Consider the following 57,671-nt stretch of genomic DNA (forward strand, 5'->3'; position numbering starts at 1 on the left):
CTACATCCCCTGCCGCGAAGGAAAGCTCTATCTGGCCAGTATTCTGGACCTGTTCACCAAGCAAATCGTTGGATGGAAATTGAGTGACCGCATGACGACAGACCTCGTGCTGGACGCGCTAAACCAAGCCTATGCAGCCAAAAAGCCCGGGAAGGGGCTCATCCACCACTCCGATCGTGGCTCTCAGTACGCCTCGAAGGACTATCAAGCACAACTGGCGTGCTTCCACATGCAACCCAGCATGAGCCGGAAGGGAAACTGTTACGACAATGCCTGCATCGAAGCGTTCCATAGCATTTTGAAGCGTGAATTTATTTATGCCAGGCCGAAGTTTAAAACCAAGGACGAGGCGCAGCAGAAGCTTTTCCGCTACATTGAGTTCTTCTACAACCGAAAACGATCAAACAGCACGATTGGCTACATGTCCCCGGTGCGTTTTGAGCAGCGCTACTATGACCAGGTCGTGTAACTTAGAGGTGTCCACTTTCTTGACAGAAGAGCAAAAAAGCAACTATTTCCACCCATACTCGCTATATTCGGCCAAATAGCTGCACAGAAGCACTTATTTCTTCCCATTTCTCCCAAAATCGCCTCTTCCCTTGCGAATAAGTGTTTGTATGACTTTATTTTGCGATAGACCCCGAATTTCTTTGGAAATAAGTTTCGCTTTGCACCTATTTGCCTGTCGCCACGTTCGCCAGGTCCTTCAGTTGTTCCTATTCCCCTCGGTTCTCCATCGTTCGCTTGTCCCTTCAGCCGTTCCCCTTCTTCTGGTCGCCATCGTTCGCTTTTCCCTTCAGCCGTTCCCCTTCTTCTGGTCGCCATCGTTCGCTCGATCCTTCAGCCACCCGCCCTCGAAGCCAGGAAAGCGAATGCAAAAGAAAGAATAAGCGAAGCAAACTGGAGCGTCCAAAAAGGTTCGCGGATGAGGTTCGCGGATGAGGCACCGGTAAAAGCCCCTGCGGCCCACGAAATATATAAAAAAAAGCCCGCTGCCGATTGCAAAATATTTTATAGCATTCTATAGTGACCGTGACCGGTCAAAAACTCCGTTTAAGAGGTGTCCATGATGCAAAAAATCGATTGTCCTGCGGCAGAGTGGCAGGCAGCCGAACCCGAAGCCTTGGGAATCCGCTCCGATAAGCTGCGGGAACTGGACTCGGCGGTCCGGTCCGGGTACGGCAACAGCAACAGTATTATTTTGGTCAAAAGCGGCTATGTCATTTTTGAAGAGTACTACAACGGGTTCGTCTCGGACCACGCCTGCCATGTCGCCTCCGTCACAAAAAGCGTGCTGTCCGCTCTCATCGGAATTGCGATAGAAGCCGGATACATCGGGAGTTCCGGGCAGAAGGTGCTGGACTTTTTCCCCGAGTATCCCGCCGAACAGGCCAACCGGCAGCAGAAGGCCGTTACCGTGCGTGATCTCCTTCAAATGAAGGTCCCTTATCCCTTCAAAGACTGGAAGGAGCCGCTGGACAAGCTGTGCATGCAGCCGGATTGGGCTGCGTATACGCTGGACCAAATGGGACATGGCGGCACGCTTGGGACCTTTAAATATTCTTCGGCGGGGGCCCATCTGCTTTCCGCTATTCTCACCCGCAGCACGGGCAGAAGCGCCCGCGATTTCGCCAACGAGTTCCTGTTCGGCCCCGCCGGCATGAGAACCATTCCCGATTACGGGATGGACGCTTTCGGATTCGACGAACTGTTCGGCCCAAAAGTGAAAGGCTGGGTGACGGACCCGAGCGGAATTTCCACGGGAGGCTGGGGGCTGACGCTGACGCCTCGCGACATGACGCGCTTCGGGTTTCTCTATTTGAACCGGGGCCGTTGGAACGGCAAGCCGGTAATCCCGGAAGCCTGGATCGAGGAATCCGTGAAAAGGAGGCCGGAGCGTTACGGGTATTTATGGTGGCTGCGGGAAGAAGACGGCGTTTTTGCTTACCTGGCCATCGGTGACGGCGGGTCCGTCATTTGCTGCATTCCGCAGCATGACCTGGTCGTCGCGATCGCGTCCTCCTTTGTCCCGAATCCCCGCGACCGATGGACGCTGATCCGGGAGCATATACTCCCGGCTTTCAATTAGCTATTGTCGTCGTTCCGCCAGCTATTGTCGTTCCGCCAGCTATTGTCGTTCCGCTAGCTATTGTCATTCGCCAGCTATTGCCGTTCCGTCCGCACCTCCAGCCGCCAACCGTCCAGTTCCAAGAAGCCGAGGCGGCCCTTAAAAAATTCAAAAGAAAAAGCCCCGAACCCTCAAAAAACGAGGATTCGGGGCTTTGCAAGTTCGAAGCTATATGTTCTTTACCTGACCGCTAATAAGACGCGCGGCCAGCCGGCTTTAGCCTTGGCTGCCGATCAAAGCGTAGCGCAGCACAATCAGGACCGCGAGCACCCACATCATCCAGTGGACGCTGTGCTTGGAATCCTTGTCCCGCAGCTTGGCGATGGTCGCCAGGATGACATAGGCCACAATACCGAAAGAAATCCCGTTGGCGATGTTGTAGGTGAAGGGCATGAACGCGACCGTGAAGAAGGCCGGAATCCCGATTACCAGATCGTCGAAGTCGATTTCTTTAACCGCCTGCATCATCAGCACGCCGACAACAATCAGCGCGGCCGCGGTGGCGCTGCCCGGAATCAGGGCGATGAGCGGAGCCAGGAACAGAGCAAGCAGGAAGCAAACGCCCGTCGTGAGCGAGGTCAGGCCGGTGCGGCCGCCTTCGGCAACCCCGGCGGAGCTTTCGACGTAAGCGGTCGTGGTGCTCGTGCCGAGCAGAGCGCCGCCCGTTACGGCAAACGCGTCGACGAGCATCGCTTTGCCGACCCGCTTGCGGCCTTCTTCCTGGTTTTTCATAATGCCGGCGCGGGTTGCCGTGCCGACAAGCGTTCCGAACGTATCAAACAATTCCACGAAGGTAAAGGTGGCGATAATCGCCAGCAGCCCGGCGTCCATCGCGCCTTTCCAGTCGAAATGGGCGAAGTTAAGCTGCGTGAAGTCGGGAATCCATTTGACGTCGCTGCCGGACAGGGAGGAGAAGTTGACTTCCCCCATCAGGGCCGCGATCAGCGTCGTGCCGAGAATGCCGAACAAAATCGCGCCTTTGACGCGCAGTATCATCAAAACCGTGATCAGCAGCAGGCCGATCAGAGCGATTTGCACGCTCGGGTTCTCCAGGCTGCCCATATGAATGACCGATTCATTGGGAGCCAGGTTGTGGAACGTGCCGCCCGGGATTTGGGCGAAGCCTTCCACGCCGATCGTCAGAATGCCGCTGTTTTTCAGCCCGATGATGGTGATGAATAACCCGATGCCGACCGTGATCGCATGCTTCAGTCCGTCCGGAATCGCGACGATCAAAAGCTGCCGGACGTGCGTCACCGTCAAAATGATGAAGATAATACCGGAAATGAAGACGGCCGTCAGCCCGATTTCCGCCGAAATGGCTCCGTTCGAAGACAACACGACGGTGGCAAAGTAAGCGTTCAGCCCCATGCCCGGCGCCAGGGCAACCGGAAAGTTAACGAAAATCCCCATGGCGGCAGTGAAAATACCGGCGGCAAGCGCCGTTGCCAGAAACACGCTGTACCATTCCAGGCCGGCTCCGTTCAAAATCGTCGGGTTGACCGCCAGAATGTAAGCCATGGTCATGAAGGTGGTGATGCCGGCCATGATCTCCGTGCGGACGTTGCTGCCGTTTGCTTTCAGCTTGAAGAAACGATCCATGACGCTGTTTATCCCCCTAATATCAAGTCGCAAAACGCAAAAAACCCGGGTCGCCATTGACCCGAGCTTTCGAAAAAAAGAAAGAACCGGTCAAACCCTCCTCACTCGTGCATGCGAAAGTGAAGAAGAGTCTGTCCGTAGCTTTCCCTTTTCGTAGCCAGATCATTTACGGTGATCTTGTAGAGACTTTCGGGCCGATTCCCGAAATTATACGAAAAAGCGGTGCGTTTCACAGAACATATTGTAGGGGGGAGACGCGAACTTTGTCAACAAAAATTCCGAACGTTAACCATTGTTAACGAATCTGACATTCGGATATTGCCTTTTTAGCTTTTTAAACGCACAGGAATAAATACCTCCATCTGGGCCCAGCCCTGTGCGTCCATAACCGCTTTCGGCGTGATGATATGGCCCATCGAATAACGGCCCGGGTGAAGATCAAGCTCCAAAACAGGAGAATCGTTGATAAAAGCAAGCGCGTCCTTATGCAGCTTGTCGTGCGCCTTGCCGTCACCGTCCCGGTAAGCGAAGGTTACATACAGCCCGCCCTCAAAATCCGCCGTTTCAAAGCCGCCGGTTTCTCTGCTTTCCGTCAATGCCCAGATCCAGACCATGCCCTGCCGTTCCTCATCATAATAAAGAAAATCCCTCGGCATAAAGCTCTCATGCGGCTTGGGCGCAACGCTTGAAAAGAAATGATCGAACGTTCTTAAAATCCCGCCATCCGAAAAATCGCCAACCTTGTCCACGCCGGACGTTACCGCCTGAAAAGGCGGCAAAGAGATGATTCTGAAATTCATAACGGCCTCCTGAATGAAAGTTTTTTTACCTTATGTAAGTGATTTTAATGTTTTGAATGGCTGTTTGTTTCTGCCTTGAACCGCTCAATGCTCGCCGCCGCCTCTTCCATGCGGTCAGCAAATTGCCTCAGCTTGCCGGCTATCTTCTTGCGCTTATTCTTCTCCTGCAAAGCCCCCAGCGTAACGTTAAAACCGCCGCCCAAGGCCTCCAAATCCTCCCCATCGTCATTATTCCAATAACGGCCTGTTTTTGCATAACATTCCAAAACGGTGCTGATAAAAGTCATATCGGGGTTCAACTCAAGCGCCTTTTCCAAAAAGCCCTTGCAGCCCCCGCTGTTTGTGGCAAGACAGCAAACATAAACCGTATGCATCGCCCAGTTGTCAAACTCCTCCGGCTGCACCTGCTCAAAAAAGCCGTTTTCAATGCTGTCCGCCCATCCCCGAAACGCCTTTATTCCGAAGCAATACCGGCTGTTTTCGTAAGCAAGCAGCTCGGGCAGCGATAAAATCCGTTCCCGGTAGATTTCGGCCAAAGCCTTGTTTTCCTGCTTTTCGCCGATAAACAGCCAGCCATAACAATGCTCCTCCAGATCTACATAACCCCTTGGCAGCAAATCCTCCACGGAGATGGAATCCGGCTCTTTTGCGTCCCCGCCCATATAGAGCAAAGTTTTGCCGTAATCGGCATAACCCGCAAGGACACTCCAGCCAAAACGGTTGTGCGGATTGCTGCCGTAATCATTGATCACCACAGGCAAACCCTTGTCAATATAAGCCATCAGCATCTCTACATACGTTTCGCGGTCGGACAGGATTTCCTTCAGCGGGACAAAAGTGCTTGTATAGCCGCACTGCCGAAAGATTTCCTCCAGGTAAGCATGGCCGCCTTTTTCACTTAGCCGGTAATCCACCGCTCCGTTTCCCCGGAAATCTTTTTTTGAATAAATTTGCGCAAAATTCTCTCCCGTCAGACCGGCAAAAAACCAATAGTCAAACTCTGTTTCACCCAGGCATTCCATCAGGTATCCCGCACAGCCGTTGAACCAATAGTTCTCCCCGTATTCGGGATGGACGATTTGCCTTCGATTCGGCAGTATGTTGTTGCTTGGTTTAACCTTGATATTCAATGCTCCCTGGGCGGTAGTTGGTTTCAGCGAGGTTTTTAGCTGGGAAATTTTGATCGAGCGGAACCGCTTTTTCCCTTGTCCGTTTGTTCCGATCACAATGGTCCGCGGTGCCTGCAGATGCAAATCCATCTCCATGTAGGGGAAGTTCACGCCGCAAAAACGGACTTCGCCGTTCAGAATCACCGCAAAATGCTTTTCACCCACAATCCACGTCAGCTTGTTGTATTGATCATGGGGAATGTCCCCGATTTGCGGATAGGAGAATTCATTTCCCAGCACCGGCTGCTGAAAGGAAATCGCATGCTTTTTCAGCGCCTGGTCCGCATAATTTTCGGCGTTCATGGTGTAGGTGCAGCTTCCGTGGGAAAACCATATGCTGCCCTCGGTTGTTCCCCACAGGTACTCTTCGCTTTTTTCTTCCGATAAAAATTCCAGGTCGATCCGAAACGGGAGCTTCACCGCGACATTGGTATCCAGCTTTCTTTCCGAAATCCAAGCGATAAATTCCGCCTCGCCGTTCTCCAAAACCTGAAAATGGGGATAGTAAACCGGCGTTATTTTGTGAAAGTCAACCGGATATTCGCGCAGGACGGGATTTGCTTTTTCGATTTCCTCCAAAGAAACATTCTCGGAAAGTTTAAACTCGGGATAATCCACAAAGTTCGGCTTTCGCTGCCGTACAGGGAGGTAAACATTGACCCTTTCTCGATTGTTGTCCGGAGAAAACACGGTCTCGATCAGCGTTTCATGACGCAGCTTCCCGTTATGTAAAAAATCCGCCTCAAAGCCTGGATTATCGTCAAAGCCCTGCAGCATCCGGTGCTGCAAAGCCCCTAAATCCTCATCCGCATAAGCAGACGAAACCGCAAACAAGCCGCCCTCAAATTCCTTGCACACAAACGGGCATGCCTTCGTTTGCGCATCGAGTCCTTTCCCAAGTTCAAGCGGAGCAGGGAGCTTTTGCATAAAAACAACGTCCCCGCTGCCGCTCTGATACTCAAACAGGGTGCGGCTTCCAGGCTTGCCGAGCGGGATTTGATTCGCGGAAAGCCAATCTCCAAAGCGGTCTATCTCCGACTTTTCGCTGTCTGTTAGCAGAGAGGTCACCACCAGCATCGGCGCCAGCGCCACAATATCCATATCGAGCGGCTTTGCCAGCTTATCCGAGAGCGTGTTCAGCGTTTCCAGGGATAACTCCTGTTTTGGTGCGGACAACAGCTCCGCTTCCACCGTTTCATAAAGCAGGGGCAAAGCCGAGATTTGCGTGATTCCATGGGCGGTCATGGCCGCTAAAAAGTCATTCACATAAGCTTTCAGTTGGGAGAGGGTGCTGATTTCATGGTCAATTTCCTCTATGCGTTTGACAAAGCTTTGCACAAGCGTTCTGATATCCTGGTTTTCATAAATCCGCAAAATATCCTTTATGGAAATTTGCATTTTCCGCAGCACCAAAATCTGCTGCAGCCGTTTGATAGTTTCGCTGTCATAATAACGGTATTTTTCATAGGGCGGACGTTCGCTCCGCAGCAAACCCACCTGCTCGTAATAGCGGAGTGTCCTTGAGGATACGCCAAATTTCTCAGTGGCCTCGGTAATCTTCATTAACTCCATAACAGGCCTCCCTCTTTGTTTCTTCTGTTACGATTATACCGATTGACCTAACGTCAAAGTCCAGCCCTTTGGAGCATATTTCCGATAATTCACGAAATAGGAAGGAAAGCACCTGCCGCATGGGACAGGTGCTTTTTAAAGATTATGACTTCCGCACCGGCCTGATATACTTCCAAACCCGCTCCGGATTAAAGCAAAAGTAAATGATTCTGCCGGGGGAAGGATCTAAGCAATATCCGGTGTCTGTAAAATCAAAAGCTGCCATTGCTTTTTCCACCTTTTCTTCCACACTGCGATTTTCCTGCTCATAATCGAATGGCCCATGTTCAAAAACTATATATTCGGCTTCGGGAACTTCCATCATCAACATTTGTGGCGGTACTTCGCCTTTATAATCAAAAGGAAGACGCACTCCATAGCACTCTATACGGGGAATGCCCCAATCGCAGAGTCTGCCATCCGGGTCAAGTATGTACGCCATAATCTGACCGCCGCCGCTATTCGATTCGCTCCCGCCATCATCATCCAATTTGCCCCTGATACTATCGAGCAAGCCGCAAATGGTTTCGCGGTCCTGTCCCGGAATGAGGCTTTGCTTTTGCCAAAAATCCCAATACCCATTACTCTCAACGTTTCTAATGTGCACAAATTTGTGTGCAGGAATGGTTACGAAATAAATTTTAACATCCTCTGTAGATTTCATCATACCAATCTCCCCAAATCCAAGAAAGTAGCGGTCGAAAGGATTTATTTTTGTACGGAGGGCGACAGGCACAGGCTTTTTTCGGTATGCATTTGGAGTTACACCATAGGTGCCCTTGAAGGCTCTGGTAAAAGCTTCATGTGATGAAAAACCATAATCGAAAGCAATCGCCAACATGCTTTTTTCACTATCCCGAACTTCTTTGAGTGCAAAGGCTAATTTTCTGTGACGCAGATAATCCCTAAATTGCATGCCCGATATTTCCTTGAATTTTCTCGTGGTATGAAATTCAGAATAACCTAACTTGCGGGAAAGGGATCGCAGCGTTATGGCTTCACTGTTGCGATTTTTAATACTCTCGTCAATTTCATCAACAATTACCTGGATTTGCTTGTGCCACTCGTACATTTGTTTCTTCACCTCGCTTCAACCACTCTCTCTTCACTATAAGGGAATGGAAATTGCATGGCTTGATTTTACTTGCGGAAAAGGGCTCAAAACAAAAATTAGCGGTTGAAAAATAAAAAACAGAAAAAAGGCGAGGATAGAAATGGAAAAACATCTCCCAATCCTGTAATGTTGTAAGTCCCACCCAACAACATGAAAAGGATATGACAGATGCCCATCCAGTATATCAACACGAACTGCTCGGATTACCAGAACTACACGTAGCCCGTATTCGCTCAACCAACGAAACCGAGGTGCATGTGGAAGCCTCGCCTGTGGCAACCAGACACCCCTGTCCGCTATGCGGCTCCACTCAAGCCGTGAAGCGGGACGGTCGCAATAAGCCCCGCAAGATTCGCCATCTCAGCGTGTTTGGCAAAAAGTGCTTCGTCCACATTCCTGCACTCCGCTTGGTCTGCTCCCGTTGCCATATTGGTTTTGTATGGTCGTATACGTTTGTTGGACCGAAGGAACAATACAGTCGGCTTTTCCGCGAGCAGACGGTTAATCACGCCCTGGGCTCCAAGGCAGCTCATAGCGCGAGAATGCAAGTAGTACCGGTCAGTACGGTTTTGCACATGCATCAAAAGGCTCTGCCCACCCTCAACGAACGTCTGCTGGACAAGGCTTGGTATCAAGCGAAGGCGAACGAGGGCCTGGTGCTGGGGGTCGATGATTTTGCGATCAAAAAGGGAAATACCTACAATACCGGCATTCACGATCTTCGAGGGGAAACCATGCTGGACCTGGTTGAGGGGCGAATGCTGGATGCGTTACGTGCGTATGCGAAGCAGTATCCGGCGTTTTTGCTTTTGAACCCGAAGGCGTCGTTATGGACTTGGCTCAACCGTATCACACATGGATTATCGAATGTTTCCCCCGGGCGATTCGAATTTCCGATCGCTTCCATGGCTACGTCATCGAGAGTGTCCAGGCTGTGCGAAAGTCCGTACAGGCCACCCTCTCACCACGGGCCAAAGCGATCTTGAAAAGCCATCACCACCTGCTTAATCCGCCTGCCGTTCTTTATCGGACAAGAGCCGATTTCAGATCGATCAATTGCTCGCGTTCTCCCCGCTGCTGCGAGAAATATGGGGATGGAAAGAAGCCTTCACTCACTGGTATGATTACTCGCCGAATTTCCAGGTGGCTCAACTTGGGTTTACTCGCTGGTGTCAGCAGGGGGAGGCGCTCCAGCACGAAGCGGTGAAAAGCGCCTGGAAAACGATGCGAAACTGGGAAGCGGAAATCGTCAATTATCATCGCTGCCGCTGGACGAATGCCACGGTTGAAGGACGCCACAACCGCATTAAAGCCTATCAACGACGACACTACTTCACCCTCAATCGCCGCTGTTATACAGCCGGTATTTTGATCGAATGTAACCGCCATCGCTTAGCCGACTAAAGTTTCAGCCGCTAATTTTGGCGTTGAGCCTGAATTTCTCTTCTATAATTGCGGAAAACAAATTCATAGCTTGTTTGTAGATTTCATAATGCAAGAAGGGGATTCTTTGAAGAAACTAGATAAGAAATTAGATTATATTGTCTCACGTTTAACTAGGTTTCTTCTGAATATATTCCGAACGAAGATTCTTTGGGATTAAGGGCTGGCAATATAATTATTTCTGATTATAAGAAATTCGGGACTTTGATAGATAAAAGAAATGAAAGGTGAACCATGGACATTAGATGAACACACGCTAAAGTTGTTGGTAGAATCTTCCCTTGCGTACACTACAGAATTAAGAAGAGTGCAAACGATAGAGCTTGAGGTGATTAACAAATACAATTTTAGCGGAAAACAAAAAGGTGATGATGTAGACAGAAATAATTCTACACCACCACCAATGTGATTTTGTTCCTATAGAATAAGACTCAAATATTCTGGTGTTTAACCGCTACTTTAGTTTTATTAGATCTTCTTAAACTTATCTACAAAGGCAGAGATCTTCTGAAAAACACTCTGCTGATAATAAACCTCCCTACCGTGTAGCGGTTAATTAGTTATTACAATCACTAACTCAGAATCGCGTCCAAGCTGGCCGCTCTTGCCTTCATAGCATGTTGTTCATCCTTTAAAGCGGTACTGCTCATCTAAAACGTATCATCATCGATCAGCTTATGAGTCATAGCGCAAACCAATTTCTAACTACTCTTATTGAAGCTGCTGTGTTTTCCTTCAGGAAGTATATTTGCACAACATTCGAGAGTTAGAGAATCAAGATAACGATAAAATCGTACGGCATTTATCAGCGCTCATATAAACATCCTTTGTAAATACGCCGCCTTTAGCTGTCGTAGCTGCTCAAGTTTAGCAGTTTGGGCGGCGATTTGCTCGTCGAAATTCTTGAAAAAGTCAATGATTCTGTTTTGTTCAGAAATTGTGGGTGCTAAAACGATTATCTTTAAAAAATCCCTTTCGTGTATGCGCCACTGTCCGTACATTACACCTTGTCGATAATGAATCATTTTATTAATGAAGTCTTTCCGTTTGGATAGTAATCCAACAAATAGACTCTCTGAATCGTTGCTTGAATAAAAAATGCTATATACGGGCGATATTACTGCCTTGCCTGTTCTATTAAGACCAATAGACCCAGTTTCTAAGTTGTTTGAACTGTATATAAAGTCATTCAGTTCGGTTTTTTTATATTTTTTTCCATCGCCTTTTACCAAAAAACTTCTGTCATACTGTTCCCCCTTGGGTACAACACCAACATTCCCAACGAACGACATCAATGGGTAATCTTCCGATTCCTCAAATTGCTCATTCCTTTCAGTAAGCATTTCCTCCAGTCGCCGCTCTTCCCAATTACCTGTAAATCCTGCGAATCTTACTCTTGGCATGACTTCATTGGCTGCCGGGAACATTTGCTGTAGAAAGCCGTCCTTCAGCGTTACGAGCCCATCCAGCTTACGCTGATGAAGGGTGATGAGATTGTCGAGGTTGCTGAATAACTCGCCAATTTTGGCTTGTTCAGTAAAATTTCTAGGGATATTAAAGACCGTCTTAGAAACAACATTCCAATCTGAACGGGGCATTTTTGTTCCCGTGGATTGATTTGCGACTGTTTGATAAGCTGATGTTTGTATCAAGTAATATACAAATTTATTTTCAGTTTCGTTTGTTCTAATAACCCAAAAGTCCCCAACGGCAATGCCGTTAAAGTCCGCCAATAGCCAATTATTTAGATATGGACGCAATTTCCCAAAAAGGATATCACCATCTTCAAATTCAATTCCTGCCTTTGTGCTTTCCTTCTGATAGATATCTTTATTCAATTCACCTCGACCAGAAATAATATCTTCATATTCAACCCGAGGTAATCCGCGTCTCGTGCTCACAGATGATATTCTCGTGACAGTTGATGAGAACTCACGCTGTTCCCAAGTGTCAGTGAAGCCAGTAAATCGAATTGCGGGTACTAACTTCTGTTTGTTTTCTGTCATCATAACCACCACCTCACATAAACATCCGCCTTGTAGCTTCGATTAGCTCTTTCGTTTCGTCAGTCACTTCAAGCTCATCAAGCAAGGCTAAGAAATCCGTTTCTTTTTGTTTTATTTGCAAATTTAAGTCCGACATTTCACGCCCAAGCGCTACAATGTCGATTTGTTCTTCTTCCTCGGAGGTATCTACATAGCGAGGAATGTTGAGATTGTAATCATTCGCCACTATTTCATCAAAATTTGCTAAATGGGCGTATTTCACAATATTCTCACGCCTTTTATAGGCATCCACAATTTTCAGAATATCTTGCTGGCGTAAGGTGTTTTGGTTCTTCTGCTTTTCATAATCATTAGAAGCATCAATGAAAAGCACATCACGACTTGCACGGTTTTTCTTCAAGATAAGAACAACCGTGGGTATTCCTGTTCCATAGAAAACGTTAGCGGGTAAACCAATTACAGCTTCGATTGCGCCCATTTCAAGAAGTACCTTGCGAATGATACCCTCGGCAGCACCACGGAACAGAACACCATGCGGCAGTACAATTCCCATCGTACCACTGTCTTTTAGGTGGTAATAGCCATGGAGCAAAAACGCAAAGTCGGCTTTAGATTTTGGTGCAAGCTTTCCAAAGCGTTCAAAACGTGGGTCACTTAAAAACTTATCGGAAGCACTCCAATTCGCAGAGTACGGAGGATTCATAACAACAGCGTTAAAAAGGAAAGGCTCGTCTGTCGGCCAGTCTGAATCTAAAGTATCGCCATTATTAAGCCGCATTTGCTCACGGTCAACGTTGTGTAGAATCAGGTTCATTCGAGCAAGGTTGTAAGTGGTGGTGTTTAGCTCCTGTCCGTGAAAATATACCTTTTCGGGATTGCTTAGAAACTGACGGATATTCAACATCAGCGAACCCGAACCCATAGCGGGGTCGTAAATATGGAATGGTGCTAGTTCCTCTTGCCCGATACTAACAATCTCTGAAATGATTTTTGAAACAGCTTGCGGGGTATAGAACTCTCCGGCTTTTTTGCCTGCGCCTGCGGCAAATTGGGCGATAAGGTATTCATAAGCATCGCCAATAACGTCACCTTCATGCCCAAACAAATCTATCTCATCTAAAGTTTTTATAACTTCCATAATGGTTGTGCTTTTTTGCTGTGCGTGTGATCCGAGCTTCGTAGAGTTTAAGTCAACATCATCGAACAAGCTGATAAAACTTTCGCCTTGACGAGAGAGCTCGATAAAGGCAGTCTGCAAGTCATCAATTTGAAATTCATATTTTGATGCTTTATTGCGAAGCATGTAAAACAGATATTGCGGCTCTATAAAATATCCGAGTTTGCGGCGCATGGTGTTCTTTAGCTCTTCGGCATCATCATTATACCAATCCGTAAGCTCGGCAAATTGGATATCACGAGATGGGTATTCATCGGGCTTTCCGTTTGCTTCTTCGTACACAGCGCGCAACTCTAAATCGGAAAGATACTTATAGAAAACAAGACCGAGCAAATAGTTCTTGTATTCGCTCGCATCCATTTTCCCTCTAAGAATATCCGCGCTTGCCCATAATTGTTGATCTAAACGGCTCATATATTTACTTCCTTCCTGTAGACACGATTATTTATGAGTTGATTACTGGCACAAGCACTAATCTGTACTTGGATTATTCGTTGACCAGTTAAATTTCTGTACCGCGATTTTTAACTCTTCTTTCTTGTTTACATTATCTAATATGCTGGTGACTAATGTATACAATGCTCCAAAGTATTCAAGCGCATCTTCCTCGCTTCCATCACCATGTATTATTTCACTGAGTTGGCTGAAGAGCTCGTATCTATTTGCCGAGAAAGACACTGGGATAATTGAGTGCTGTTCATCCACCTCTTTCAGTATGTCAGAAAAAAAGCGTCTTTTTCCTTTCCTACTATAAAGAGGAATGTTATTGGCATTTGCAATGCTGTAGGTTATAGATTCATATACCTTTCTTAGATAAATAATTGCACCTGAACCAAGTCCATCTCTGTGTGCTCGGTTTGCTTTTTCGAGCCATTCGCTAAACCCACCGTATTTCTCAGATTGTAATTTCACACGTTCGGTTAATTTTTCTCTAAAATGCAATATGCGTACTCTAGGTGACTGATATCGAATATCTTCTTCGGCTTCGACTAAATACCAAGTATGGACAACTGAACCACAATTGCATTGCAAAATGCAATCAATGCTAATTACTTGTTTATTTACAACAATTCCTCGAAGCCCTTGCTGTTTATCAGAATTAAAAGTGCGTAAGTCTTCACATTCTGTGCAGTAATAATTCAAAGATACTTGCCCAGTTTCTAATTTGATATGTTGCCCAATTAGCAGGGAGGAATCATCCTCATTTTCATCGCCATATTCATAGTCTTCCCTTTCTTCTGGAAACCAGAACGTGTCAACTTGTTGGTAATCCTCCGCTGGCGGTTTTCTCAATAATTTACTCAAATCCATATCATCGCCATCCTAACACTCATCTTTTAGCGGTAGTAATTTTTCATCTAAAACAGTTTTCCAATACTGTTCTATAACGAGAAGACGCTTTCGGTATTTTTCGTTAAACATAGCTTCAAAATCTTCTTTGCTTAACCCTGATGCTTCGCTTATTACATTGATGAAAGGCACAACCCCGCTATTCGGGCGATATTCGTTAAAGCTGGTTTGCAGGTTAGCGACAGGCACTTTCAATATTTCAGCAGTATTTTGTAGTATATAATCAATCTCATCAGCGAAATAAGCCGTCCAATCCTTTGTCGGTCGATTGTTGTCAATGACGTCTAAGATGGCATTATATATTGCCTGAACGGAAGCGGGCTTTGTATTAATCTCTTTCATAATTTTTTCACGCAAATCATCTTTATCTGTTTTGTCCGAAGACTTCTGATATCTGTTCAGAAGCTGATTTATGTAGAAGCTATCAATGCGTTCCTCATGCACAGCCCTTTGTTCGCTCGTAAATTCGATGTCTTTGAGCAAGTTTTCCATCTCATCCCCAGTTTGATCCTCTAACTCGGCTCGAATTTCAGCTTTCAGATTTTCACAATGTCCCTTTTCTTCGGGAAGAACCTTCACAATATGTTCAAATTCCTCAAAATCTTCTTGATAATTCTCATAGCTTTTCATGGCTCTTTGGATTTTTTCCAGTTTTTGATAGGCCCTTACTTGTGCAATCTTGTTTTTTATATTATTTGGGTCGTCTTCCAGATCGTCTTTTGCTTGTTGAAGTTCCTCATGTGCCGTTAAAAATGCGGCTTTCACCTCAGCATATTCTTGTGGCACTAAGGCTTCCCAATTTTGCTGTTGGTTCGTAAAAAGTCGAATGGCATCCTCTACATTTTTTCGCATAGTAGCAGGTTTTCGGAACGATACCACGATGCCATGCTCTTTGCCAGGTGCAATACGATTTGTGCGTGAAAATGCCTGTAGCAGCTTTTGATATTTCAGTTCTCGGTCAACATACAAAGTCTGTATCGTAGGCGCGTCAAATCCTGTCAGCAGACGGTCAACTACAATAACCATATCAAGCCATTTTCCGTCCTTTTGATATTGAACGTCCTTTCGTGCTAAACGGCTATTAATATTTCTGTTAAACTGATCGGTATCTGTGTAATTCGTCCCAAAAACAGTGTTGTATTCCTGCATAATGGCATTGACTTCTGCTTGCGCTTCGTTCATCTCACCTTGAGTTTCGCTAGTGGAATAAGTGATTGTTACTCTCGGAAAATCAGGGTCACGAAGCGTGTGGCGTTCATCTATCTCTCGTCCATTTAACAAAATCCCCCTACTTCTCATTTCTTGTAGCTTGCGATAAATACGCTTAGCCTGAGCGATAGAGTGTGTTGTTAAAACAGCACTCATAGTCGGGTATCCGTTTATCACCTTGAAACGCTCTATCACGGATTGGCGCTTGAATATTTTTTTAAGCATCGCTTCAATATATTCATCACGCTCAAATAACTCTCTGTCTTGCAGTTCCTCTTTTTCAATTTCAGTCATGTCGGCAAGTTTTTTGATAGGATCAAGCTTCGGGTATTTTTCTTTTACCGTTCTATACAAAAATTCTGCTTTGCTATCCTCATCTAATAGGCAATGGTACTCCACTTGGAAGTTTAAAACGGAGTTATCGTCCATAGCATTTTTCGTTGTGTAGGCATGGAGTAATTTTCCATACTGTTGTTGTGTTGTTCTCGCGAATGTTCCGTTTTCTTGTTTTTGGTTTTCCTCAAAAATTGGCGTGCCAGTTAAGCCGAACCATGTTGAGTTAGGCAGGAGCTTTTTAATTTCTTTCATCTGCTCATCGCTGACTGCACGATGGCACTCATCCACCACAAAAACAATATGTTCGCTTTTCAGCTTCTCGAATTTGTTGTTTTCCGTTTCTTTAGCACCTCTGACAGCCGCACTCAATTTTTGAATGGTTGTGACGATAATGGTGTTGTTATTTTTATTGCTTAATAGGCTATTGGTAAGTTGACGTTGATTATCAACGCCGACAATAAGCGCATTATCTTTAACATTTCCCGATGCCAACCCTGTGTGGAACTCAGATGCAAATTTACTAAACTCATCTTTGGTTTGGCTGTCTAAATCTGTTCGATCAACAACCATAACGGTGCGGTCTACGCCAATGGATATCTGTGCTAAAAGTTTGGTTGCCACAAAACTTGTTATTGTTTTCCCTGAGCCGGTGGCGTGCCAAACAAAACCTCCCTCATGCTTCGCCGCTTGACCGATAATCTTTTGAATAGCGTGGACTTGGTACGGTCTTAGAACCATTAAAAACTTTTGGCTTTTCTGATCGTCCACCAAAATAGTGAATTTGCTAATCAATTCGTGGGCAGAAGGGATACTCAAAACCTGCCTTGTGAAATCGTAAAGATTTTCGACAGGCTCATTATCCGACGTTCTCCAGTTGAACAGGAATTTCTTTGCCGCTTCAAAGGCTTTAGAAGTGTTGGCTCCAGGACGTGCAAAGTATTTTGTAGATACTTTGTTACTAACTACGAAAATTTGGGTGGTCGCAAAAATGCCATCAAAAAATCCAGCTTCTGCATACCGTTGTATCTGCTCGAACGCTTGCATATAGCCATCTTTGGCAGATTCAGCTTTTAATTCAACATGAATAATCGGCAAGCCATTTATCAATAGGGTTACATCGCCACGCATATCAGTATTTGTATCTGGCTTAATTTGGTTTACAACTTCATAGCTTGAAATGCCGCCAGCAATATCCTTATTACTGAATAGAACAACCGACACCCTGCCACGTTTCACATCTTCTCGCTCAACATGAATGGCAGCAACACCATTTTCGCCTCGTAGCCATTGAGAAGCATTAAAAGGAGTAGCTGTCAGTCTCATAAATTCAACTTTTAACTGTTCGAACTCTTTGTCTGTAAGCGGCACACCGTCCAGTCGCGCCAAGTTAATACGATTGATATGTCTGCGCAAATTATCCCACAGAGCAGCTTCGGTCTTTATATCATCACGATATGTCCATTGGTTTTCCCGTTGAGTTAAAATTTCAATGAAACTCTTTTCTGTTTGGGCTTCGTGGTTCATCTGCTTAATCCTCCGTAATTAGGATTTTTCCTGAATTCTTCACCGGCAACAAGATTATTGAATAAGGAATAATAGTGTTATGCTCTATCGCTATTCCCTCATGTTTTGTAAAGTCGGGAATATTATACACAATTAGGGGGTTTCGCTTATGATATCTCACAACTTCTAATATACGGTAAACCAAGTCCCCTGACTTTTCATCTTGAAAACCGTTTTGTTCACCATTCTTTGAAAACGGTTGACAAGGCCCCCCCCACTTTTATTTTTCTTATATCCCATGTGGCTCGATATCAATACTTCGAAAGTGCAAAAACGTATGTATGTCCATGAAAACCAGGCCCAGCAAGCAAATCTATTAATCTCATATTGCAATTCCCCCGTATCTAAGAAACTCGTTTCTGACCAAATATATTGGGAGTAAATAAATTAAGACATAACCTCTCTATAATACGACTATTGTACTACAATGAGTGCTAGATTTGGATATTTAGATAATGTCTATCTTTAAGGGATCACTTCAATAGCAGGTGGTTTTATGTTTCGCGCGTTTCACGCACTCAACCGGCTAAAGCCTAAATAAAAACTCCCACCGACAATCATTCGGTGAGAGTTATTGGCGACAATCTTGGAGACAATTCAAAAGAATTTTGGTCTCAGAAAGTCATATGGGTTTTACCTAAACGGCATAAAATCAACGGTTTTCAGTGTATAGAGTGTCGCTTAATTATTCCCACTCAATCGTAGCCGGGGGTTTGGACGTGATGTCGTACACGACGCGGTTCACGTTTTCGACTTCGTTGACGATGCGCACGGAGATTTTCTCCAGCACGTCCCACGGAATGCGGGCCCAGTCGGCGGTCATGCCGTCGATCGAGGTGACGGCGCGGATGCCGACGGTGTAGGAGTAGGTCCGGGTGTCGCCCATAACGCCGACGCTCTTCATGTTCGGAAGCGCCGTGAAGTATTGCCAGATTTCGCGGTCGAGTCCGGCTTTGGCGATCTCGTCGCGGAGAATGAAATCCGATTCGCGGACGATGGCAAGCTTGTCTTCGGTCACTTCGCCAAGCACGCGGATGGCAAGACCCGGACCCGGGAAAGGCTGCCGCCAGACGATGGCGTCGGGCAGGCCGAGCTCGGAGCCGACTTTGCGGACCTCGTCCTTGAACAGCGTCTTCAGCGGCTCCACGAGCTGGAAGCGCATGTCCTCCGGCAGGCCGCCGACGTTGTGGTGGGACTTGATCGTCTGCGCGGTCGCCGTTCCGCTTTCGATAATATCCGTATAGAGCGTGCCCTGCGCCAGAAAATCGAACTCGCCCAGGTTGACGGATTCTTCCTCAAACACGCGGATAAACTCGTTGCCGATGATTTTCCGCTTCTGTTCGGGATCGTCCACTCCGGCCAGCTTGTCCAGGAACCGTTTGCGGGCGTCGATCTTCACGACGTGCATGTCGAATTTGCCGACAAAGGTTTCCATGACGCTCTCGGCTTCGCCCTGGCGGAGCAGGCCGTGGTCGATGAACATACAGGTCAGCTGGTCGCCGATGGCGCGGTGAATCAGGCGGGCCACGACGGAGGAATCGACGCCTCCGCTAAGCGCGCACAGCACCTTGCGCTCTCCGACCTGGGCCTGGATTTCGCGCACCGTGTCTTCAATAAACGCGCCCATGTCCCAATTGCCTTCGCAGCCGCAGATGTTGTACAGGAAGTTGTGGATCAACTCGTTGCCGTAAACCGAGTGGCGCACTTCCGGGTGGAACTGCACTGCGTGGAAGTTTTTTTCCGGGTGGCTCATCCCGGCGATGGGAGCATGCTCCGTGCGGGCGGTGACCACAAACCCTTCCGGCAGCCCGGTCACCAGGTCCCCGTGGCTCATCCAGCATTGCTGCTGGCGCTCCAGTCCGTTCGAAAGGAGACAGATGTCTTCGAAATCGACCATGGCCTTGCCGTATTCGCGTTTCGCGGCCCGGCTGACGCTTCCCTTCAGCTGCATCGCCATCAGCTGCATGCCGTAGCAGATGCCCAGAATCGGAACGCCCAGCTCGTACACACCGGGATCGACCTTCGGCGAGTTTTCCTCGTACACGCTGGAAGGCCCGCCGGAGAAAACGATTCCCTTTGGCGACAGCTCGCGGATTTTGTCGAGGGGGGTGTTGAAGGGTAAAAGCTCGCTGTAGACGCCGAGGTCGCGAATCCGCCGGGCGATCAACTGGTTGTACTGGCCGCCGAAGTCCAGAACGACGACGATTTCATTAGGTTTACTCAAGACGTTGCCCCACTTTCCTGATCATTGCACCCATTATAGTTGAGCCCCGACAAAAACGTCAAGAAAGCGCGGGACCGCGGAAAACCGGCAAATTTGCCGGTTTTTGCGGTCCCTCGCCGGAAGGCGTTTTCAGGGACGGAACGGGCGGCCGGGATGTCGGCCGCGTTCCGCACGGCGGGCCGGCGCATCGGCAGAGGAGGCTTCCGGCGCCGGACCGTAGCAGACGGCTTCCGTGTCCTTTACCAGAGCGGACAAGGCGTCAAAGTCTCCGGGCCGGCGTTCCCGCAGGGCGGCCGAGTATTCGCGTACCGTCTGCCCGGGCGGCTTGAACCCGTGGCGACGGTAGACTTTGCGCCATTCCTTTTCAAGGCGGCGCCGGCTTGTCCGTCCTTCACCGGGGCGCAATCGCGTCGAACCGGCGAATACGGGCGCGGCCGTTTGAGCGGAGCGTGCCGCCCGCCGTTTTATGCGGCGCCGAAGGTATGCCGTGAGACCCGCCGCCGCGAAAACACCGGCGGCAAGGGCAAGCCCGGCCTCCCGCTCAGAAAGCCGGTGATGCATCAGCCGGTTATAGAACAGATAGCCGTCGATCAGCGCGGCGTCCAGTCTGTCTTTGGCCGCCGTGCGGAAGGCCGCCCATTCAGCGGCGATCCGGTCCGCAAGCCCGTCTTCATCCGGCGCTGCGGCGGCGGACTGCGCTTCGCCGGAACCGGCGGCAGCGAACGCGGCGGCAGGCGTGGCTTCAAAAGGAACCCAGCCGGAGCCCGGGAAATAAACCTCCACCCAGGAATGGGCGTCCCGGTTGCGAACCGTCACCGTGTAGTCTCGCCTTGGGGTGCCTGCTTCGAGGACGCCAAGCGCAAGGCGGCTTCCGGTAGGAGTTTCGGGTGCTCGGGCGGAACTGCCAAACGCTGCGGCCGGACTGCCGGGTAATCGGGCGAATCTGCCAAGCGCTGAAGCCGGGCTGCCGGTCGTTCCCGTCGTAGCTCGGGTTGCTGCGGCCAGTCCTGAGCTGCTTGTTCCCGTATCTCCCGCCGATTTCGCTTGGGCCGCATCTTCGGGCCTGCCCGGCGCAAAGCCCTTGACCCAGCGGGCGGGCACACCGGTCGTCCGCAGCATCACCGCAAGCGCCGTGGAGAAGTAATCGCAATACCCCGTCCGGCTCTCAAACAGGAACTGGTCCGTAAAATCGGTACCCTCCGCCGGCCGGACCGCTTTTTCCATGCTGTAGACATAGTTTGTCCGAAGGTATTCGGCGAGTGCCGCCGCCTTGTCATATGGCGTTGCGGCTCCCGCCGTCACCTCGGCCGCCAGCTCGCGGACGCGCGCCGGCAGACTGGACGGAAGCTGCAAATAGACATCCTTCACGCGGGCCGGATAAGCGCCTCCGGCAGACCGGAGAACCGCCGGATCATTCTCCGGGAGGAGAACGCTCACCCGGTAGGAAACGAGCGGGCTTCCCGCTCCGGTAACGTTGAAGGCGGAAGCGAGCGGATTCAGACGCGCGGCGGAAGCCGGAATCGCCGCGCCGGATTGCGCCGTCATAGAATCGACCGCCTCCACCTCCCCGCCGGCAAAAATCCGGCCGGCCGTCAGGCCTTCAAAGCGGATTTCCTGCGCGATACGCACCCGCCCGCCCGCCAAAACCGTACTCTCTCCTTCCGGTGCAGACGGCAAAAAATAAGCCCGGGACGGAACGGAGCTTCCGGTTCGACCCGGCCCAGCTCCATAGCCGTAAAAATCCGCGGGCCGCTCCGGCTCGTCCGGGTAGGCCTCCCACCCCTTCCCGGTGTAAAAGCTTTTGGTTTCCCCCCGCCAATACGTCAGGCGCGGGGTATGCGCGGTAAACGCCACCGCGTCGTCCGGCGTAACCGGCCCGCCGAGCCGCGAGTCGTCCTGGCCGAAGCCGGTGCGGGCGGCGGCGGACGAGCCTCCGGCGCCCTCCCAGCGGGCAGGCCAGTCGAGGCCGAGCCGCGCAAACGCCGCCCGCCCGAGGTTCGTCCAGTCGGGCGGCTCCGCCGCGCGCGGACGCCCTTCCGCCGCGGTCCAGCCGGCGGCGAGACAAAGCGCCGCCGTGAAAAGGGCAGCGGCGGGCAGCGCCCGCAGAGGACGGCGAGGGGAAGCGGGCGGCGGAAACGAGCCGCCCTTCGCACCGTCCGGCGATCCCGAAGAAGAAATCGCGGCAGCCGCTGCCCCGTTCGCCGGCTGAAGCGCCGCAGCGGCCCGGATGCCGCCGGCGGCCAGCGGATGAAGCGCCCGCAGCGTTCCGGCTGCCGCCAGCGCCAGTCCGGCGGCCGAGGCGCGGAGCACGGCTTCGGCGGTATCCATGCCGGATACAACGTGGACCGTCAGCAGGTAAACGAGCACGCCGGCAGGCAGCCAAAACGGGCGGCTGTGCTCCGCGAACCAAAGCAGCACCGAAACGAGAGCGGCCCAGCCGAGGAGGAAGAGGAGCGCCCGGCTTTCCGGCCCGACTCCTCCCGGCAGTCCTGTTCCGAGCGCCGAAAGATCATCGCCAAGGGCCGCCCCGTACAGCCTCAGCCAGCCGCCGCCCGGGAACTGTCCCGGGTAATAGGCGGCGCCCATCGCCGCAACGGCGGCGACCGCCTGCGCCGTATGCCGGATCGGACGGGGAAACGGGCTGGCCTCCAGCAAAAGGAAGACCGCAACGGCGAACGTAAACACCATGCCTTCCCGGGTCCCGTCCATCCCGGAAAGCCCCAGCACGCCGCTCATGCATTCGCGAAGCAGGATAAATAAACAGAGTGCCGCAGCCGGACGAAACCAGCCCGGTTTCGCCAAAGCCCCTCCCTGTCCGTCCAGGCCTTCGAACGGGTCAAACCCGGAAGGGGCCGGTCCATGCTCAAACGCGGCATTTTTCCGGCCGTTCCCGATGCCTCCTGAGGCGGCCGCCGGGCGCAGTTCTCCCGAACCCGGATACCGGATTTCGGCGGCCGCCTGGTTCGCGCGTCCTTTGCGCAGCCACCCGCGCTTCGGTCCGGTTGCGGTCCGCCCGCCGCGCGCCGCGCCGCCGCCCGTTTGCATCCGGCTGCCCGAACGGTTATGCGCCGGTCTCATAACGGACCGCCCCCTCTCCGGCGGGAGCGCCCGGCACCGGCAGCTCCGCAACCAAGCAGCCGGCGGCGGCGAAGCGGCGGTGCCAATGCTCCGCCGCAATCGCCGTGGCCTGCCCCGCCCCGCCGCCGGGCAGCTGCGCATTCCCGGCCGGGAGCCGGCCTTCGCCGGACGGCGCGCCTGCACTTGCGGCACTCGCCGCATCGCCCGCATCCGCCGGCCGGACGAGGCAGACGCCGACCGTCCGGCCGCTCCGCGCCAGCTCGCCGCAGCCGGCGGCCAGCGCTTCGTCCGGCGCGGCCGTGACGCACAGCAGCGTCACGCCCGCCGGAAGCCGCAGCGCCTCGCGGCGGACCAGCGCGGCCAGCCCGCCCGGCGCTTCGGCCGGCGTCAGCGCCGCCAGCGCCGTCAATAGCGCGGGCAGCCCCGCCGCCCCCGCTTGCATGACCCGGCCGCCGCCGGACGGCTCCGCGGCCGCCAGCCACAGCCGCCTGCCCGCAGAGGCGGCGGCCGTCAACAGACCGGCGGCGGCGTCCACCGCCGCCTCAAACAGAGCGGGGCCGTTTCCCTGCCGGGCAAGCCCCGCATCGAGAAACACCGCCGCCGCAAGCCCCGCCTCGCCTTCCGTCTCCGCCGTCATCAGCCCGCCGGCCCGCGCCGACGCTTTCCAGTGAATCCGGCGGAGTGGATCGCCCGCCGCATAAGGCCGCACCGAACCGGACGGCAACGTCCGGTTCCAGGGCTCGTCCGGGGGAGCCCCGCCGCCCGTCCCGGCGGCCGCCGCCGCAAACGCGGGCGGCACTGCCGCGTGGGGAAGCGCCGTCAGCGCCGCCGGCGACCAAAGCACGCGCGTCACCGTCAGCAGCCCGAAAAGGTCGCCTGCCGCCGCTTCCACCCGGTGGCCGTACACGCCCCGCTCAATGCCGCGTATGACATACCGGTAGCCGGCTTTTCCGCCACCGGCCGGCATTAGCTTGGTGCAGCGGTACGCGTCGCGCCCGAGGCTGTCGGTCCACACGTCGCGGACGGCCAGCCAGCCCGGCGTGCGGAAAGCCGCCTGGCGAAACGTCACGCCGACCTCGACGGTCTCCCCCCGCGTGACCCGCGGAGCGGAAACCGAGGTTTCGATGCACACGCCCCGCAGCGTCAGCAAAGGAACGGCGAGCGCCTGCAGCAGGAGCGCACCCAGACTTCCGGCCAGAAACCAGGGCACAAACCCGCCCCGGGCCAAAGCCGCGCCGAGCGACAAGGCGAAAACCGCCGTCACCGCATAAAACAACCCGCGCCCGCGCATCACCGGTTCCCCCTCCAGCCGGCGGCGCGGCGTGCGGCCGGGGCGGGCACCGCCACCCGCTCGGCCGTTTCCGCCGCGATGGCGTCCGCCGTCCGGCCCGCAAAAGCAGCTTCGGGCGCAACTTTAAACCGGTGCGCAAACACACACGGCGCCAGCTCCTTGATGTCGTCCGGCACGCAGTAGCGGCGGCCCGACGCAAACGCTTTTGCCTGGGCCGCGCGCATCAGCGCGAGAGCGGCGCGGGGGCTTGCCCCAAGCACAAGCTCCGGGTTCTCGCGGGTATCGGCCGCGAGCCTTACAATATAATCCTTGAGGCTGTCATCCACATGAACGGATTGCGCCAGCCGGCGCAGCTCCAGAAATTCCTCGCGCAGCAAAACCGGTCTCAGCCGCTCCAGCGGGTGGCCGTCCTGCTGCATGCCAAGCATGGCCGCCTCCTCCCGGAGGCCGGGATAGCCGACCCGGACCCGCAGCAAAAAGCGGTCCAGCAGCGCTTCCGCAAGCGCATGGGTGCCCGCGCAATCCGCCGCGTTTTGCGTCGCGAGCAGGACGAACGGCTCCGGCAGCGCATGCTCCCCGCCGTCCGAGGTCACGCGCCCCTCCTCCATCGCTTCCAGCAGAGCGGCCTGCGTTTTTGGCGGGGTGCGGTTCAATTCGTCCGCCAGCACCAGGTTGGCAAACAACGGGCCCTCGCGAAAACGGAACATGCGCGTATCCGGCTGGTAGATTTCCGTGCCAGTCACATCGGACGGCAATAGATCGGGCGTAAATTGAATGCGTTTGAACCGGCAGTCGATGGAACCGGCGATCGCTTTGACCAGCGCGGTTTTTCCGGTGCCGGGAACGTCCTCGATCAGCACATGGCCGCCGGCCAGCAGCGCCAGGATGCAGCGCTCGACGGTTTCCCTTTTTCCGACGATGACCCGTTCCACGTTTCGGATCAGCGCTTCGACGACCGACTCCGGTTCATCCCAAAGCAAGGGGTTGGATAAATTCGGCATAGCGGAAGCCTCCCTATCATTGATAGCTTCCATTTTTCCCATGCCTCTAGCGTTTTACACCCCGCCCGGAAAAAGAGTAGAGGGAAACGGGAGCGCGACAGCCGCCATTTCCAATGCGACTGTTCCGCCGCCGCCCTTGGTCGCAAAGCCCGTGACCTGTCCGCCCAGCGCTTCCGCCACGGTCCGCAGCGGAACCGCCATGCGGGCAGCCGTTTCGCTCCCGGCAGCTTCGGCGGTAAACGCCGCGCCGGCTCCGGCTCGCATGGAAGCCAGCGGAAGAAGGCGTTCCGGCCGGCCGGGATTCCGAACGGAAATCTCCTGCCGCTGCCAGTCGAAAGCAAGCAGCGTCAAGCCTTTCTGGATGACGCAGCCGCCGGCGGTTTCTTTGGCTACCCGTCCGCCAAGCCGGGCGGCAAGCTCCCCGAGCGGCACCTGAAACCGCCCCCCGCTCAGCCGAAAGTCTCCCGCAGGCAAAACCCATGGTTTTCCGTTCAAATAAACCGCCAGGCTTCCCTCCGGCGCGCCGCCGCGGTTGCCGGCGAAACGCGATGCGGCAAGAGCCCGGATGCTTCCCGCCGCCGACAAACCGGTCTTCCCGTTGGCCAGCACCGGCCTATTAGCGGTTTCCCGAAGCGTTCCCGACAAAGCCTTCCGAAGCTTCTCCCCCGTATGCCGGCGATTCTCCGTTTCTCTTTTCAGCGGTTGCGCCTGTCCTTCTTCCGCTTCCGCCAGTACCACCCGCTTCCCTGTTCCGTCCGTCTGCACGGCCGGCTTTCCGCCGCCGTCCGGCCGCATACTCCCGCCTACTGCTTCGGCCCGCAGCCCGTCCGCTCCTTGCATCGCTGCCGCCTGTTTGTCCGCCTCTTTAGCCAGCCGCGCAAACTCCGCAAAGCCGAGGGAGCGGGTCCATTTCGGCGTTCCCAGCCGGAATTGAACCGCCGGCGCGTCCGCGCCGAGCGCGGCAAAGCGGTAGCCGTGCTTTTGAAAATGCCGGAGAATCGCGGGCAGCGCCTTTACCGTCTCCTCATGACCCGCGCCGTCGTGCAAAAGGACGACCATCCGGTCGGTCAGCTTGGCGCCCGTCACGTTGGCGACGATTTCTTCGGCCGGAACGCCCCGGCGCGAGGCGTCGCCGCTGTCCACGTTCCAGTCATACACCCGGTAACCCGCCCTCTTCAGCAGGGCAAAATAGAAGGCGTCAAAATTCGTATAGGAACCGCCCGGGGCGCGAACGAGCCGGACGGCGTTCCCTCCGGTAAAAGACCGAAGCACCTTGTCGGTGCGCAGAAGCTGGCTCCAGAAGCCGGCGAAGGAGCCGTACAGCTCCCGGTATTCGTGATTGTACGAATGATTGCCCAGGAAATGCCCGCCGGCGATCACCTGCCGAACCAGCTCCGGCCGGGCCTCCGCCTGTTCCCCCAGCATAAAAAAGGTCGCTTTCGCGTCCGCTTCCCGCAGCAAATCGAGCACCCGGGGCGTAAGCTTGCTCGGCCCGTCGTCAAAGGTCAGGTAAACCGTCGGCGCGCCTTTATTCTTCCCGCCCTCCGTCCGTGCCTTGCCAGAGACCGGACTGTCCCCGGTTCCGCCCGCCTTCAGGCTTTCGTAAAGGTCCCGCAGCTCCCGCTCCCCCGCTTGTCCCCCGCCGGAAGCCGATGCCGAAGCCGGAGCGGCCGCGCCCAGCGCAAAAAAGACCGCAAGCGCGGCCGTTATGATTCGTTTGGTCAAGCGGTTCCCCTGCTCCCCCGATCCATTCCCCATTCGTTTTCCCTCCGCGACTCTGCTTGGAAAACGTCCGGTTCCGCCGGACATTTTCGTCTCGTAGAGTATATGGAAGGAAGTCCCCGATTATGTCCGTTCAGGGAGCGGAAACGCGGCTCCGGGAGGCAGGGCCCAGCCAGCTCCAGATCTTGTCCATCACTTTGCTCAGGTTCGAGACGCCTTCCGGGTCCCGCACATCGTGCCGGAAATAATCCGGGTGCCCGCCGACAATGTCCACTTCCTCGCAGTGGCGGGGCGCCCCGATGCACGGGCGGCCCCAAAGGGTAACGGGGTCGCCGAAGCGGCCCGCCTTGCGCAGGCAGCGGACGCGGGATTGCCAGTCGGCGGCGATGCCCTGAACCGGCGATCCGACCAGGACAACGCATTCGACCGGATACCCACGGTCCTCCAGCAGCTTGGCCGTCTTGTAGGCGGCGATGCCTCCTCCGCTGTGGCCGATCAGAATGATGCTGCCGCTTCCGTTTTCCTCATAATCCCGGCGAATCAGCCGAAACGCCCGGTAGCCGCCGGCATTGCGGCGGTACCGGACATACATGTCGCGGCTGACCTTCAAGGCTTGCAAGGCAAGAAAACGCCGGAAGTCGCGGGTCGCCACGCCGTCCATTTCGCCATACGGATACAGGTCCATGACGCGCACCGGCTCCACGCCGGACGCCCGGTAACGGGCGACGATATCCTTCATGGCTCCGCCGAACAGATTCCCCGACCGCCAGGTTCCGATGCCCGATAAAAAATAGACCGACCGGCCCTCCGATTGCTTCATCGCCGCTCCCTCCCGTTTTATTTAGCTTGCTCCCCCTGTTCCTTAACCAGCTGCAGCGCTTCGTCTACGTGGCCGTTTACGCTGACCTTCCGCCATTCCTTCCGAAGCGTCCCGTCCGGGCCGATCAGGAAGGTGGAGCGCACGATGCCCATGTATTCCTTGCCGAAGTTTTTCTTGAGCTGCCAAATGCCATAGCTTTCCGCCGTCCGATGCTCTTCATCCGAAAGAAGCTGAAACGGCAGTCCGTATTTCTCCGCGAATTTGCCGTGGCTCTTGACCGGGTCCGTGCTTACCCCGAGAATCACCGTGTTCAGCTCCTCGAATTCCGTATGGCGGTCCCGAAAATCGCAGGCCTCCTGCGTGCAGCCCGGCGTCATATCCTTCGGGTAAAAATACAAAATAACGTTGCGCCCCCGGTAATCCGAAAGCTTGACCCGACCGCCGCTCACGGCGGGAAGCTCGAAGTCCGGCGCGGGTTTTCCGATTTCTGTGGTCATGCTGCTCCTCCTCGTCCATACAGCCTTTGAAAAAATCAATATTCCGTTTGCCGTTATCCTTTCATGTTACCGGAATCGCCGCTTCGGGGCAAACCGCAGAGCCGACGGAAACCGACGCGGAGCCTGCAGAACAGACAGGATGAAACTTTTTCCGCCCGTGTTTCGTCTTTTGGTTATGGATCGGCGCCATAATGGCGGCGGCCCCGCCTCGCCCCTCCGAGCCCGCCGGACCGAAGTCCCGCCGGGACGCCGAAGAAAGCGCTCCCCCGGATTTCGTGTTGCGGCGCCGGAATGAATCGCTTTATAATAGGAAAAGCGTCTTCGTTTCAGGAGCCGTATCGGTCCGGCCGGACGCACTGCAATGGCAGCAAACAGAAGGGCGAACAACCCAAAATCGGAAGGAGTTTTTGGATGCGCAAAGCATTAAAGTGGCTCGCGCTCACCTTGAGTTTCACCCTGGTTTTTTCCGTCGGCTATTACGGTTTTTCCTTATATAGTTCGCTTAACGGGCTTCACAAGGGCGGCGCGATGAGCGGCATTTTTAACGGCTCGAATGTGGACACCATCGGGTTCGACAATCCCGAAAGCACCTACAAGGAACCGACCTGGGAAGGCAAGGAGCGGGTGAATATCTTGCTTCTGGGCGGCGATAACCGCGGCAAGTCGAAGAACGAGCGGCCCCGCGCGGACTCGATCATGATCGCCTCCATCGACCCGGTTTCAAAAAGAGCGGCCTTGTTCTCTATTTTGCGCGATACGTACGTGGACATCCCCGGCTACGGCCAGGACCGGATCAACGCCGCACTCGCCTACGGCGGCCCGAAGACCATGATGGAGACCGTCAGCGACTTCACCGGCCTGGAGATCCAGTATTACGTGTACACCGACTTTTACGGCTTCATGGCGCTTGTCGATTCCATCGGCGGAATCGAAATCGACGTCGAGAAGGACATGAAATACACCGACAACTGGGACAACAACGAGTTTGACATCGACCTGAAGGCCGGCCTCCAGCACCTGGACGGGGAAAAGGCGCTGCAGTACGTACGTTTCCGCCATGACGCGACCTCCGACTTTACGCGCACCGAGCGGCAGCGGAAGTTCCTGACGGCGGTCGCCGCCAAAATGCAAAACACGACCAACCTGCTGAAGCTGCCGAAAATCATTTCCGCCGTCGATCCCTACATCGACACGAACATGGCGGTCAACGACATGCTCAAGCTGGCAAGCCTCGGTTACAAAGTAAAGGCGGGCGGCATCGCCAGCCAGCAGCTTCCTCCGCCGGATATCGCCTATAACCGCAACGTGGGAGGCGCGCAAGTTATTGGAGGAGACCCGGAAGCGGTGCAGGAATTCATCACGACGTTCCTCGACCAGCTGTCCAATCCGGAGCCTTCGCCTTCTTCGTCCGCTTCCCCGGAGCCTGATCTTTAGGCTTCCAAGCGGCGCCCAGCCGAATACACCTTTGTTCCCTCAGTCTTCGGTTTCCCGCACGCGGGAGGCCGGAGACTTGCTTGTTTTCCCGCCTGGAGAGAGCCTTACTCCCGCAGCAATGCCATATTTCCAAGGAGTGTGCCAAGTCATGAAAAGAAACCGGTCCGAAACGCTGTACAAAGAAGCCCTGCGCCATATCGTCGGAGGCGTCAACAGCCCCTCCCGCTCCTTCAAGGCGGTGGGCGGCGGAGCTCCCGTGTTCATGAAACGCGGGCAGGGCGCCTATTTCTGGGACGAGGACGACAACCGCTACATCGACTACTTGTGCGCCTACGGGCCGATCATCCTCGGCCATGCGCATCCGCATGTCACGGAAGCCATCGTCCGCGCCGCGCAGAATGGAACGCTGTACGGAACGCCCACCGAGCTGGAGATCAAGCTGGCTCGGCTGCTCAAGGCGGCCATTCCGTCGATGCACCAGGTGCGGTTTGTGAACTCCGGGACCGAAGCGGTCATGACGACGATCCGGGTCGCCCGGGCGTTCACCGGCCGCAGCAAAATCATCAAGTTCGCCGGCTGTTACCATGGCCATTCCGATCTCGTGCTGGTGGCCGCCGGCTCCGGCCCGTCTACGCTCGGCACGCCGGACAGCGCAGGCGTTCCCGGCAGCATCGCCCAGGAAGTCGTCACGGTGCCGTTCAACGACCTGGACGCGCTCGCCGCTGCTCTGGAACGCTGGGGCTCCGAAACCGCCGCCGTCATGGTGGAGCCCATCGTCGGCAACTTCGGCATGGTCATGCCCAAGCCCGGCTTCCTGAAAGGCCTGTGCAAGCTGGCCCGCCAGCATGGCGCGCTGGTCATCTACGACGAAGTCATTACCGCGTTCCGCTTTCACTACGGCTCGGCGCAAACCTTCGAGGACCTGCTTCCCGGCTGGATGCGGGAAGGCTCGGCCGCTCCCGAACCGGGCGGCGCGGCGGAGGCCTGCGACTGCCCGGCGGCGGGCCAGGCGGGGCTCGAGCTGAGCCGGGACGCGTACTTCGCGTCGATCGAGCCGGACCTTACCGCGCTCGGCAAAATCATCGGCGGCGGCCTTCCGATCGGAGCATACGGCGGCCGCAAAGAAGTGATGGAGCAGGTCGCGCCTCTCGGCCCTGCCTATCAGGCGGGCACGATGGCCGGCAATCCCGCTTCCATCGCCTCCGGCATCGCCTGCCTCGAAGCGCTGTCCGGGCAGGAGGTCTATCCGCGCATGAACCGGCTCGCCGCCCGGCTGGCCGACGGAATCGCCGAATCGGCGCGCCGGCACGGCGTTGACCTGACGGTCAACCGCATCCGCGGTTCGTTCTCCACCCATTTCTGCGGCCATCCCGTCACCAACTATGAACAGGCGCAGGATACGGACAGCGAAGCCTTCGCCCATTTCTTCCGCTTAATGTTGGACAAAGGCATCTGCCTGGCCCCCTCCAAATACGAAGCCTGGTTCCTGACGACGGCGCACTCGGAGGAAGACATCGCCTATACGCTGGAAGCGGCCGACGTTTCCTTTGCGGCCATGGCTGCTGACCGGAAGGGGTCCAGATAAGGCGTCACCCGCTTCGCGGTGAACACGGCGGCTTCACCCGGTAGGTCCCAAAGAGGGGATCGCCAACAGACAGAAAGAGCAAGCCCTCGGCCGGTTGGCCGTGAGCCTTGCTCTTTTTTTCTTCCCGCGTGTCCCTTTCGGCCGGCGGAACGGAACCGGATTTTCGGGAAATGGAAAAAGCCGCCCCGCATGGGACGGCTTCACAAACTCACCTTTATCGTTTCGGATGCGGCTCACATCCGCCTATTGATTGCCTTAAAACAACGAAAGCCCTGCCTCTCTTTCATCCTTGCGGCTCCGATGACCGCGCCAGTGTGAATTAAGCGCCTCTCAATAAATCTGAATCTCTTCACCGTTGGATTGCCTTGCATAGAGTGGAGGTAAAAACTGCGGTGTTGCGGGGAAAAGATTCTATTTTGTTTTGTAAAGGGGACGACTGAGTTTGATACAAGTACGTATTCTACCACATGTTTTCCCAAATAACAATAGACGACCATGACATTTTGCATACATTTTTCTCGATTTCCTGCTGCTGCCGCCATCTTTCGCTATAATCAAACTTCCCCTTTTAGCAGGCCCGCAGACGTCCTATACTAAGCCGGTACGGAAAATTCAACGAGGAGTGATGTTCTATGTCCACGCTTTTCAACGTCACGCTAGCCGCTCGCCAACAACCCATAATCACCGGAGCCGCCGCCCGTTGCTTTTGACCGTCAAAAGCTCTGCGGCAGGCCGCGGCCCGACTTGCAGAGGAGGAATTCCCGTGAATACGGAAATCGAAAAACAACCCTTAACCGAATGGGGCTGGAGCCCGTCTTGGGCCAAAGCCTTTGAACCCTATGAAAACCAAGGCTATCTCGCCGGCCGCGTCATCGCCGAGCACAAACGCATGTATACGGTGCAGACGGAGGACCGGGAGCTGCTGGCCGAGGTGACCGGAAAGTTCCGGTTTGCCGCCCAGGAGCGGGACGACTACCCCGCCGTTGGAGATTGGCTGGCCCTGAAGCCGTGGGAAGGCGAGGACCGTGCGTCGATCCACGCCATTCTTCCCCGGACGAGCAAGTTTTCCCGCAAAGCAGCCGGACAAACCACGGATGAGCAGATCGCGGCCGTCAACGTCGACACGGTGCTTCTTGTGGCGGCGCTGAACCACGATTTCAACCTCCGCCGGCTGGAGCGCTATTTGATTCTCGCCTGGGAGAGCGGCGCATCTCCCGTGGTCGTGCTGAGCAAGGCCGACCTCAGCCCGGACCCGATCGGAGCCGCCGCCCAGGTCGAGGCGATCGCGCCCGGCGTCCCGGTGCATGCCGTCAGCGTGCTGAGCGGCGAAGGGATGGACGAGCTTGGCGTTTACCTGAAGCCCGGCCATACCCTGACGCTGCTCGGCTCCTCGGGCGCAGGCAAATCCTCGCTCGTCAACAAGCTTGCCGGGCGGGAGCTGCAGGTCACGCAGGATGTCCGCGAGGACGACTCGCGCGGCCGGCACACGACGACGCACCGCGAGCTGTTCCGGCTGCCGGGCGGCGCGCTTGTCATCGACACGCCGGGCATGCGGGAGCTGCAGCTGTGGTCGTCCGACGATGGGCTGTCGGAGGCCTTCTCCGACATCGAGGCGCTGGCGGAGGAGTGCCGGTTTGCCAACTGTACCCACCGCAAAGAACCCGGCTGCGCCGTCAAAGCCGCGATCGCCGGCGGACGGCTCGACGCCTCCCGTCTGGAAAGCTACCGCAAGCTGGAGGCGGAGCTGGCCTTTATCGCCCGCAAGGAAGAGCAAAAGCAGCGAATGCTGGACAAAGGCGCGAAGAAAACGGCGCCCGCGCGGCGAAACCACCGGAACTCGGCTGATGAATAACAGCCGGAGGAAGATTGCTGGAAAGATTGGCGGAGGAAGTTTGCCGAAAAGATAGGCAGAGGAACACAACCGGAAAGGCAGACGTAGGAAGGCGGCCGGTAAGGCGGCTGGAGGCAAGCTGCCGGAAAAGCGGTCGGAGGCAAGCTGCCGGAAAAGGCAGCGGGTCGTCCGCTTTGGCTCCGACTTCCGCGTTTCCGGGACATAAAGCACATACAAAACGGGTTCCCCTCTTTTACGAGAGGAAACCCGTTTTTTTTCGCCGCTCTGCGCGAGGCAGCCAACCCGCCGGGCATCAGAAGCCGTAGATCGTCATGCCGCCGTCTACAAACAGGGTTTGGCCGGTGATATAGGTCGACGCTTCCGACGACAGGAACACGACGGGGCCGACCAGCTCCCGCACGTCTCCGATCCGTTTCAGCGGGGTGCGGTCCAGCACCTCCTGCACGAAGGCCTCGTTTTGCAGCAGCTTTTCGGTCAGCGGAGTTTTGAAATACCACGGGCCGATGGCGTTAACCAAAATGTTGTGCTTCGCCCATTCCAGCGCCAGGATTTTGGTCATCTGGATCAGTGCGGCCTTGGTGGAGCCGTAAGCCACGCCGGTCCGAAGCGCAACGTGACCGGCGACGGACGCAACGTTGATGATCCGCCCTCCGCCCGCTTCCTTCATATGGCGCGCGGCGCATTGGGACATCATGAAAGCGGATTTCAGGTTCGTCTGCACAATGGTCTCCCACTCTTCATCCGTTACCTCCAGCGCAGGCGTCCGGATGTTCATCCCGGCGTTGTTGACCAGGATGTCCAGCCGTCCGGCTTCCCGGATCACTTGTCCAACCGCCGCTTCCACGTCCGCCCGCTTGGAAACGTCGGCTGCTGCGACGTAAGCTTTGCGCCCGGCCGCCCGTATCTCCGCAGCCGCCTCCACCAGGTCGCTTTCCGTGCGGGCGACCAGCGCGACATCCGCCCCCGCTTCCGCCAGCCCAAGCGCCAGCGCCCGGCTGATTCCTTTTCCGGCGCCGGTCACAAGCGCTGTTTTTCCTTCCACTCCAAACGAAGGCACCCTCATTGCACATTCTCCTTTATCGTCTCTCTTGCGAAACGCTTTCTCGCACGCGGCTTTTTATTCTTTAGCAGCCTGCCCGTAAACCTCCCGGTACAAAACGGATCGAATCGAGTCAAATTGGCTGCGGTCAAGCGCCTCGGGCCGGCTCATCAGAGCAAGCGGCAGGGCGGCCTGCCCTTCCCGGAGCGGGGGCTGCTCGTAGGCGAACGGATTCAGGCGGAAGCCCAGCCGTTCATAAAAGCGGATGCGACGCCGTTTCGGTTCGTCCTCCGGCAGCTCGACCTCCAGAACCGCCGGCTTGTCCGAGCCGCCGAGGAACGCCGCCATCAGCCGGGTTCCGATGCCTGTTCCCCTGGCGGCCGGGGCAACCGCGAAATGCTCCACAAAACGAAACCCGGCAAACGTCCAGTAGCCCATCACGCCGAGCACCTTTTCCCCGGAGGCAGTTTTCTCGGCGATCAGACGATAAGCCGGATTGCCGAGCAGCGCCCGCTGCCCCTCCTTCGTCCGCAGCTCGGTGCGCGGAAAGGAAGCCTCCAGCAGCGCATAAATCTCGTTAAAAAGCGTTTCCTCCATGCTAGCGTTCCACATGGGCCGTGCCCAGCATGGCCGCCAGGGCTTCCGCCTGCGTCGGCAGCCCCTCCCAATCTCCCTCCACCTGCACCACCATCGAGCCCAGCAGATTGCCGAAGCGCACCGCTTCCACAAGCTCGCTGCCTTTCAGCAGACCGGAGAGAAAACCGGCGCTGAACGCGTCGCCTGCACCTACCGTATCCACCACATGCGGCACACGGAAAATCGGGACCGCCTGCACCCGGTCCTTTTCAATGATCAGCGTCTCTTCTTCGGCTTTCAGGATCGTGATGCCCGGAAGCTCCCGGAGCCGCCGGACGATCTCGTCGCGGTCTTTCGTTTCCCAAAGCAGCTGCAGCTCCTCCAGCCCCGGCAGAAAATAATCCGCCTCCGCCGCAAGCGGCAATAGCGTCTCCCGCGCCTCTTCCACCGCCCACAGCTTGAGCCGCAAATTCGGGTCGAAGGTGACCTTGACGCCGTGTTTTTTGGCCAGGCGCACCGCTGCCTTCACGGTTTCCCGCGCCGGCCCGCCGATCGCGGCCGTGATCCCCGTGACGTGCAGAACGGCGGCACCCGCTATGTAGGCTTCATCCAGATCGTCCGGCCGGATGAGACTGGCCGCCGAATTCCGGCGGTTGTAAAACACCGACGATTTACCGGCCACCTTTTCCCGGATCATGATCCCGGTCGGTCCCCGGTCGGAAAGCCGCGCCCGTGAAACGTCGACGCCTTCGCCCCGTACCTTTTTGAGAATGGAGCGGCCGAGCGGGTCGGCTCCCAGATGGCCGAACCAGCCGGCCCGGTGGCCAAGCCGGGAAAGCCCGATGGCCACGTTGGTTTCCGCCCCTCCGAAAAGCGACTTCAAATAAGGCGAAAATTCGATCCCCTTGCTTTCCGTCGGCATAAACAGTGCCATCGACTCGCCGAACGTGACCAGCTCAGGGCTGCCCGCCGCACCGTTTTCTCCCCCGTCAGGTAACGATTCCAGGCCCATGCTGCAATCCTCCTATGTCCAACCTTATTTTTCTTCCATCATACCTTTTTCGGATGCGGGGTTAAAGCCCCGGCGCTCCGATCATCTGCAGCCGTTTGCCGCAGCTTTGGCTTCTTTTTCCAAGCTCGGTCTCTATGCTCAATTGCGGGCGCTCCTCGCAGCTCTGGACTTCCGGTCAGCCTTGGGCTTCTCGCTCGGCCTTGGGCTCTCCGCTCGGCTTGTGCTCTTCGCTTAGCCTCGACTCTACGCAACCTTGTGCGCTCCGCTCGCTTGTCGTCTATTTCCCGCCGACTTGGATTCGCCCCCACAGCGTTGGGTTCTACGCTCAGCGTTGGGCTCACCGATCAGCTTCAACCCTCCGCTCAGCCTTGGCTCTCCGCTTAGCCTTGACCCTCCGCTCAGCCTTGGGCTCTCCTCTCGGCTTGTGTCCTTCGCTCGGCTTGTGCTCTTCGCCCAGCTTGTACTTTTCGCTCAGCTAAAAGCCGTCAACAGCCTCTTCAATCCGGCGCGGACATTTCTAACGGTTGCAGGAGAGCTTATTTGGCGAAAAAGACCCTGTTTCCATTTCTAACGGTTGTGAGCGAGCTTATTCACCTCCAAAAGCCGGAAAAGCGGCCTCTCATCGTCAAATAAGCTCCGTGGCAACCGTTAGATTTTGAAAAGCCTCGTTTTTGGCGAAATAAGCCCGCTGGCAACCGTTAGAATTTTTCGACCGTCACCTTCTCCGTCATTACGTTCCCTTCACCCCAACACAGCCAACACAACAAACGCAACAAGCGCAGCAAACGCGCAAAAGCAGCAGCATAGAGAACACATCAAATAAAGCAACCACAGCCAACGCAACAAACTGAGCAAATGCAGCAAAAGCAGCAACTACCGCAAATGCAGCAGCACAGCGAACACATCAAATAAAGCAACCACTGCCAACGCAAAAAACTCGGCAAATGCAGCAAAAGCAGCAACTACCGCAAACGCAACAAGCGCAGCAAACGCGCAAAAGCAGCAACACAGCGAACACATCACACCGCAAACGCAGCAAAAAATCCGTCCGCTCCCAAAGGGAACGAACGGATGCATCTGCGAAACACTCCGGTACTCTTTTAGTTCGGGTTGCCCGCGTTTTGCGGGAAAGACAGCCCGCTGTTCCGGCGCTTCAGGAAGAGCCCGATCAAATCCGTAAACGCGCCGCAGACCACCAGCATCAGAAGCGGCATCATGCCAAGCGTATAACGGGTAACCGGGATAAAGAGCAGCGAGAAGCCGAGGAACATGAAGAAATGCACCGCCAGAAAGCGATACGGCTTGCGGATGAACGGCAGAACCGCCGCAAGCGGCATCCCGGCATAAACCAGGAATTTGTGCAAAAGGCGCAGCACGTATTCCCAAGGCTTGAAGCCCAAATGCAGAAAATACTCGTAGGAGTAGATGCCCTTGAGGAACATCGCCTTCATTTTGCCGAGCGTGAACCAGCGGATCCACAAGCCCGGGTCCGTTTTCAGCCCTTCCTTCAGCCGTTCCATCCCGAGCTCGGTCTGGCGGCTGTAGTCGACCGTGTTCCAGTCGATCGGGACTTTGCCGTACGGATCGGTGCCGCCGAGGAACGGGTTGCCGGAGCCTTCCGACAGCAAAATGAATTTGTCCATCGTGATCAGGTTGCGGATCCACCAAGGCAGCATGAGCAGGCAGAACGCCCCCGCCCCGAACAAAATCTGCTTCAGGAACAGCTTGCGGTGCTTCGCCCAAAGGAACAGGTAAGGAACGATGGTAATGATGATCGTGTTGGGCCGGGCGAGCGTCGCCACAGCGGCCAGCACACCGGCGATAATGTGGTCGCGCGTTTTGTTCTCCTGAATGATCCTCACCTGGTAATAAAGCGCCGCGATGAAAAACGGCAGGAACAGGTTTTCCGAGAGAATCAGCCCGGTTACATAAATATTGGGGCCGTAAATGGTCATGAGAATCGCGGCCAATAGTCCCGTCCAGCGGTTAAACAAACGCTCCCCGATCCGGTAGATGTACCAGACGCCGGCAATGGACAGGATCGCGTTGAAAACGCGGATGATGTCGTGCAGCTTCTCGACGTCGCCGTAGCCGAACACCTTCATCACGCCGGCGATAAACAGCGGCCAGCCGGGCGGCACCTTGGCGTTGGAGACCTCTTCCTTATAGCCGTAAACCCCGTCCTCGATCAGCTGCTGAGCCATCAGGGTGTAGTAGTGTTGGTCGTTTTTAACCGGTTTGAATTCGTAATTGGTGACATAATCCAACCGCATAAACAGTGCCACGGCAAGAATGACAAAAATGAAATACTTCGACCACTTCTGAACTGCTTGCATGCCCTTGATGAAAACCATCTCCTTAAACAAACAAAATAAGCCCGGAGCCATTGCGCCGAACGCGCAGACATTCCGATTCTATCATTATTCAACGATTTGGAAAACAAAAAAGTTGCCTCCAAATCTGCTATACTCGTAAAAGAAATCAAACGACAGGGAGAGAAGCGGCTTGAAAACGTTGGTGATTGCCGAAAAACCGGACATGGGGCGCAACATCGCGGCGGCGATCGAGCCGAAAGCGGCGAACAAACGCACCCATCTCGAAGGAGAGCGGTACGTGATCACCTGGGCCATCGGCCACCTGATTACCTTGGCGGAGCCGGACAAATACGACGACCGCTACAAAAAATGGAGCATAGGCGACCTCCCCATCATCCCGGAGAAGTTCAAATTGATCCCGGTATACCGCACCCGCGACCAGCTCAAGGTAATCGCAGAGCTGGCGAAGGGCTGCGACCGGATCGTCAACGCCTGCGACGCCGGACGGGAAGGCCAGCTGATCTTCGATTACATCCGCCAGCACCTGAAGCTGCGGCAGCCGGTCGACCGGCTGTGGATTTCCGACCTGACCGCCGAAACGATCCGCCGCGGCTTCGCGGAGCTGAAAAGCGGCGCGGAATACGACAACCTGACAAAAGCGGCGCGGGCCCGCAGCGAAGCCGACTGGCTGATCGGCATGAACGGCTCGCGGGCGTTTACGACCCGCCACAACGTCCTGCTGTCCGTCGGCCGGGTGCAAACGCCCGTCCTGGCGCTGATTTACGACCGGCAAAAGCAAATCGAGGCGTTTACGTCGGCGAAGTTTTACGAGGTGGAGGCGTTTTTCCGCCAGGACGACACGCTTTATCGTGGCCTTTGGCGGGGGGAGCGGCTGACGGATGCCAAAAAGGCGGAGGAGCTGGCCGCCAAGGTGAACGGAAAACCCGGCAAGGTCGCCTCCTATGAGAAAAAAGATACGCGGGAGTACCCGTTCAAACTCTACGACCTGACCCTCCTGCAGCGGGAGGCGAACGCCAGGCACGGGTTTTCCGCCAAAAAGACGCTGGACGTCGCCCAGGCGCTGTACGAGAAGCACAAGGTCATTTCGTACCCCCGGACCAACTCCAACTATGTCACCGAGCAGAACCTGCCGGATATGCACAAGGCGCTGGACATGCTCAAAAGCACCGAATACGAAGCGCTGGCGGCAGGCGCGAACCGGAGCCTGGTGCACAAGGGCAACAAGGCGGTCTGCAACCCCGCTCGGGTTGAGGATCACCATGCCATTTTGCCGACGCTGAAGAAGCCCGGCGGGGGGCTTTCGCCCGACGAGAAAAAGATCTACGATCTGGTGGTCCGGCGGTTTTTGGCGCATTTTTACCCGGCGGCGGAATACAAGGTGCACACGGTGCTGACCGAGGCGGAAGGGGAAACGTTCCGAACGACCGTGAAGGAGCTGGTTTCGGAAGGCTGGAAGGTCGTGTATGCCGGCCAGGAGCAGGGCAAGGCGCGCGGCGGCAGCCGCAAGAAGCAGACCGACGGGGCGGACGGCAAGGATAGCGGAGACAGTGACGGAAGCGACGATACGGTTGAAACCACCGCGCCGTTTGTGCTGGACAAGGACCGGCCGGTCCGCTGCGAGGAAGCGAAAGCGAAGGAGAAGGAAACGCAGCCGCCCAAGCCCTACACGGAAGGCACACTGCTGAAAGCGATGGAAAGCGCGGGCAAGCAGGTGGAGGACGACGAGCTGCGCGAAGCGATGAAGGATTCCGGCCTCGGCACGCCGGCGACCCGGGCCGCTACCATCGAGCGGCTGAAAAAGGTCGGTTACGTGGACATGCAGGGCAAGAGAATCGCGATCACGCAAAAAGGCCGCATGGCGGTCGAGCTGATCCGCGGCGCGGGCGTCGATCTGCTCACCTCGCCGGAGATGACCGGCCAGTGGGAGCGGCGGCTGACGGAAATTTCGCGCGGCCAGGCATCCGACGAAGCGTTTATGGGCAAAGTGAAGCAGTTTGCCGGCGTGATCGTCGACAAGGTGCGCGGCCAGGCCCCCGCCGCCCGGTCTGCATTCGGCGAAGCCGAAGGCGGCCGGCGCGGGGGACGCGGCGGCCGGACGGCACGCGCGGGCGCGAGTGCTGGTGCGGGCGCGAGTGCTGGTGCGGGCGCGGGCAAAGCGGCCGGCGGGACGCAGAGGCGGACCGGCCGGGCGGCTGCGGGAAGCGGAGCTGCGGGAAGCGGAGCTGCGGACAGCGAGACCGGAGCCGCGAGAGCGGCACGCGGCGGTCCAGGCGCCGGCGAGCGGGAGGCGGAAGCTAAGCCCGCAGGTTCGGCGGACGCGGGCGGCGGGTATACCGTCGTCGGAAGCTGTCCGCGCCCCGGCTGCGGCGGCACGATCTTTCTCGGCCGCAAGGGCTACGGCTGCAGCCATTACAAAAGCGGCTGCCGGTTCGTCATATGGAAGGAAAGCCTCGGCAAGACGCTGACCGATACGATGGCTCGCTCGCTCCTTGCCAAAGGCTCCACCGGCAAGCTCAAATTCCAACGTCCGGACGGCACCGCCTTCGACGCCAAAATCCGGCTGAAGGACCCGACGACCGGCGAGCTGGAGCTGGAAGTTTGACACCGTAGCGATCAAAAGCCTCCCGGCCCCGCATGCTTGCGGCGGCCGGGAGGCTTTTTGACGATGCGCTTTTCGGTTAACATGCCGGGGGGCGTTACAAGTGAATCATCGCAGCGGTTTCAGAAAACTTCCCGCTCAATTTTGATCCAAACCCTCTTGCATGTGACGGGGTGATTCAAGTATATGCCGCCCCAACCCCGGTTTCACCTGCGGCTTCGCTTTTGTCCCGCACCCAATCCGCAAACTGCTCGTTCAGCCGGTCCGCCCGCTCCCAGTTGTCCGCGACGATGGTTGCAAACAGCCGGCCCGGGCAACCGTCCCCCGGTTTTTCCGCTTCGGAGGGCAGTGTGCCGGAGGTGTACACCAGAACGCCTTCCCCCTTGTCGCGTTGGTACAGCAGTCCCTCCTCTTCCAGCCAGCCGCAAAGGGAGGCGTAGCTCCAGGGGCGGCTCGCGGAAAGCTTGAAGTAACGGGAAATGCAGGCCTTCCCGTCTCCAAGAACGCGGCCCAAAAAAGAAATGTACGTGGACAAGGTGAACCGGCCGTTGATCTCGATGACGGGATAGAGGACACCTTCCTCGGAAATGATGGAATCCACCCCGGCGACGCCCGTGTAGCCGAGCGCGAAAAGGCGCTCTCCGATCCGTTCGCCGTATTGGCGATACCGGGCTTCTTCTTCTCCCTCCCATTCCGCCGGGAAACGGGAACCAATGTAAACCGTGTCCCGCAGCATTTGCCGCTTGATCGAAAACACTTCCGTTTTGCCCTCGGGGGAAATGTACAGCTGGTAGTTGACATCGTCCTTTTTCGGATACCAGCCTTCCACCAGCCAGCGGGTGCCGGGGCGCCGGCGCGCCTCCCGGCTCAGCCGGGGCAGAAGCGCCGCCAGCTGTTCCGCCCGTTCGATCACGTACAGGCCTTTGCCCGACGCGCCGTAAGGTTCTTTGATGATGACCTTCTCAAAACCCGCAGGTTGACGGGTCAATTGCTCGTAAGCCGCCATGATTTCATCGGTTCCGGCGCATATGCTTCCCCGGCAAACGGGGAGACCGAGGGCTTCGGCCAGCTCGCGGTTGGCGATCTTGTCGTTTACCGCCGCGTTCACCGCCGACGGCGCCCCCGCAAGCGCAAGACCGCACCGGGCGGCGATTTGCTCTTCCAGCTTCGTGACCGCGTAAGGGACAAAGAAAACCGGTTCTTCCGCCGATGCAAGCGCGGAGAGCTCATCCAGCAGCTCGTCGTCGCCAAGCAGCAGCTCGGCAATAGGGGCAAGCGGATCGCTGTTTTGGGGCACCCGGATGCGGGGAATGTCAAAGCCCCACTCGCGAAGCCGGTTGAGGTAGGCCGGATCGGGCGGCTCGCGCAGGATCAGCACATCCTGCGTCCGGCAAAGCAGAAGATTCATTTCCTCCATCCGGCCGACAATGCGGTCCTCGCTCCGGTCGGTTACGCCCGCAGAGACGGGATTCCAATATTTTTCCGCCCCGATGTTCAGCATCCAGACAAGAACGCCCTTTTCCCGCTCCCGGGTCAAAAGCCGGATCAGGTGAAACGGCTCTTTCATTTCAACGCGAAGGGTTCCTTTCCGTCCAGCGGTTGCTGGCCGCGCAAGTAATCCTCCGCTCCCCCCCTTTCCCGCAAAACAAATGACTCCCCGCGGTATTCCATCACTTCCGCCGGAAGCGGATGGCTGAGGAACATCGCCGGGCTGTGCGTCAGTCCGTACGCCCCCGAGCGCTCCACCGCCAGCAGATCCCCCGGGCGGACGGGGCCAAGCCGCACCTTCTGGCCGATCACATCCGTCGGCGTGCACAGCGGCCCGACCACGTTGATCTCCTCCGGCTCGCTTTCCGGGGCTCCGTCGGCCATTGCTCCGGCGGCCTTCATCGTTCCGGCAACCGGCGCTTCGCGGGGAATCAGCCGCATCGGAAAATTATTGCGGACGTACCGGCCGAGAAACGCGCTGGCGGCATGCTGGTTGGACCCCCCGTCGCAAACGGCGAATTTCACGCCGCGGCAGCTTTTGACATAGAGCACCTCCGTCAGATAAGTGCCCGCCTCCGCCAGCAAAAACCGTCCGCTCTCCACGCCGATGCGCACGCCCGCAAGCTGCGGGGCGAACCGGCTCCATGCCGCCGTCAGCTCCTCCCGCAGCTTGTCCGTATCCAGGGCGCTTTCGCCGGGAAAATACGGAACGCCGAACCCCCCGCCCAGGTCAAGAAACTGAAGGTTAAACTGTCCCGCTTCCGCCAAATCCAGCGCCAGCTGCAAAATGGCTTCCATCGTACTTGCGATAATGCTCGCGTCCAGCACCTGCGAGCCGGTAAATACGTGCAGACCGGTCAGCAAAAGCCCCGGCAGCGAGGCCATTTCACGCAGCACCTCGGCCGCCTGCGCGCTGTCAACACCAAACGGCGTCGGCACGCCCGTCATGCGCAGCCCCGCTCCCGCCGGATGGAAATCCGGGTTGACGCGCAGCGCTGCCCGGACGGTCCGGCCTTTTTCGGCCGCGATCCCGCTCAGCAGGCGGGCCTCCTCGACGGACTCCACGTTGACGCTGTAAAGGCCGTGTTCTACGGCCTCCGCCAGTTCGCCGCGGGTTTTTCCCGGACTTGTCCAGATGATGTTTTCCGGCGCATAACCCGCCGCCAGGGCGATGCGCAGCTCGGCGGCCGACGCCACCTCGGCGGAGCTCCCAAGCTTCCTCAGCAGTTGGCAAACGCCGAGCAGGGGATTGCATTTGACCGAATAAAACACTTCGAACTCCGCGGGCAGGCAGCTCTTCAGCAAACGGTACTGCTCCTCCGCTTTTTCTCCGTCGTACGCATACAACGGCGTGCCGTACCGCTCGGCCAGCCTTTGCAGCCGGCTGTCGTCCATGCCGCCGGTCTCCGTCCGCTTCCGCGGCGGGACTTCTTGCAGCAGTTCCGGGTTCATAGAACTCCTCCTGTCGGGGCAAGCGTTCCCGTTTCGCACGCGAACGGCCGCGCCTTCCCATCGTGATAAAGAATACCGTCGCGGCAAAACAGCGGATTGCTGTCGAAGCCGTTCAGCAAAGCGACGATTTCGTCATCCATACGGTCGTTGTTGTAAAGGGCGGCAAGCAGCCGCCTGCCGGGATCAAACGGGTGCGCCACGGCAAGAAGCGCAAAGAATTCGCCGGCGGCCCCGTCCCCCCGGAAACGGATGCCCGCTGCATCCGCCGCGATTCCCGCCGCTTCCAGCAGCCGGCGCTGCAATTCGCTTGGGCGGCGCACATCCGCAGCGACAATCAGGTTTGCACCGGCGGACAGCAGCCGGCCTTCGGCGCCCAGATCGGTTTCCCGAACCGCTTCGTACCGGTAGGAAATATAGCGGTCGCGGATCGGATTTTGCAGCAAGTAAGCGAGCTTGGCCGAAAGCGGGCTTTTGACGGCCGGACGCGCCAGAACGGCGCGTTCCAGATACACCCGCTTGATGCCCAGCTGCCGTTCGTCGACAGGAACCGCGTCGTACCATTCGCGGAATGCTTTCGACGTGACCGGCTCCGCCGCAGCAAGCCTCATGCCGTTCTCCGAGGCTTCCAGCTCGATCCGGGTGTACTCGGAGAGAGACACCCGGGCCGAAACGCCGTCCCCGGTCAGCTCGATTTCCCGGTCCAGCATCAGCTCCCTCCGGTTCAGCATAAGAAGCAGCCGGGTGACGTTTCTCGATTCGACGCGCACCCTCTCCGGCGAATGCACCTCTGCTCCGGCATAGGTCGGCTCGCCGGGAGAAGCCAGCTCCAGGATTTGCAGCCAATGCGATTTGACGAAGCAGGGATCGGGCGGTGTGAAAGCGACACGCTGCGGATAACGCCCCTTTGCCCGGGAGAGCAGCCGGTGCATCAGCTCCCGGGAATTGTGCAGGGTGTTCAGCTCGTTGTGCATAAAGCCGCTGTAGACGGATACGCGGGCGTCCGGAAGCCGGCGGAGCAAGTCGAGAAAACGCGTGGTGTTGAAAAACCAGTTCTCAAAGCCGCACACGGCCAGCACCGGCAGCTCCCCGAGGTTATCCAGCCAGGCGTATTCGGGGTTGTGAATATTCAGCGCGATCTCCCCGGACACATTGGCAAGACCCGCAAACAGATCGGGCATGGCAAACGCGGTCCGGTAGGCTTTGTGGGTCCCGGCGCAAAAGCCGATGGCGTACAGCCGGCCCCGGTCCAGCCTCCATTCCTCCGCGATCCGGGAAATCGTTCGGACCACCCGGATATCGTCCGTGTAGTTTGGACGGCCGATGCCGACCAGTTGCACGATGACGGCCTGCGTGTTCTCCAGTTCCTTGATCCACGGCAGGTCGACGGGAAAGCCGCGGGCCTGCGCGTCATGAAAATAAAAAACGCCGGGATAGCGGTTGTCGGGGTTATAGTCCTTTGGCAAAATGACGGAATAGGTCACATTGCCGTCTCCGGTTTCCCGGGACACGCTCCGGATTTCACGGCGGGGCCCGTCAATCGGCGCTTTTCCAAGCGGCGGGTCCTCCGCCCGGCGTCCAAGCCGATCGGCCAGTCCGGCCGTTTGGCCCAGAACGATTTCCCGCGTATCGCATGGAATGTGCTGGTTCAGCGAGCGAAAGTTCCCGGGAAGCTCCAGCACCTCGCGGAACGCCAGCTTTTCTTCCCCGCGCAGAAGGTCCGAGGCGGCGGAGGCGGCCAGCAGCGCCGGACGTTTCGTCTCCCAATCGCCCGCGAACAGCAGGACCCGCTTGGCGGTCCTTCCGGAAACGGGTGATTTTGCCGCAAGCGCCAGAACGCCGGCGGCGTTTCCGGGAACGCGCAGCACGGCGGCGCGGCCGACCGGTACGCGGACCCGGGCCAGGCATTCGCCCGACGCCGTTTGCAGCTCAACCTCCGCCTCTTCTCCGCCGAACTCCGCCGCACCCTGCCGCAGCTTCATCTCCGCTTCGCGCGCCTTCGGCTTTTCCTCTCCCGCCGCTTTTCGGCCCGTCTCCGCCAAACCGCCCAAAAAACGCGGCAGCACGGCAAAACGCAGCTCGCCGCCGGGATCGGCCCGCCAGCTTTCCGGGTAAATGACCAGCTGCCTGCGCATCCGGGCAAGCCGCTCCGTATCCAGGTACTCATAGCGCTCCCTGCCGCCCGTCAGCCGATCCAACGGCTGCAGGCGCACCAGGAATTCCCGTGCCGTGAGCGGAGGCTCGGGAAAAAGCGGCAGCTCCGCCAGCACCGGGTTGTTCCCCTTCCGCAGACGTGCACCGAGCAGCAGATCCTTGGTCACATAATCCGGGCTGCCCAGAATAGCGGGCTCTCCGTTCACCCAAAGCCGCAGCGGAGACGGCAGATAGGTGATGACGTTGAACAGGACATCGGTTTCTTCCAAAGCGTAAACATTGGTCAGCGCGTACAGATACCGTCCCGGGCGCAGGCCGAACAGCTTGGCCGGGGCGTTTGCGTCCTGAAAAACGCCGGTCAGATCGGAATTGTAAAAGCGCCAGTTTTCCTCCAGCTCCGGCCCGGTAAGCAGGCTGGACTCGGCGGCGAGCAAAACCCGGGCCGTCTCGTCCAGAAACGGCTTTTCATTCCACTCCGTTTCCGGGTCTTTATCGGCCGCCCGCACCAGCCAGCGGGAAAGCGAAGCCGGCTCGCCGGCGCCGAACGTCGCCGGATTATGCAGCGTTACGAGAATCCGCTCCAAGTAACCCCATAGCCCCATCGCGTGTCCTCCTTCGAAGCAATTGAAATAGACGGCTTTAGCCGTCGGCCTCCGAGGGCAGGCGCACGGCGGACGCCGCCGCTGCCGCCGTTTCCCGGCCGGCTTCCCGGCCGAGCGCTCGAAGCAAACGGTCCAGCATATCGGCCATCGCCTGGTCCGACGGATCGCGGACCACGTGCACCGGGACCGGCCCCAGAAGGGCTTTGTCCCGCAGCAAACGGAGGTAGCAAAGCCTCATTTGCTCAAGATAGGCCAGCTCCGTCGCCGGGCAGGCGGCTTCCCGGTGCCTGCGGCTCGGATGGTAAAGCGCCTTCCCTCTCGCCGCGATCCGCTCATGGCATACCGGCGGCGGGGTGTCGAAAAAAACGACCAGGTCCGGCCGCCGGACGGCCCGGCCGCATTTTCTTCCGATGCCGCCCGGCGCGCCGTTGGCCGAATCCCGGACCAGCCCCGTGTAAACGTACCGGTCGGCCAGCACAATGCGGTTTCGCCGCAGCTCCGGGCGGATGGCCCGGCGGTAGCTGCCGAGAAACCCGATCCACTGCAGCAGGCTGTACAGGCGCGGAGACATCAGGCGGAGGCGGTCAATCCTAACCGTCAAGCGCCGCAGAAACCGGTTGGCGTTCCATTCCACGGTCCGCACCTCCGCCCCTTCCGCTTCCAGCAGAAGGCGCAGCCGCCGGATGCCCTCGCTTTTGCCGGAGCCGCTGATGCCTTCGTATACGATCAGAATTCCCTCTGCGGGTCGGGCGGCTTTGCCCGTTTTTTTCACGAACCATCCCTCCCGGCTTTGTCGCACCCGCCCGGCGCGCTCAGCTCCGCGCGGCGCTTGCTTTCGTTCCCGCCAGAGCTTTGGACGCGTAGGCGGCGCCTACGTCGAGCGGCCCGGTCCGGGCCGCGAGCAGGTTGGCATGCAGGCGGGCCGGCAGCTCCGCCGAAAAGCCGCTTTCACGCCAGACCTCGTACCGGACGCCGAAGCCGAGCGCTTCCCAAAGCTCCGTATTCCGCTCCTCGTGGCTGCCAAAAGGCTCCAGCATAATCAGCGGCGTAGCCGAAGCGAACGAATCGATCATGGTTCCGGCTCCCGGCTTGCCGATGATCGCTTTCGCCCTCCCCGACAGCCGGAGCAGCTCGTGGCAGTCGCCGCCCGTCCGGTAGCCGAGCGGCGCTCCGTTCCGCCATTCGCCAAAAGGCGGGAATGTAAACCGGCCCTGCGCATCGCGCCGCCACGGATACCAGTCCGGGTCGGTACGGAACACGCGGTCGTCCGGCCCGGCTTCCCGCTCTTCCTCCGCCTCGTAGGCCACCAGGTCCAAGGCCAGGCCACGGCCGTGCAGCTCGGGAATTTTCTCCCGGTACGTGCCCATTCCCCAGCCTCCGCCATGCAGCACATAACGGTCGTCGCGCTCCCGATAAGGAAGCGGCTCCTCGATCCCCGCCCACAGCGGGTGCAGCAGCTTGCGGCCGTCCGCGTCATACATCCGGATTTCCCCGAAGCCCGCCGCATAATCCGGGCGGTAGTGGCGGACGCTCTCCCAGGAAGGCGGCAGGCTTCCGTCCACATAGACAATGTCCGCCTCCACCTCGGCGGGATAAAGCGCCTCCCGGTATTGGTCCAGCAGGTGAAGCCAATGGCCGGACAGCAGCAGGAAACGCCGTCTGCCCTCGGCAGCCCAGCCGGCTAGCAATCGTTCCGCCGCCGCGGCATCGACGCTTTTGGAGATGTCCACCTGCATGCGCGCGGACATTTTCGCCACCGAAAAGCTCCGGTGGCACGCCTGTTTGCTGCGGAGGATGCCCGCTTGCTTTTCCGGCGCGATCAGCGTCTCGAACACGAAGACATCGGCCTGCCAGCCCAGCAGCTCCAGCCGGCGGGCCAGCAGCAGGCCGGGCACGTACAGACCCAGCCCGAAACCCGAGCAGAGGACCGCCACCTGTTCACGGTTTGGTTGAACCATTGGTCCCTCCCCCTTTACCGGTCCGCCTTCACCGCCTGGAACCGGCGAAAGCCCTCGGCCTGCTTTTCGTCTACGGCCAATATCCGGTTGACGTCGAACAGCCGGGTAAAGAAATCGTACGACCAGGTGGCCGGTTCTTCGTTTTCCACCCCGTACTGATCCAGGTAGGCGAGGTCCTCCGGACGGAGCGCAAGCAGCGCCTCCTCCGGCACCAGCCGGTCAAAGAGCATCCCGAGGTAATGGAAATTGTAATACACAACCTTTTCCAGCCCGTAGCCTTTTACACGCTCAAGCAGCGCGTTCCAGTCGATTTCGTCCGCGAATTTGCGAAGGTACATGTACAGGTCGGCGAATTTGTACAGCTTCAGGTCCTTCAGGCTCGTAATCCAGACCATCACGGTCGCTTCCTTGTACAAGTGGCAGCACAGCTGGATGATGTTGTCGGCATGGTCCAGCCGGTAGCCGGGCGCCCCGTGCAGCTCGATCGGAACCGCCCGCCCGATCAGCTCCGGGGTCGGCACCTTGTAGGGACAATTGCCGCGCCACAGAATGTCGTGATTAATGTCCACCTCTACGGCGGACGCAAACGGGTTGTCGAAAAGCTGAATGAATTCCTGAATTTCGTGGGTCGTCATCTGATGGACCATCTTCGCTTTTCGCGAGGAAACGTGAATTTCATGGCGCCGGGCGTCGTATTCGCCCTGCACGTACCCGAGGCTTTCCAGCGCCTCGGTCACCCCGTTCACGTCGGACAGCTGCATCAGAAAATCCAGATCGTTGAAGGAGCGCGTTTCCAGCGCAGGATACACCGTATTTACGAGCAGATTCCCTTTCAACACCGTCAGGATCAGGCCCCGCTCGGCAAAGGCGCGCAGCACCTCCGTCAGCTTCCCGGCGTAAAACCGGTTCCGCTCGCCGTAAGCGGCCCACTGCAGGTTCAGCACCCGCTTCAGCTCGCCCTCCAGCTCCTCGAAAACACCGAATTTTTTCAGGTTGTGTGTCAGCATGTTCAGCGTGCGGTGCGTGATCATCTGGTAGACGATTTCGCTCCAATCCAGCCGCTCCGCCAGCAGCGCCTCCAGCTTGTCCTTGTGCCTGTCGTCCATTTCCACCGATGCGAGCAGCACCAGCTGCCGTTCCGCCGTCAATTGTTCCCGGTTCATCAGAGGCCTCCTTTAATCAATTCGCTGTATGTTTCGCGCACCTCATGCTTGTTGATTTTTCCGATTACGTTTCGCGGCAGGCTGTCCACGATGTGGATTTCCTTCGGCACCTTGCGGTCCTCCAGCTCCGCGCTGCACCAGCGGTACAGCGCCGCTTCATCGGTTTCCGCCGCCTCCGCTCCCGGCCGCAGGCAGACAAACGCCACAATCCGCTGGCCCAGCTTCCGGTCCTCCACGCCCATGACGACCGTTTCGTTCACGGCCGGGTGCCGCAGCAGCACTTCCTCGATGTCCACCGGATAAGCCCGGCTCCCGCCCTGCATGATCATGTCATCGCAGCGGCTCAGCACATAATACCGGCCTTCCTCGTCCTGGTAGCCAATGTCTTTTACGCGCAGGCCGTGAGGCGTCAAAACCTCCCGGGTCTGCTCCTCCTGCTTGTAGTAGCCGTCCATCACATAATCGCTTTGAACGTAAAGCTCGCCGGTTTCGCCGGGAGCCGCCTCGCTCCCGTCCTCGCGCAGAATGCGGATCCGGCAGCCGCGAATCGGCTTGCCGATGACGCAGGGCCGCGCGACGACATCCTCGTGCTCGCCCAGCGTCACCCGCGCGACCGCTTCCGAAGCGCCGTAAGCGTTGTAGAGCCGTGCGTTCGGAACCGCCCGCGCCGCCGCCTGGTAAATGCCGAGCGGGTTAATCATTCCACCGATCAGAATGCGCTTGACGGAGCTCAGATCGTAATCGGCAAGCCGGGGGTACTCCAGCATTTGCAGAAGCATTGTGCGCACAATGTAAAACTGGTTGGCCTTGTGGGCTTCGATCGCCTTCAGGAAAATCGCCGGATGAAACACGTTGTTCAGCAAAATAACGGCGCCGCCCCGGCTGACGGCCATAAACACATCGCCTGCGATGGGGCTTGCCTGGGCAAGCGACCGCGGCAGTATGGTGCGCTCGCCTTCGCCGAAGCCAAGCCGCTCGGCGATGGCGACGGCGTTTCCGGCCACCGCCCGGTTGGAGAGCAGAATGCCCTTCGGCCGCGAGGTCGAGCCGGACGTAAAGCAGATGCCGAAGGTGTCCGGGCGGATTCCCGGAAGATCGCGCCTGCCTTTGCCCGGCAGCTCGCGCACCCGGAACGATTCATCGGGCTGGAGCTCCAGCACCACGCGAAGGTTCAGCAGGCCGGCCCGGTCGCGGATGGCCTCCCAGCCCTTCGCGTCGGTAATCAGCAGCTCCACATCCGCATAATCTAGCAGCTCGATAAGCGCCATGCCCTTGAACTGATAGGACAAAGAGACAAAGGGCTTGCCCGCCCGGTTCAGGCCGAGCATCCCGGTCAGAAAGGCCGGGCAGTTGGGCAGATACACCCCGCCCATCGTAAAGTCCCATTCGCTTATCAGCGCTTCAAAGGCCAGCGCCCGGCGGTGCATCTCCGCGTAGCTGTAGGCCGTATCGTTGTAAATCAATAGCGGCGAGGCACCGTAGGCTTCGCAGCTTTCTTCAAACAGCCGCCAGGGCGATTCCGCTTGCCGCATAGATCCTTCCTCCTTTGATCCCGTTTTTACCGCCAGCCCCGGGCGTTTGGCCGTTCAACCGCCCGCTCCGCGAACGCTTCCAGTCCGGCGACAACCGCCTCCTCCTCCTGCGCCGCCTGCACAAGCTTCCCGGCCATTTCGCCAAGCAAGGCCGGCTTTCCGGTAATGCCGAACTTGAGCGCCAGATTGGCTGCAATATCGTGGTGGACCGCCGCCCGTTCCAGCAGGCTTACCAGAGGGCGAAGCTCGTCCCAGCCGAAGGCCGGAGCGGCTGCTTCCAGAAACGCCGCAAACCGTTTGCGCTGCCGGGCGACCGATTTGAGCGCCATGTTGTAGTAGACCCGAAAGCGCGCTTTGTCGGCATCGTCCGGCGTCCGGCCGGCCAGGCGGGTCAGGCGGCCGATAAAAGCTTCAAGCGCCGCCAGGCCGCAGAGGCGGCCATGCACGGCCTCCCGTGCCTGCATGCGCTCCGCGCTATGGCGGATCAGCCGCAATGCCGGCTCCTCCGTCAGCCGGAAGCCGGGTGCCACATCCAGCTCCATCCACAGATTGCGGATCGGCCGGCGGATGACGCCCGTCATCGGATTGGCGCTTTCGCAAACCGCGGAGCGGCCGGCGAGAACCTGCGCCGCCGGCAGCGTGCCGTCAAAATCGCTGCTCGACAATGCGTATTTGTCGAACGCTTCGTATTCGGCCCTTTCCACGTCATACCCGGTCACAACCACGGCATGAAGGCCGTGCTCCTTGCGGTAGGCGCGGTGGTACGGAATTTCGAACAGATCGACCACCGCGATGACCGGCTCCCCCCGTTCGAGGCGCTCCTTGAGCCGGGCGTCCGCCACGCGGGCGTCGTCATGGAAATGCTGCCGGATGCGAAACCGCGCAGAGTCCGTCCAGGGAGCCAACTCCGCTTCTCCCGCATACTCGGAAGTTGCCGGAAAGTAACCGTAGGCCAGCGAGGAGTTCAGCTCCTCCTCGGTAAACTCCACCGAAACGGAGTACCGGTTCAGAAAATTGACTCCAATGTAGCCCGTTTCCGGGTCGTGCATGAAATTCAGGTAATCGGCGAGCGCCAGCGCGGGGTCCGCCCCTTTGTGGGCCAGCAGCGCTCCGTAAGCGTTGGCGAAGCAGTCGTTGACATAGGGCCGGTAATACCGGGGCACCCCGGATACGGCAGCGCGCCCGGCGCGGGCGGAAGCTCCGGTATCCATTCAGGCCGCCTCCAGCTTCTCGGCCACATAATCCGTGATCGCGCGCGCCGTGGAAAAAAACTCGCCGGTCAGCGTGCTGCTGTCGAAAACAATGCCGAACGCCTCCTCGATTTCCACCAGAAGCTCGACCAGCACAAGCGAATCGACGCCGTATGCGCTTTGCAGCTCTTTTTCGGGATCGATTTCCCCGCCCGCCAAGGGCGCCATCCTGGCGATAATCCCGCAAACCTGTTGCTCCACCTGCTGACGGTCCATATTGGTCTCCGCCTTTCTCCCGCCATGCGGGCTTTTATTTGTATCTTGCGTTTATGGCCGTAATGCGGCCTTCCTCGGCGGGCTCCACCTCGCCCTTTTCCTGGAGGTACTTGGCGAGCACCTCCCGCAGGAGGCCGCCTTTCCCCAGCTTCCGGGCATCCCGGAACTCTTCGAATTCGTCTCCGCCCGCCGCCAGATAATCATTGGTGGCCACCTTGTAGAGCTTCTCCCGCTCCAGCGGCTTCCCGTCCCTGGTCACGCTGACGAGCCGTTCGCCGGCCGGTTTGGAGCCGTCAAACGTATAAGCGATGCCCGACACCTGCAAAAATCCCCCGTTGCTGGAGCCGTAGGGCCATGCCCGCAGTCCGCGCTCGATGGCCTCGTACACCCGCTCCCCTTTCATCTCCACGGTAATCAGGGAATTGACAAACGGCAGCGGCCGGCCGACATCGTACAGACTGATTTGCCCCTTCGGGATGCTCTCCCGGATGCCTCCTCCGTTCAGGAGGGCCAGGTCGGCCTTCCCTTCCCACCGCATCGCGTCCGTGATCAGATTGGCGAGATTCGTCTCCTGCGTCCGCACATGCGTGCGCATGCCGTCAAGGTCCACCCGGGACGATCCGACCACCTGCTTGCCGCTCTCCAGCGCAAGCGCGTGGTACTTTTCCGCGACCTCCGCCACCGCCTTGTCGGCCTTGGACCGGTTTTTCGTCTGGTGCAGGGACCAGGCCACTTTTTTGAGCCGGCCGTCCTTGAAGTACATTTCCGCCAAACCGACGTGAGTGCTGTAGGAGCCCGCCTCGACCAGATAGGTGTCCCCGACCTTTTCCGCCTTCTTGTACAGCCAGTGATGGTGGCCGCAAAGCACCAGGTCGATGCCCGGCACCTGCCGGACGAGCTCCTTGTCCCGGTCGTCGCCCAAATGCGACAGGAACAGAATCGTGTCGACGTTTTGCTTTTTGAGCTCCTCCACGATTTCCCGGGCCCGCTCGACCGGCTCCTGGAAGGCCACATCCGTTTCGCCGAAGATGTTCATGTTGGACAGCGATTCGGGCACGGTCAGTCCGAAAATGCCCACCTTCAAGCCGTCCATTTCCTTGATGATGTAAGAAGGGAACGCCGCCTCTCCTTTGTACAGGGTGTTGCCCGACAAAACCGGAAAGTTCAGCTCGTCTTTAACCTCAAGCAGCCGCTTGAAGCCGAAGTCGAAATCGTGGTTGCCTGCGGTCATCGCGTCGTACCCCATCAGCCGCGCCGCCTCGACGATCCCTTTGGCCTCTTCGATGTTGGCTTCGTTGGTGCCGTGGAGCATGTCCCCGCTGTCCAGAAACAGGGCGTTTTTGTTGCGCGCCCGGATTTCGTCCGCCACCCCTTTTAGGAGAGGCATGCCCATCTCGACATTGACCTCGTCCAGCGTGTAATACCCGCCGTTTGCTTCGTTGTAGACCAGATTGCCGTGGATGTCGGCCGTGCTGATCACCGCGAGCTTGTTGTCGTAAATGCCCAGCCTCAGTTTCCAGTCGTCAAGCGGCGCGAACCGGAAGGTCAGGTAAGCAAGCCCTCCGAGCAGAAGAACGGCCAGCACCGCGACATTGGCGTACGAGCGTTTGGTTGGCGTCGTTTTCATAGAACCCCCTCCCGGACCAGGTCCGGTTTTAAGCCCTGCATGTTAACCGTACATGGAATTGCCGGTGCTCGTGTAGCGGCTGACCCCCTTGCGCCAAATCAGATACACCGTCCCGAACAGGAGCAGGCCGACCGCCGGAGTCAGGTACAGGTACCCCTCCCAGAAGGGAGCCAGGTCGCTTTTGCGCAGAAAGAACTGGGCCGGAAAAAAGTTGACGAACGAAAAGGGCAGCAAAAAGATCAGCAGCTTCTGGATCAGCACGGGGTAAAAGGTAACCGGGTATCCCGCGATCCGCCGGGCGTTGAAGAACAGCAGATTGCGCAGGTTTTCCGTCTTGACCGCCCAGAAGCTGAAGCAGGCCGACAGCAGAAAAAGCGACGCCTGGATCAGCGTGCCGCCCAGCAGCACAAGAACGTAATACACGCCGTTCCGCCAGGTCCAGTCAATTCCCACGGAAAACGCGGTATTCAGGAACAGCAGCACGCCCACCACCCCGTGCCCGAGCGTCGCCGAAAAATCGATCCGCGCGGCGATAATCTGGAACATCAGGCCGGCGGGCCGCGTCAGCACCCGGTCAAATTCGCCCGAATGCACCATCGCGTCAAAATCCCGGATGCCCGCAAAGAGAAACACAAACAGGCTGTAGCTGAGAAACAAAAAGCTGTACAAAAACATCAGCTCCTGCAAATCCCAGCCGCGAATATGCAAAAACCGCAGCAGAATCAAGAACATCACGGCCACGCTGATCATTTCCCGGCAAAAGATGGCGAGGGCCACCAGACTCCGGTTCAGCTTGTATTCGAGCGCCATCTTGAGGCTGAGCCGCGAATACCGAAAAAACAGCTCCGCCTTTTCCCGGAACGTATGCGGCTGCATGCTCATCCCCCCTGCACCGTCAGTTTTTTGGCGGCCGCGCGCCAGATGAGCGACCCGGCGAGCCCCAGCACCAGCACCCAGACGCCCTGCCGGAGCATACCCGCGAAAATTTCGTCTTGGGGAATCATGCCCAGGTAGATCTGAATCGGCGTGGAATAGATGGCGGCAAACGGCGTCGCCTGCACGAAGTCGGCCAGCGGCCCGGGCATAAACCAGACCGGGATCAGCGCACCGGAGAAAATCAGCACGGCGGCGTCCTTGATCGTAACCAGGCTGAAGGTCCAGTAAAACCAGAACGAGCTGATCCAGATAAGGAAATTCAGGCTGTACAGCACCGCGTAGCCGAGCGCCGCGCTGATCAGAAAATACGCGAACATCGTCCAGGAAAACGGCGGCAGCATATGGAAAAAGAGGATCGAAACCACGAGCGCCGGACTGAGCTGCACAAGCAGCCGGAACGCAAGCGTCCCGAGCGTGTTGGCGAGCACCATCAACCGGAAGCTGACCGGCTTCAGCAGATCCGTGGAAATCAGGCCCGTGCGCACCTTCACCTCGATAAAATACTCATCCATCGCGTACAGCGTCTGAAGCAGGAACGACAGGATGACATAAGTAGCCATCATCTTGAACTGCACCCCGGAAAGCGCGCCTTCCTCCTCGTAAATCGCCCGCCAGATGGCAATGTTCACAAAAATCATAACGACTGCGTTCAGAATCCCGGCCAGGCATTCAGCCCGGTACATCAGGTTGTTCTGAAACGATTTTCTAGCAAACGCCAGATAGGCTCGGCTCAACGCGAATCCCCCCGAGGTAAATTTCCCGAATCAGCCCCTCGATGCCGGGCTCCTGGACGGTCAGATCGACGATGGCGTAACTTTGCTCCAGCCGGTGAATGAGCTGCGACACCGCAAACTCCTCCCGGCGGAAGCGAAGCAGCCAGCGGTTTCCTTCCCCGGCCGAAGCGTCCACGCCCGGCAGCTGAAGCGAATCCACCTTCTCGGCGAATTCCACCGCCAGCACCCGCTCCTGCCCGTAATTCCGCTTGATCTCGTCAACGGTTCCGTCGTACACTTTGCTGCCGTGGTCGATGATGATGAGCCGCCGGCACGTCTGCTCGATATCCGCCATGTCATGAGTGGTGAACAGCATCGTCGTGTTCTTCTCCCGGTTCACATAGCGCAGAAACTCCCGGATTTTCTCCTTGGCTACGACATCTAGCCCGATCGTCGGCTCGTCAAAGAAGATGATCTCCGGGTCATGGAGAAGCGCCGCCGCGATATCCGCACGCATCTTTTGCCCAAGGCTGAGCTGGCGCACCGGCGTTTTGACAAAGTCGCCCAAACCCAGCAGATCGCCAAACAGGTCCAGATTACGCTTGTAAGTGTCCGGCGGGATTTTGTACAGGTACTTGAGAAGATCAAAGGTGTCGGCCACCGGAAGGTCCCACCACAGCTGGGTTTTCTGTCCGAAGACAACGCCCATGCGGGCCGCGATTCGCTTGCGGTCCTTTTGGGGGACCATGCCGCATACCCGGATGCGGCCCGAGGAAGGCGCCAGAATCCCGGTCAGCATCTTGACCGTGGTCGATTTGCCGGCTCCGTTCGGACCGATAAAACCGACGGTTTCGCCCTTTTCAATGGCAAAATTAACCCCGTCCACCGCGCGAACCAAGCGGTGCTCGGGCAGCAGCAGGCTTTTGAGCGCGCCTCCCAAGCCTTTGGCGCGAACGCTTACCTTGTATTCCTTGACCAGTTCTTCCGCCTCAATGATCGCCATCGTTTCAAGCGCCTCCCGACGAAACCGGAGCCAGCTTGGCCTCCACGATGGCCCGCAGCTTTTCGACCGTGTTCAGGCTGTCCAGCAAAAGCTCCTCATCCTGAAACACAATGAAAAACTCTTCCTCCAGGTTGACCACGATGTCCATGCAATTCAGCGAGTCCAGTCCAAGCGGCCCGAGCGGTTCTCCGGCCGGCCGGTTCTTAACGCTCTCGGGGTCTACCCGGAACACCATCGCCACGATTTCGCAAATTTTGTCCTGAATGTCCATCTTTCGCTTCGCTCCTTCCCGCATATGCCGATCCTGCCGAATAAACGCGTTTCATGCTGATGGATTAAACGTTACCTCATTTCCCCATGGCCCTCACAGATGCCGTGTCTCCCGATGTCCCGATTCGCCGGTTACCAAAACCGGCGAAAAAAAAGGACACAAGGCCAATAGTTCTGGCCTTGCGTCCCGAAATCTACTCTTTTTTCACTGCGCACCGGCCTGTCGGCCCGCGCCAAGCGTCCCTCTTTTTATGCTTCCAGCCAGGCAGCCGCCGGGCGGCCGCGCTCTTCCATTCGCATACACGCCGCGGCAATCACGCTCCAATGTCATTGCGGACAGCGAAAATCGCAAGCTGTACGCGGGTTTTCAGGTTCAGCTTCTTTAGAATGGAGGAAATGGTGTTCTTTACGGTTCCCTCCGACAAATACAGGCTCTGGGCGATCTCCCGGTTTTCCTTCCCGTTCATCACCTCCCGCACGACGTCGATCTCGCGCCTGGTCAAAGAAACGGCGGGGTCTTTGCGTTCTCCTTCCCCCGCGCCGCGGCCGTTCATATAACGGACCACGCTCAGGAGCGTGTCGCACTGCATGACGCTTAGTCCCATCGCCACAGCTTTTACCGCCATTACCAGCTCGGCGGGGTCGATTTCCCGGTACACACACCCCGAAGCGCCTCGGCGGATGGCCCAGGCAATGCCTTCCCCGTCCCGGCCGTCGGTGATCAGAACCGTCTTTA

The 57,671-nt window shown here is 57.3% G+C and carries 41 protein-coding genes, 3 pseudogenes and 1 riboswitch (1 of these 45 running past the window's edge); of the genes and pseudogenes, 9 read left to right on the plus strand and 35 right to left on the minus strand.

The features are described 5' to 3' along the window. Positions 1–469, plus strand: a 469-nt coding sequence (locus AC6I6H_RS01665; RefSeq protein WP_497950245.1) for an IS3 family transposase, incomplete at its 5' end; no start/stop codon positions are given. Positions 470–1,069: 600 nt separating this feature from the next. Then, positions 1,070–2,089, plus strand: coding sequence for a serine hydrolase domain-containing protein (locus AC6I6H_RS01670; protein WP_497950794.1), 1,020 nt, complete (start codon positions 1,070–1,072; stop codon positions 2,087–2,089). 255 nt (positions 2,090–2,344) lie between these two features. Here AC6I6H_RS01670 and AC6I6H_RS01675 read toward each other — a convergent pair whose 3' ends face one another. The 4 genes from AC6I6H_RS01675 to AC6I6H_RS01690 form a co-directional block, all read right to left on the minus strand. Further along, positions 2,345–3,730 (minus strand): NCS2 family permease, encoded by a 1,386-nt coding sequence (locus tag AC6I6H_RS01675; protein ID WP_497950247.1) that lies wholly within the window; start codon positions 3,728–3,730, stop codon positions 2,345–2,347. Positions 3,731–3,864: 134 nt separating this feature from the next. After that, a riboswitch (purine riboswitch) is annotated at positions 3,865–3,965 on the minus strand. Positions 3,966–4,056: 91 nt separating this feature from the next. Further along, the gene (locus AC6I6H_RS01680; RefSeq protein WP_497950250.1) at positions 4,057–4,530 is read right to left on the minus strand and encodes a hypothetical protein; all 474 of its coding nucleotides are present in this window, start codon (positions 4,528–4,530) and stop codon (positions 4,057–4,059) included. Between the two features lie 44 nt (positions 4,531–4,574). After that, positions 4,575–7,271, minus strand: coding sequence for a MerR family transcriptional regulator (locus AC6I6H_RS01685; RefSeq protein ID WP_497950255.1), 2,697 nt, complete (start codon positions 7,269–7,271; stop codon positions 4,575–4,577). Between the two features lie 142 nt (positions 7,272–7,413). Then, complete coding sequence (locus tag AC6I6H_RS01690) at positions 7,414–8,382, minus strand: helix-turn-helix transcriptional regulator (protein WP_497950259.1); 969 nt, start codon at positions 8,380–8,382, stop codon at positions 7,414–7,416. A 203-nt stretch (positions 8,383–8,585) separates the two neighbouring features. On the opposite strand from AC6I6H_RS01690, the pseudogene AC6I6H_RS01695 reads away from it, so the two are divergent. The 3 genes and pseudogenes from AC6I6H_RS01695 to AC6I6H_RS01705 all read left to right on the plus strand — a co-directional run. After that, positions 8,586–8,789, plus strand: a pseudogene (locus AC6I6H_RS01695) (ISL3 family transposase); the annotation flags it as partial. Between the two features lie 464 nt (positions 8,790–9,253). Then, positions 9,254–9,370 (plus strand): annotated as a pseudogene (locus tag AC6I6H_RS01700) (transposase); the annotation flags it as partial. Positions 9,371–9,480: 110 nt separating this feature from the next. Continuing rightward, on the plus strand, positions 9,481–9,828 hold the full coding sequence (locus AC6I6H_RS01705) for a transposase (RefSeq protein ID WP_497950264.1): 348 nt from the start codon (positions 9,481–9,483) through the stop codon (positions 9,826–9,828). Between the two features lie 851 nt (positions 9,829–10,679). On the opposite strand, the gene AC6I6H_RS01710 is transcribed toward AC6I6H_RS01705, so the two are convergent. The 12 genes and pseudogenes from AC6I6H_RS01710 to bcp all read right to left on the minus strand — a co-directional run bounded on the left by AC6I6H_RS01710 (position 10,680) and on the right by bcp (position 28,141). Beyond that, positions 10,680–11,873, minus strand: coding sequence for a restriction endonuclease subunit S (locus tag AC6I6H_RS01710; RefSeq protein ID WP_497950267.1), 1,194 nt, complete (start codon positions 11,871–11,873; stop codon positions 10,680–10,682). Between the two features lie 13 nt (positions 11,874–11,886). Beyond that, entirely contained in the window at positions 11,887–13,464 is a 1,578-nt protein-coding gene (locus AC6I6H_RS01715) for a type I restriction-modification system subunit M (RefSeq protein ID WP_497950271.1), read from the minus strand. A gap of 57 nt (positions 13,465–13,521) precedes the next feature. Next, a complete protein-coding gene (locus tag AC6I6H_RS01720; protein WP_497950273.1) occupies positions 13,522–14,361 on the minus strand; it encodes a hypothetical protein in 840 nt (279 codons plus the stop codon). A gap of 12 nt (positions 14,362–14,373) precedes the next feature. Further along, positions 14,374–17,469 carry a type I restriction endonuclease subunit R gene (locus AC6I6H_RS01725; RefSeq protein ID WP_497950277.1) on the minus strand — a complete coding sequence of 1,032 codons (3,096 nt, stop codon included), beginning with the start codon at positions 17,467–17,469 and terminating at the stop codon, positions 14,374–14,376. 4 nt (positions 17,470–17,473) lie between these two features. Continuing rightward, positions 17,474–17,710, minus strand: a pseudogene (locus tag AC6I6H_RS01730) (hypothetical protein); the annotation flags it as partial. 483 nt (positions 17,711–18,193) lie between these two features. Continuing rightward, on the minus strand, positions 18,194–19,732 hold the full coding sequence (guaA, locus tag AC6I6H_RS01735; protein WP_497950282.1) for a glutamine-hydrolyzing GMP synthase: 1,539 nt from the start codon (positions 19,730–19,732) through the stop codon (positions 18,194–18,196). Between the two features lie 129 nt (positions 19,733–19,861). Next, positions 19,862–22,810: a transglutaminase domain-containing protein gene (locus tag AC6I6H_RS01740; protein ID WP_497950284.1), complete on the minus strand. Its 2,949-nt coding sequence runs from the start codon at positions 22,808–22,810 to the stop codon at positions 19,862–19,864. Continuing rightward, positions 22,794–24,101: a DUF58 domain-containing protein gene (locus AC6I6H_RS01745; protein ID WP_497950797.1), complete on the minus strand. Its 1,308-nt coding sequence runs from the start codon at positions 24,099–24,101 to the stop codon at positions 22,794–22,796. The genes AC6I6H_RS01740 and AC6I6H_RS01745 overlap by 17 nt, the downstream gene beginning before the upstream one ends. After that, positions 24,101–25,102 (minus strand): AAA family ATPase, encoded by a 1,002-nt coding sequence (locus AC6I6H_RS01750; protein ID WP_497950288.1) that lies wholly within the window; start codon positions 25,100–25,102, stop codon positions 24,101–24,103. Before AC6I6H_RS01750 ends, AC6I6H_RS01745 begins: the two co-directional genes overlap by 1 nt. Before the next feature lie 54 nt (positions 25,103–25,156). Further along, complete coding sequence (locus AC6I6H_RS01755) at positions 25,157–26,860, minus strand: polysaccharide deacetylase family protein (protein ID WP_497950291.1); 1,704 nt, start codon at positions 26,858–26,860, stop codon at positions 25,157–25,159. A gap of 97 nt (positions 26,861–26,957) precedes the next feature. After that, positions 26,958–27,644, minus strand: a complete 687-nt coding sequence (locus AC6I6H_RS01760) for a thioesterase domain-containing protein (protein WP_497950294.1) — start codon at positions 27,642–27,644, stop codon at positions 26,958–26,960. A gap of 17 nt (positions 27,645–27,661) precedes the next feature. Then, positions 27,662–28,141 (minus strand): thioredoxin-dependent thiol peroxidase, encoded by a 480-nt coding sequence (gene bcp, locus AC6I6H_RS01765; protein ID WP_497950298.1) that lies wholly within the window; start codon positions 28,139–28,141, stop codon positions 27,662–27,664. A gap of 411 nt (positions 28,142–28,552) precedes the next feature. On the opposite strand from bcp, the gene AC6I6H_RS01770 reads away from it, so the two are divergent. The 3 genes from AC6I6H_RS01770 to rsgA all read left to right on the plus strand — a co-directional run bounded on the left by AC6I6H_RS01770 (position 28,553) and on the right by rsgA (position 33,012). After that, positions 28,553–29,575, plus strand: a complete 1,023-nt coding sequence (locus AC6I6H_RS01770) for an LCP family protein (protein ID WP_497950301.1) — start codon at positions 28,553–28,555, stop codon at positions 29,573–29,575. A gap of 148 nt (positions 29,576–29,723) precedes the next feature. Continuing rightward, on the plus strand, positions 29,724–31,160 hold the full coding sequence (locus tag AC6I6H_RS01775; protein ID WP_497950305.1) for an aspartate aminotransferase family protein: 1,437 nt from the start codon (positions 29,724–29,726) through the stop codon (positions 31,158–31,160). Between the two features lie 763 nt (positions 31,161–31,923). Then, positions 31,924–33,012 (plus strand): ribosome small subunit-dependent GTPase A, encoded by a 1,089-nt coding sequence (gene rsgA, locus AC6I6H_RS01780; RefSeq protein WP_497950307.1) that lies wholly within the window; start codon positions 31,924–31,926, stop codon positions 33,010–33,012. A 292-nt stretch (positions 33,013–33,304) separates the two neighbouring features. On the opposite strand, the gene AC6I6H_RS01785 is transcribed toward rsgA, so the two are convergent. The 4 genes from AC6I6H_RS01785 to AC6I6H_RS01800 all read right to left on the minus strand — a co-directional run bounded on the left by AC6I6H_RS01785 (position 33,305) and on the right by AC6I6H_RS01800 (position 38,005). Next, complete coding sequence (locus AC6I6H_RS01785) at positions 33,305–34,075, minus strand: SDR family NAD(P)-dependent oxidoreductase (protein ID WP_497950309.1); 771 nt, start codon at positions 34,073–34,075, stop codon at positions 33,305–33,307. Between the two features lie 54 nt (positions 34,076–34,129). Further along, positions 34,130–34,648, minus strand: a complete 519-nt coding sequence (locus AC6I6H_RS01790) for a GNAT family N-acetyltransferase (RefSeq protein ID WP_497950311.1) — start codon at positions 34,646–34,648, stop codon at positions 34,130–34,132. A gap of 1 nt (position 34,649) precedes the next feature. After that, complete coding sequence (locus AC6I6H_RS01795; protein WP_497950316.1) at positions 34,650–35,639, minus strand: sugar kinase; 990 nt, start codon at positions 35,637–35,639, stop codon at positions 34,650–34,652. 1,100 nt (positions 35,640–36,739) lie between these two features. Beyond that, entirely contained in the window at positions 36,740–38,005 is a 1,266-nt protein-coding gene (locus tag AC6I6H_RS01800; protein ID WP_497950320.1) for an ArnT family glycosyltransferase, read from the minus strand. A 139-nt stretch (positions 38,006–38,144) separates the two neighbouring features. Between AC6I6H_RS01800 and AC6I6H_RS01805 the strand changes: the two genes are divergently transcribed. After that, a complete protein-coding gene (locus AC6I6H_RS01805; RefSeq protein WP_497950323.1) occupies positions 38,145–40,577 on the plus strand; it encodes a type IA DNA topoisomerase in 2,433 nt (810 codons plus the stop codon). Between the two features lie 175 nt (positions 40,578–40,752). Here AC6I6H_RS01805 and AC6I6H_RS01810 read toward each other — a convergent pair whose 3' ends face one another. The 15 genes from AC6I6H_RS01810 to AC6I6H_RS01880 form a co-directional block, all read right to left on the minus strand. After that, the gene (locus tag AC6I6H_RS01810; protein ID WP_497950327.1) at positions 40,753–42,141 is read right to left on the minus strand and encodes a peptide ligase PGM1-related protein; all 1,389 of its coding nucleotides are present in this window, start codon (positions 42,139–42,141) and stop codon (positions 40,753–40,755) included. Then, on the minus strand, positions 42,138–43,514 hold the full coding sequence (locus AC6I6H_RS01815; protein ID WP_497950331.1) for a type III PLP-dependent enzyme: 1,377 nt from the start codon (positions 43,512–43,514) through the stop codon (positions 42,138–42,140). The genes AC6I6H_RS01810 and AC6I6H_RS01815 overlap by 4 nt, the downstream gene beginning before the upstream one ends. Continuing rightward, a complete protein-coding gene (locus tag AC6I6H_RS01820; RefSeq protein WP_497950335.1) occupies positions 43,511–46,267 on the minus strand; it encodes a hypothetical protein in 2,757 nt (918 codons plus the stop codon). Before AC6I6H_RS01820 ends, AC6I6H_RS01815 begins: the two co-directional genes overlap by 4 nt. Before the next feature lie 37 nt (positions 46,268–46,304). Next, positions 46,305–47,039: a dTMP kinase gene (locus tag AC6I6H_RS01825; RefSeq protein WP_497950339.1), complete on the minus strand. Its 735-nt coding sequence runs from the start codon at positions 47,037–47,039 to the stop codon at positions 46,305–46,307. Between the two features lie 40 nt (positions 47,040–47,079). Then, positions 47,080–48,225: a UDP-glucuronosyltransferase gene (locus tag AC6I6H_RS01830; protein ID WP_497950341.1), complete on the minus strand. Its 1,146-nt coding sequence runs from the start codon at positions 48,223–48,225 to the stop codon at positions 47,080–47,082. Positions 48,226–48,239: 14 nt separating this feature from the next. Then, positions 48,240–49,388, minus strand: coding sequence for a nucleotidyltransferase domain-containing protein (locus AC6I6H_RS01835; protein ID WP_497950343.1), 1,149 nt, complete (start codon positions 49,386–49,388; stop codon positions 48,240–48,242). Beyond that, the gene (locus AC6I6H_RS01840) at positions 49,388–50,920 is read right to left on the minus strand and encodes a class I adenylate-forming enzyme family protein (RefSeq protein WP_497950348.1); all 1,533 of its coding nucleotides are present in this window, start codon (positions 50,918–50,920) and stop codon (positions 49,388–49,390) included. Before AC6I6H_RS01840 ends, AC6I6H_RS01835 begins: the two co-directional genes overlap by 1 nt. Positions 50,921–50,946: 26 nt before the next feature. Continuing rightward, positions 50,947–52,131, minus strand: coding sequence for a BtrH N-terminal domain-containing protein (locus AC6I6H_RS01845; protein WP_497950351.1), 1,185 nt, complete (start codon positions 52,129–52,131; stop codon positions 50,947–50,949). Continuing rightward, positions 52,132–52,386, minus strand: a complete 255-nt coding sequence (locus tag AC6I6H_RS01850) for an acyl carrier protein (RefSeq protein ID WP_497950355.1) — start codon at positions 52,384–52,386, stop codon at positions 52,132–52,134. Positions 52,387–52,420: 34 nt separating this feature from the next. Continuing rightward, complete coding sequence (locus AC6I6H_RS01855; RefSeq protein ID WP_497950359.1) at positions 52,421–54,013, minus strand: bifunctional metallophosphatase/5'-nucleotidase; 1,593 nt, start codon at positions 54,011–54,013, stop codon at positions 52,421–52,423. A gap of 42 nt (positions 54,014–54,055) precedes the next feature. Then, positions 54,056–54,889, minus strand: a complete 834-nt coding sequence (locus AC6I6H_RS01860) for an ABC transporter permease (protein ID WP_497950362.1) — start codon at positions 54,887–54,889, stop codon at positions 54,056–54,058. A gap of 2 nt (positions 54,890–54,891) precedes the next feature. Further along, positions 54,892–55,683, minus strand: a complete 792-nt coding sequence (locus AC6I6H_RS01865; protein WP_497950364.1) for an ABC transporter permease — start codon at positions 55,681–55,683, stop codon at positions 54,892–54,894. Continuing rightward, positions 55,655–56,665, minus strand: a complete 1,011-nt coding sequence (locus AC6I6H_RS01870) for an ABC transporter ATP-binding protein (protein WP_497950366.1) — start codon at positions 56,663–56,665, stop codon at positions 55,655–55,657. The genes AC6I6H_RS01865 and AC6I6H_RS01870 overlap by 29 nt, the downstream gene beginning before the upstream one ends. A gap of 4 nt (positions 56,666–56,669) precedes the next feature. Next, the gene (locus AC6I6H_RS01875) at positions 56,670–56,936 is read right to left on the minus strand and encodes an acyl carrier protein (protein WP_497950368.1); all 267 of its coding nucleotides are present in this window, start codon (positions 56,934–56,936) and stop codon (positions 56,670–56,672) included. 313 nt (positions 56,937–57,249) lie between these two features. Next, positions 57,250–57,671: the 3' portion of a response regulator transcription factor gene (locus AC6I6H_RS01880; RefSeq protein WP_497950370.1), read on the minus strand. 217 nt of this gene lie beyond the right edge of the window; 422 of the gene's 639 nt are visible here — the last part of the coding sequence; its start codon lies off the right edge, out of view; the stop codon is at positions 57,250–57,252.

The organism is Gorillibacterium sp. sgz306347 (assembly GCF_059735245.1).

What these genes read in the sequence shown, in the direction of transcription:
- AC6I6H_RS01670 (WP_497950794.1), top strand. Translation starts at nt 1,070, where the DNA reads ATGCAAAAAATCGATTGTCCTGCGGCAGAGTGGCAGGCAGCCGAACCC.
- AC6I6H_RS01675 (WP_497950247.1), bottom strand. Translation starts at nt 3,730, where the DNA reads ATGGATCGTTTCTTCAAGCTGAAAGCAAACGGCAGCAACGTCCGCACG.
- AC6I6H_RS01680 (WP_497950250.1), bottom strand. Translation starts at nt 4,530, where the DNA reads ATGAATTTCAGAATCATCTCTTTGCCGCCTTTTCAGGCGGTAACGTCC.
- AC6I6H_RS01685 (WP_497950255.1), bottom strand. Translation starts at nt 7,271, where the DNA reads ATGGAGTTAATGAAGATTACCGAGGCCACTGAGAAATTTGGCGTATCC.
- AC6I6H_RS01690 (WP_497950259.1), bottom strand. Translation starts at nt 8,382, where the DNA reads ATGTACGAGTGGCACAAGCAAATCCAGGTAATTGTTGATGAAATTGAC.
- AC6I6H_RS01710 (WP_497950267.1), bottom strand. Translation starts at nt 11,873, where the DNA reads ATGACAGAAAACAAACAGAAGTTAGTACCCGCAATTCGATTTACTGGC.
- AC6I6H_RS01715 (WP_497950271.1), bottom strand. Translation starts at nt 13,464, where the DNA reads ATGAGCCGTTTAGATCAACAATTATGGGCAAGCGCGGATATTCTTAGA.
- AC6I6H_RS01720 (WP_497950273.1), bottom strand. Translation starts at nt 14,361, where the DNA reads ATGGATTTGAGTAAATTATTGAGAAAACCGCCAGCGGAGGATTACCAA.
- AC6I6H_RS01725 (WP_497950277.1), bottom strand. Translation starts at nt 17,469, where the DNA reads ATGAACCACGAAGCCCAAACAGAAAAGAGTTTCATTGAAATTTTAACT.
- AC6I6H_RS01740 (WP_497950284.1), bottom strand. Translation starts at nt 22,810, where the DNA reads ATGAGACCGGCGCATAACCGTTCGGGCAGCCGGATGCAAACGGGCGGC.
- AC6I6H_RS01745 (WP_497950797.1), bottom strand. Translation starts at nt 24,101, where the DNA reads ATGCGCGGGCGCGGGTTGTTTTATGCGGTGACGGCGGTTTTCGCCTTG.
- AC6I6H_RS01750 (WP_497950288.1), bottom strand. Translation starts at nt 25,102, where the DNA reads ATGCCGAATTTATCCAACCCCTTGCTTTGGGATGAACCGGAGTCGGTC.
- AC6I6H_RS01755 (WP_497950291.1), bottom strand. Translation starts at nt 26,860, where the DNA reads ATGGGGAATGGATCGGGGGAGCAGGGGAACCGCTTGACCAAACGAATC.
- AC6I6H_RS01760 (WP_497950294.1), bottom strand. Translation starts at nt 27,644, where the DNA reads ATGAAGCAATCGGAGGGCCGGTCGGTCTATTTTTTATCGGGCATCGGA.
- bcp (WP_497950298.1), bottom strand. Translation starts at nt 28,141, where the DNA reads ATGACCACAGAAATCGGAAAACCCGCGCCGGACTTCGAGCTTCCCGCC.
- AC6I6H_RS01770 (WP_497950301.1), top strand. Translation starts at nt 28,553, where the DNA reads ATGCGCAAAGCATTAAAGTGGCTCGCGCTCACCTTGAGTTTCACCCTG.
- AC6I6H_RS01775 (WP_497950305.1), top strand. Translation starts at nt 29,724, where the DNA reads ATGAAAAGAAACCGGTCCGAAACGCTGTACAAAGAAGCCCTGCGCCAT.
- AC6I6H_RS01785 (WP_497950309.1), bottom strand. Translation starts at nt 34,075, where the DNA reads ATGAGGGTGCCTTCGTTTGGAGTGGAAGGAAAAACAGCGCTTGTGACC.
- AC6I6H_RS01790 (WP_497950311.1), bottom strand. Translation starts at nt 34,648, where the DNA reads ATGGAGGAAACGCTTTTTAACGAGATTTATGCGCTGCTGGAGGCTTCC.
- AC6I6H_RS01795 (WP_497950316.1), bottom strand. Translation starts at nt 35,639, where the DNA reads ATGGGCCTGGAATCGTTACCTGACGGGGGAGAAAACGGTGCGGCGGGC.
- AC6I6H_RS01810 (WP_497950327.1), bottom strand. Translation starts at nt 42,141, where the DNA reads ATGAAAGAGCCGTTTCACCTGATCCGGCTTTTGACCCGGGAGCGGGAA.
- AC6I6H_RS01815 (WP_497950331.1), bottom strand. Translation starts at nt 43,514, where the DNA reads ATGAACCCGGAACTGCTGCAAGAAGTCCCGCCGCGGAAGCGGACGGAG.
- AC6I6H_RS01820 (WP_497950335.1), bottom strand. Translation starts at nt 46,267, where the DNA reads ATGGGGCTATGGGGTTACTTGGAGCGGATTCTCGTAACGCTGCATAAT.
- AC6I6H_RS01830 (WP_497950341.1), bottom strand. Translation starts at nt 48,225, where the DNA reads ATGGTTCAACCAAACCGTGAACAGGTGGCGGTCCTCTGCTCGGGTTTC.
- AC6I6H_RS01835 (WP_497950343.1), bottom strand. Translation starts at nt 49,388, where the DNA reads ATGAACCGGGAACAATTGACGGCGGAACGGCAGCTGGTGCTGCTCGCA.
- AC6I6H_RS01840 (WP_497950348.1), bottom strand. Translation starts at nt 50,920, where the DNA reads ATGCGGCAAGCGGAATCGCCCTGGCGGCTGTTTGAAGAAAGCTGCGAA.
- AC6I6H_RS01845 (WP_497950351.1), bottom strand. Translation starts at nt 52,131, where the DNA reads ATGGATACCGGAGCTTCCGCCCGCGCCGGGCGCGCTGCCGTATCCGGG.
- AC6I6H_RS01850 (WP_497950355.1), bottom strand. Translation starts at nt 52,386, where the DNA reads ATGGACCGTCAGCAGGTGGAGCAACAGGTTTGCGGGATTATCGCCAGG.
- AC6I6H_RS01855 (WP_497950359.1), bottom strand. Translation starts at nt 54,013, where the DNA reads ATGAAAACGACGCCAACCAAACGCTCGTACGCCAATGTCGCGGTGCTG.
- AC6I6H_RS01860 (WP_497950362.1), bottom strand. Translation starts at nt 54,889, where the DNA reads ATGCAGCCGCATACGTTCCGGGAAAAGGCGGAGCTGTTTTTTCGGTAT.
- AC6I6H_RS01870 (WP_497950366.1), bottom strand. Translation starts at nt 56,665, where the DNA reads ATGGCGATCATTGAGGCGGAAGAACTGGTCAAGGAATACAAGGTAAGC.
- AC6I6H_RS01875 (WP_497950368.1), bottom strand. Translation starts at nt 56,936, where the DNA reads ATGGACATTCAGGACAAAATTTGCGAAATCGTGGCGATGGTGTTCCGG.